The 55982-nt window shown below is 62.8% G+C and carries 52 protein-coding genes and 1 tRNA gene (2 of these 53 only partly in view); 25 read left to right on the forward strand and 28 right to left on the reverse strand.

Annotated elements, in window-relative coordinates; genetic code table 11:
- Window positions 1–566 carry the 5' portion of a CobW family GTP-binding protein gene (locus ACU5AY_RS19690; RefSeq protein WP_446827469.1) on the reverse strand. The gene continues 541 nt to the left of window position 1, outside the view, so only the first 566 of its 1107 coding nucleotides appear in the window; its start codon is at window positions 564–566; its stop codon lies off the left edge, out of view.
- A gap of 139 nt (window positions 567–705) precedes the next feature.
- Here ACU5AY_RS19690 and ACU5AY_RS19695 point away from each other — a divergent pair, with 139 nt between their 5' ends.
- Window positions 706–1227 (forward strand): GNAT family N-acetyltransferase, encoded by a 522-nt coding sequence (locus ACU5AY_RS19695; protein ID WP_446827470.1) that lies wholly within the window; start codon window positions 706–708, stop codon window positions 1225–1227.
- Here ACU5AY_RS19695 and ACU5AY_RS19700 read toward each other — a convergent pair.
- On the reverse strand, window positions 1213–2004 hold the full coding sequence (locus tag ACU5AY_RS19700; RefSeq protein ID WP_446827471.1) for a creatininase family protein: 792 nt from the start codon (window positions 2002–2004) through the stop codon (window positions 1213–1215). The genes ACU5AY_RS19695 and ACU5AY_RS19700 overlap by 15 nt on opposite strands.
- 84 nt (window positions 2005–2088) lie before the next feature.
- On the opposite strand from ACU5AY_RS19700, the gene ACU5AY_RS19705 reads away from it, so the two are divergent.
- The 3 genes from ACU5AY_RS19705 (at window position 2089) to ACU5AY_RS19715 (ending at window position 4734) form a co-directional block, all read left to right on the forward strand.
- Window positions 2089–2595: a MarR family winged helix-turn-helix transcriptional regulator gene (locus ACU5AY_RS19705; RefSeq protein WP_446827472.1), complete on the forward strand. Its 507-nt coding sequence runs from the start codon at window positions 2089–2091 to the stop codon at window positions 2593–2595.
- A 127-nt stretch (window positions 2596–2722) separates the two neighbouring features.
- Entirely contained in the window at window positions 2723–3754 is a 1032-nt protein-coding gene (locus tag ACU5AY_RS19710) for a LacI family DNA-binding transcriptional regulator (protein WP_446827473.1), read from the forward strand.
- 11 nt (window positions 3755–3765) lie between these two features.
- Entirely contained in the window at window positions 3766–4734 is a 969-nt protein-coding gene (locus ACU5AY_RS19715) for a 2-hydroxyacid dehydrogenase (RefSeq protein WP_446827474.1), read from the forward strand.
- Window positions 4735–4737: 3 nt separating this feature from the next.
- Here ACU5AY_RS19715 and ACU5AY_RS19720 read toward each other — a convergent pair whose 3' ends face one another.
- Entirely contained in the window at window positions 4738–5511 is a 774-nt protein-coding gene (locus tag ACU5AY_RS19720; RefSeq protein WP_446822743.1) for a gamma-glutamyl-gamma-aminobutyrate hydrolase family protein, read from the reverse strand.
- Window positions 5512–5800: 289 nt separating this feature from the next.
- Between ACU5AY_RS19720 and ACU5AY_RS19725 the strand changes: the two genes are divergently transcribed.
- Both ACU5AY_RS19725 and ACU5AY_RS19730 read left to right on the forward strand, forming a co-directional pair.
- Window positions 5801–6907, forward strand: coding sequence for a TRAP transporter substrate-binding protein (locus ACU5AY_RS19725; RefSeq protein ID WP_446822744.1), 1107 nt, complete (start codon window positions 5801–5803; stop codon window positions 6905–6907).
- A gap of 118 nt (window positions 6908–7025) precedes the next feature.
- A complete protein-coding gene (locus ACU5AY_RS19730; protein WP_446827475.1) occupies window positions 7026–7694 on the forward strand; it encodes an HAD family hydrolase in 669 nt (222 codons plus the stop codon).
- Window positions 7695–7746: 52 nt separating this feature from the next.
- Here the strand turns inward: ACU5AY_RS19730 and ACU5AY_RS19735 are convergent, their stop codons facing one another.
- On the reverse strand, window positions 7747–9654 hold the full coding sequence (locus ACU5AY_RS19735) for a TRAP transporter large permease (RefSeq protein ID WP_446827476.1): 1908 nt from the start codon (window positions 9652–9654) through the stop codon (window positions 7747–7749).
- Between the two features lie 3 nt (window positions 9655–9657).
- A complete protein-coding gene (locus ACU5AY_RS19740; protein ID WP_446822747.1) occupies window positions 9658–10221 on the reverse strand; it encodes a TRAP transporter small permease subunit in 564 nt (187 codons plus the stop codon).
- 363 nt (window positions 10222–10584) lie between these two features.
- Between ACU5AY_RS19740 and ACU5AY_RS19745 the strand changes: the two genes are divergently transcribed.
- Window positions 10585–10809, forward strand: a complete 225-nt coding sequence (locus ACU5AY_RS19745) for an aa3-type cytochrome c oxidase subunit IV (protein WP_446822748.1) — start codon at window positions 10585–10587, stop codon at window positions 10807–10809.
- 124 nt (window positions 10810–10933) lie between these two features.
- On the opposite strand, the gene ACU5AY_RS19750 is transcribed toward ACU5AY_RS19745, so the two are convergent.
- Both ACU5AY_RS19750 and rpsU read right to left on the reverse strand, forming a co-directional pair.
- Window positions 10934–11836: a tetratricopeptide repeat protein gene (locus ACU5AY_RS19750; protein ID WP_446827477.1), complete on the reverse strand. Its 903-nt coding sequence runs from the start codon at window positions 11834–11836 to the stop codon at window positions 10934–10936.
- Window positions 11837–11962: 126 nt separating this feature from the next.
- Entirely contained in the window at window positions 11963–12187 is a 225-nt protein-coding gene (gene rpsU / locus ACU5AY_RS19755) for a 30S ribosomal protein S21 (protein WP_261928721.1), read from the reverse strand.
- A 326-nt stretch (window positions 12188–12513) separates the two neighbouring features.
- Between rpsU and ACU5AY_RS19760 the strand changes: the two genes are divergently transcribed.
- Genes ACU5AY_RS19760 through ACU5AY_RS19775 form a run of 4 tightly spaced genes read left to right on the forward strand, consistent with a single transcriptional unit; the run spans window position 12514 to window position 17672 of the window.
- Window positions 12514–13767: a sarcosine oxidase subunit beta family protein gene (locus ACU5AY_RS19760; protein ID WP_261928722.1), complete on the forward strand. Its 1254-nt coding sequence runs from the start codon at window positions 12514–12516 to the stop codon at window positions 13765–13767.
- Window positions 13768–13817: 50 nt separating this feature from the next.
- Window positions 13818–14135 carry a sarcosine oxidase subunit delta gene (locus tag ACU5AY_RS19765; protein WP_446827478.1) on the forward strand — a complete coding sequence of 106 codons (318 nt, stop codon included), beginning with the start codon at window positions 13818–13820 and terminating at the stop codon, window positions 14133–14135.
- Entirely contained in the window at window positions 14132–17125 is a 2994-nt protein-coding gene (locus ACU5AY_RS19770; protein ID WP_446827479.1) for a sarcosine oxidase subunit alpha, read from the forward strand. The genes ACU5AY_RS19765 and ACU5AY_RS19770 overlap by 4 nt, the downstream gene beginning before the upstream one ends.
- Window positions 17118–17672: a sarcosine oxidase subunit gamma gene (locus ACU5AY_RS19775; RefSeq protein ID WP_446827480.1), complete on the forward strand. Its 555-nt coding sequence runs from the start codon at window positions 17118–17120 to the stop codon at window positions 17670–17672. The genes ACU5AY_RS19770 and ACU5AY_RS19775 overlap by 8 nt, the downstream gene beginning before the upstream one ends.
- A gap of 31 nt (window positions 17673–17703) precedes the next feature.
- Here the strand turns inward: ACU5AY_RS19775 and ACU5AY_RS19780 are convergent, their stop codons facing one another.
- Together ACU5AY_RS19780 and glgX are read right to left on the reverse strand one after the other, a co-directional pair.
- Complete coding sequence (locus tag ACU5AY_RS19780) at window positions 17704–18192, reverse strand: MaoC family dehydratase (protein ID WP_446827481.1); 489 nt, start codon at window positions 18190–18192, stop codon at window positions 17704–17706.
- Window positions 18193–18227: 35 nt separating this feature from the next.
- Entirely contained in the window at window positions 18228–20210 is a 1983-nt protein-coding gene (glgX, locus tag ACU5AY_RS19785; protein ID WP_446827482.1) for a glycogen debranching protein GlgX, read from the reverse strand.
- 227 nt (window positions 20211–20437) lie between these two features.
- On the opposite strand from glgX, the gene ACU5AY_RS19790 reads away from it, so the two are divergent.
- Complete coding sequence (locus ACU5AY_RS19790; protein WP_446827483.1) at window positions 20438–20875, forward strand: FKBP-type peptidyl-prolyl cis-trans isomerase; 438 nt, start codon at window positions 20438–20440, stop codon at window positions 20873–20875.
- Window positions 20876–20892: 17 nt separating this feature from the next.
- On the opposite strand, the gene ACU5AY_RS19795 is transcribed toward ACU5AY_RS19790, so the two are convergent.
- The 11 genes from ACU5AY_RS19795 to pcaQ all read right to left on the reverse strand — a co-directional run bounded on the left by ACU5AY_RS19795 (window position 20893) and on the right by pcaQ (window position 39949).
- Window positions 20893–21186 (reverse strand): hypothetical protein, encoded by a 294-nt coding sequence (locus ACU5AY_RS19795; protein WP_446827484.1) that lies wholly within the window; start codon window positions 21184–21186, stop codon window positions 20893–20895.
- A complete protein-coding gene (locus ACU5AY_RS19800; protein ID WP_446827485.1) occupies window positions 21183–22811 on the reverse strand; it encodes an alpha-D-glucose phosphate-specific phosphoglucomutase in 1629 nt (542 codons plus the stop codon). Before ACU5AY_RS19800 ends, ACU5AY_RS19795 begins: the two co-directional genes overlap by 4 nt.
- Window positions 22812–22834: 23 nt before the next feature.
- Window positions 22835–24277, reverse strand: a complete 1443-nt coding sequence (gene glgA / locus ACU5AY_RS19805; protein WP_446827486.1) for a glycogen synthase GlgA — start codon at window positions 24275–24277, stop codon at window positions 22835–22837.
- Window positions 24278–24281: 4 nt separating this feature from the next.
- Window positions 24282–25553 carry a glucose-1-phosphate adenylyltransferase gene (gene glgC, locus ACU5AY_RS19810; protein WP_446827487.1) on the reverse strand — a complete coding sequence of 424 codons (1272 nt, stop codon included), beginning with the start codon at window positions 25551–25553 and terminating at the stop codon, window positions 24282–24284.
- Between the two features lie 18 nt (window positions 25554–25571).
- Complete coding sequence (gene glgB / locus ACU5AY_RS19815) at window positions 25572–27767, reverse strand: 1,4-alpha-glucan branching protein GlgB (protein WP_446827488.1); 2196 nt, start codon at window positions 27765–27767, stop codon at window positions 25572–25574.
- On the reverse strand, window positions 27764–30229 hold the full coding sequence (locus ACU5AY_RS19820; protein WP_446827489.1) for a glycogen/starch/alpha-glucan phosphorylase: 2466 nt from the start codon (window positions 30227–30229) through the stop codon (window positions 27764–27766). Before ACU5AY_RS19820 ends, glgB begins: the two co-directional genes overlap by 4 nt.
- Before the next feature lie 204 nt (window positions 30230–30433).
- Window positions 30434–31312, reverse strand: coding sequence for a transglutaminase family protein (locus ACU5AY_RS19825; protein ID WP_446822762.1), 879 nt, complete (start codon window positions 31310–31312; stop codon window positions 30434–30436).
- A gap of 14 nt (window positions 31313–31326) precedes the next feature.
- Window positions 31327–33744 (reverse strand): circularly permuted type 2 ATP-grasp protein, encoded by a 2418-nt coding sequence (locus tag ACU5AY_RS19830; RefSeq protein ID WP_446827490.1) that lies wholly within the window; start codon window positions 33742–33744, stop codon window positions 31327–31329.
- A 9-nt stretch (window positions 33745–33753) separates the two neighbouring features.
- Entirely contained in the window at window positions 33754–37080 is a 3327-nt protein-coding gene (locus tag ACU5AY_RS19835) for a transglutaminase family protein (RefSeq protein ID WP_446827491.1), read from the reverse strand.
- A gap of 131 nt (window positions 37081–37211) precedes the next feature.
- On the reverse strand, window positions 37212–38636 hold the full coding sequence (locus ACU5AY_RS19840) for a mannose-1-phosphate guanylyltransferase/mannose-6-phosphate isomerase (RefSeq protein WP_446827492.1): 1425 nt from the start codon (window positions 38634–38636) through the stop codon (window positions 37212–37214).
- 380 nt (window positions 38637–39016) lie between these two features.
- Window positions 39017–39949 (reverse strand): pca operon transcription factor PcaQ, encoded by a 933-nt coding sequence (gene pcaQ / locus ACU5AY_RS19845; protein WP_446827493.1) that lies wholly within the window; start codon window positions 39947–39949, stop codon window positions 39017–39019.
- Window positions 39950–40040: 91 nt separating this feature from the next.
- On the opposite strand from pcaQ, the gene pcaD reads away from it, so the two are divergent.
- The 9 genes from pcaD (at window position 40041) to ACU5AY_RS19890 (ending at window position 47349) form a co-directional block, all read left to right on the forward strand.
- Window positions 40041–40832: a 3-oxoadipate enol-lactonase gene (gene pcaD / locus ACU5AY_RS19850; protein ID WP_446827494.1), complete on the forward strand. Its 792-nt coding sequence runs from the start codon at window positions 40041–40043 to the stop codon at window positions 40830–40832.
- Between the two features lie 12 nt (window positions 40833–40844).
- Entirely contained in the window at window positions 40845–41261 is a 417-nt protein-coding gene (gene pcaC, locus ACU5AY_RS19855) for a 4-carboxymuconolactone decarboxylase (protein WP_446822768.1), read from the forward strand.
- Window positions 41254–42003: a protocatechuate 3,4-dioxygenase subunit beta gene (gene pcaH / locus ACU5AY_RS19860; protein WP_446827495.1), complete on the forward strand. Its 750-nt coding sequence runs from the start codon at window positions 41254–41256 to the stop codon at window positions 42001–42003. The genes pcaC and pcaH overlap by 8 nt, the downstream gene beginning before the upstream one ends.
- A 1-nt stretch (window position 42004) precedes the next feature.
- Entirely contained in the window at window positions 42005–42622 is a 618-nt protein-coding gene (gene pcaG, locus ACU5AY_RS19865; protein ID WP_446822770.1) for a protocatechuate 3,4-dioxygenase subunit alpha, read from the forward strand.
- Complete coding sequence (locus tag ACU5AY_RS19870) at window positions 42619–43677, forward strand: 3-carboxy-cis,cis-muconate cycloisomerase (RefSeq protein ID WP_446827496.1); 1059 nt, start codon at window positions 42619–42621, stop codon at window positions 43675–43677. Before pcaG ends, ACU5AY_RS19870 begins: the two co-directional genes overlap by 4 nt.
- A gap of 172 nt (window positions 43678–43849) precedes the next feature.
- The gene (gene dgcN, locus ACU5AY_RS19875) at window positions 43850–44851 is read left to right on the forward strand and encodes an N-acetyltransferase DgcN (protein ID WP_446827497.1); all 1002 of its coding nucleotides are present in this window, start codon (window positions 43850–43852) and stop codon (window positions 44849–44851) included.
- On the forward strand, window positions 44848–45834 hold the full coding sequence (dgcA, locus tag ACU5AY_RS19880) for an N-acetyl-D-Glu racemase DgcA (protein ID WP_446827498.1): 987 nt from the start codon (window positions 44848–44850) through the stop codon (window positions 45832–45834). Before dgcN ends, dgcA begins: the two co-directional genes overlap by 4 nt.
- A gap of 4 nt (window positions 45835–45838) precedes the next feature.
- Window positions 45839–46693: a D-amino-acid transaminase gene (locus ACU5AY_RS19885; RefSeq protein WP_446827499.1), complete on the forward strand. Its 855-nt coding sequence runs from the start codon at window positions 45839–45841 to the stop codon at window positions 46691–46693.
- Window positions 46690–47349, forward strand: a complete 660-nt coding sequence (locus ACU5AY_RS19890) for a phosphoribosyltransferase (RefSeq protein ID WP_446827500.1) — start codon at window positions 46690–46692, stop codon at window positions 47347–47349. The genes ACU5AY_RS19885 and ACU5AY_RS19890 overlap by 4 nt, the downstream gene beginning before the upstream one ends.
- 29 nt (window positions 47350–47378) lie before the next feature.
- Here the strand turns inward: ACU5AY_RS19890 and ACU5AY_RS19895 are convergent.
- Window positions 47379–47453 (reverse strand) — tRNA-Val (locus ACU5AY_RS19895).
- A 195-nt stretch (window positions 47454–47648) separates the two neighbouring features.
- A complete protein-coding gene (gene cpdR1, locus ACU5AY_RS19900) occupies window positions 47649–48014 on the reverse strand; it encodes a response regulator CpdR1 (RefSeq protein ID WP_446822802.1) in 366 nt (121 codons plus the stop codon).
- Window positions 48015–48130: 116 nt separating this feature from the next.
- Between cpdR1 and ACU5AY_RS19905 the strand changes: the two genes are divergently transcribed.
- The 3 genes from ACU5AY_RS19905 to hisN all read left to right on the forward strand — a co-directional run bounded on the left by ACU5AY_RS19905 (window position 48131) and on the right by hisN (window position 50223).
- Entirely contained in the window at window positions 48131–48253 is a 123-nt protein-coding gene (locus tag ACU5AY_RS19905) for a hypothetical protein (RefSeq protein WP_446827501.1), read from the forward strand.
- 15 nt (window positions 48254–48268) lie between these two features.
- Complete coding sequence (locus tag ACU5AY_RS19910) at window positions 48269–49153, forward strand: N-formylglutamate amidohydrolase (RefSeq protein WP_446827502.1); 885 nt, start codon at window positions 48269–48271, stop codon at window positions 49151–49153.
- 296 nt (window positions 49154–49449) lie between these two features.
- Window positions 49450–50223 carry a histidinol-phosphatase gene (gene hisN, locus ACU5AY_RS19915; RefSeq protein ID WP_446827503.1) on the forward strand — a complete coding sequence of 258 codons (774 nt, stop codon included), beginning with the start codon at window positions 49450–49452 and terminating at the stop codon, window positions 50221–50223.
- Here hisN and ACU5AY_RS19920 read toward each other — a convergent pair whose 3' ends face one another.
- On the reverse strand, window positions 50224–51210 hold the full coding sequence (locus ACU5AY_RS19920; protein WP_446827504.1) for an alpha/beta fold hydrolase: 987 nt from the start codon (window positions 51208–51210) through the stop codon (window positions 50224–50226). It lies immediately after the preceding gene.
- A 400-nt stretch (window positions 51211–51610) separates the two neighbouring features.
- Between ACU5AY_RS19920 and ACU5AY_RS19925 the strand changes: the two genes are divergently transcribed.
- Window positions 51611–52081, forward strand: coding sequence for an Hsp20 family protein (locus ACU5AY_RS19925; protein WP_446827505.1), 471 nt, complete (start codon window positions 51611–51613; stop codon window positions 52079–52081).
- A gap of 84 nt (window positions 52082–52165) precedes the next feature.
- Here ACU5AY_RS19925 and ACU5AY_RS19930 read toward each other — a convergent pair whose 3' ends face one another.
- The 5 genes from ACU5AY_RS19930 to ACU5AY_RS19950 all read right to left on the reverse strand — a co-directional run.
- Entirely contained in the window at window positions 52166–52750 is a 585-nt protein-coding gene (locus ACU5AY_RS19930) for a DoxX family protein (RefSeq protein ID WP_446827506.1), read from the reverse strand.
- 28 nt (window positions 52751–52778) lie between these two features.
- The gene (locus ACU5AY_RS19935; RefSeq protein WP_446827507.1) at window positions 52779–53552 is read right to left on the reverse strand and encodes an HvfC/BufC N-terminal domain-containing protein; all 774 of its coding nucleotides are present in this window, start codon (window positions 53550–53552) and stop codon (window positions 52779–52781) included.
- Window positions 53545–54456, reverse strand: a complete 912-nt coding sequence (bufB, locus tag ACU5AY_RS19940) for an MNIO family bufferin maturase (protein ID WP_446827508.1) — start codon at window positions 54454–54456, stop codon at window positions 53545–53547. Before bufB ends, ACU5AY_RS19935 begins: the two co-directional genes overlap by 8 nt.
- A 68-nt stretch (window positions 54457–54524) precedes the next feature.
- A complete protein-coding gene (locus ACU5AY_RS19945) occupies window positions 54525–54833 on the reverse strand; it encodes a BufA1 family periplasmic bufferin-type metallophore (RefSeq protein WP_446827509.1) in 309 nt (102 codons plus the stop codon).
- A gap of 275 nt (window positions 54834–55108) precedes the next feature.
- Window positions 55109–55982: the 3' portion of a threonine aldolase family protein gene (locus ACU5AY_RS19950; RefSeq protein WP_446827510.1), read on the reverse strand. The gene runs 176 nt beyond the window's last position; 874 of the gene's 1050 nt are visible here — the last part of the coding sequence; its start codon lies off the right edge, out of view — the gene reads right to left on this strand; its stop codon occupies window positions 55109–55111.

The following is a 55982-nucleotide window of genomic DNA, read 5'->3' on the forward strand; positions in this document are numbered from 1 at the left end:
GTGGTGGCGTAGATGCGGGCGGACGGATTGATGGCGCGCACGACATCCTCGACCTGGTGCAGCTCCTCATGCGATACGAGGTCGGTCTTGTTGACGACGATGACGTCGGCAAAGGCGATCTGGTCTTCGGCTTCGCGGCTGTCCTTCAGGCGCAGCAGCAGATGCTTGGCATCGACCAGCGCAACGACGGCGTCGAGCTCGGTCTTGGCGCGCACGTCTTCGTCCATGAAGAAGGTCTGGGCGACCGGCACGGGGTCGGCAAGGCCGGTCGTCTCGACGATGATGCCGTCGAAGCGGCCCGGGCGGCGCATCAGTCCTTCCACCACGCGGATCAGGTCGCCGCGCACGGTGCAGCAGACGCAACCGTTGTTCATTTCGTAGATTTCCTCGTCGGACTCGACGATCAGGTCGTTGTCGATGCCGATCTCGCCGAACTCGTTGACGATGACGGCGTATTTCTTGCCGTGGCTTTCCGACAGGATACGGTTCAGGAGCGTCGTCTTTCCGGCGCCGAGGTAACCGGTCAGGACGGTTACGGGGATGGGGCTTTGGGCGGTATCGGACATGAAAACCTCACTCGGAAGGTTCCTAGAAGAACCTAAATTAGAGCTGTTGGGAGCTTGAATTCGATCCCGGTTCATATAGGCAATAGAAGAGAGGAGTTCAAAGGGTTTTGCAGCGGGCTTCCCCAAGGAGGGACGGCGCATGGTGGCAGATTACATCATAAGGCCCGGTATGCTGGAGGAGACCTTCGTCTACCAGGACATAGAACGGCAGGCCGCTCAGCGCTTTCGCACCATTGGCATGTCCGAGATCGCCGATGGAAGGCCGACAGCTGCGTCGGATCTTGCGGAGCATATCCGCGACGGCAGGCTATTTGTCGCATCCTCCGGCTGGCCTGTCGGCTTCATTCTCTACCGGCAAGTCGAAAGCTCAGCCTATATCGAGGAACTGGATGTGCTGCAGGAATATGCCGGCCGGGGCATCGGCTCCGCGTTGATCGGCCGTGTCGCCGAGGCGGCGGTCGAGGCGGGGCTTTCCACGCTCCTGCTTTCGACATTCCGGGACGTGCCTTGGAACGCACCCTACTACGAACGGATTGGCTTTCGGGTCCTCGAGGAAGAGGCGCTGTCGCCGGCCATGCGCGCCATCCGGGACGAGCATATCGCCAAGGGGCTCGATGAGAGCCGCCGGGTCTTCATGCGCCGGCGGCTAGGCAAGCTCTGACAGGTCGAAGGCGTCCACGTCCTGAAGCAGCTCGATGATGCCCCTGACCGCATGGGCGAGAAGGCGTTCGCCTTTTTCCGCTGTCGCCGCAGCTGCATTGCCGGCCACCCCGTCGCGGTTGAGATCGGCCATCTTCCAGCCAAAGGCGTGCGGACCGTAGGCGCGCAGATGCTGGAACCGCCGGGCGAAATCGCTCTGTCGGGAGGGAAAGGCGCGGGCCTTCGTCATGTCCACCAGTTCCGGGTGAAGCGCCAGCATCACCGACGTCTCGATATCGCCGCCGTGGATGTCGATCGCCTTGTCTTCCGGCGTGATCAGCCCTTGCGGCTGACCGAAGCGCGTCCAGCTGGTGGCGACTGCCAGCATGCCGAAGCGCACCCGCGCTTCGGTCGCGACGATGGTCATCAGCGGAGAATTGCCGCCATGGGCGTTCAGCATGGCGAGCTTGCGGATACCCTGCCGCGACAGGTCTTCGGCGATCGCAAGCCACCGCTCCACCGCTTCCGAATAAGACAGTGTCCTGGTGCCGGGAACATCCATATGCTCGATGGAATAGCCGACCGGCTCGGTTTTAAGGATGGTCACCGGCAGGGTGTCGGGAAGGCTTTCGGCCAGTCGGCGGGCGATGCCTTCGGCGATCAGCCGGTCCGTATCGAACGGCAGGTGGGGGCCGTGCTGCTCATGAGCGCCTAAGGGCAGGACCGCAATCCACCGGCTTTTCTCCGACGGGCCGAGCGCCGGGTCGTTGTCTTCGAAACGTCTGGCGGGAATGGGCATATGGCGGTTGCTCGCTATTTTCTGTATTGGACGTTCAGTGAGCCTGAAATGGTTCGATATTCCTAGTAAGAGTTCGGCGGGAAAATGGGCAAGAAGAAAAAGGACGGCAAGAAGGACAAGTCCGTCAAGAAGGCGAAGCTTGCGGAAGCCGGCGGCAAGGACCTGGCGTCGGCATTGACGCAGGCGGCCCGCTCGCTGCGTACCGAACAGAGCCATCAGCTGGCTGCATGCGGGCTTTATGCCGGGCAGGAGGGCGTCATTCTCGCGCTTGCCAAGGAGGACGGACTGACCGCCGGCGCGATCGCGCTGCGGCTTGGCGTCAAGGCGCCGACCATGACCCGTACGATCGGCCGCATGGAAGCGCAGGGGTTCGTCACGCGCGGCAGCGACGGCGGCGATGGACGCCTGACCAAGGTTTTCCTGACCGATGCCGGACGCAATACCGTGGAGGGGATCGAGCAGGCGCTCAAGGTCAGCGAAAAGCGGGCCACGAAGGGGCTTTCCAACAAGGATATTCGGGCGCTGACGGCGTCGCTGATGGCGATCACGCGCAACCTGGACCCCGCCGAGGCCGACGATCAACTTGATTAACCGCAACATGTGGACGGCCTTCTGCCGGATCGCTTTTCGTTTGAATTCTTGAATTAAATTTTTTAAAGCTTGTCCGGCAAGCCGGACTGGCACCGCCTCGGGCCGGATCGCTTGATCAGGAGGGGTCGTGGCTCAAAAGGTCAAACTATCGACGATCGCCGAGTCGCTCGGCATTTCCACGGCTACGGTATCGCTTGCGCTGCGCGACAGCCCGCTGGTCGCGATTGCCACGCGCGAACGCATCAAGGATCAGGCGCGACTTCTCGGCTACATCTACAATCGCCGCGCGGCGAGCCTCAGAACGTCCCGATCGGGCATCATCGGCGTTGTCGTGCACGATGTGATGAACCCGTTCTACGGCGAAATCCTGAAGGCGATCGAAAGCGAGCTCGACCGCAGCCAGCACACCTTCATCCTCTCGAACCATTACGATTCCGTCGAGAAGCAGCGGACCTTCATCGAGACGCTGCTGCAGCTCGGCGGTGACGGCGTCATCATGTCGCCGGCGATCGGGACGCCGAAGGAAGATATCCAGCTGGCGGAAGACAACGGCATGCCGGCCATTCTGGTCGCGCGCCAGATGGAGGGGATCGACGTTCCCACCTATCGCGGTGACGACAGCTACGGCATCGCGCTCGCTACCAACCATCTGATCGGGCTCGGCCACCGGACGATCGCCATGATCGGCGGCACCGACCAGACCTCGACGGGCCGCGACCGCTATCTCGGCTATGCCTCGGCGCTGAAGAAGGCCGGCATAGAGGTCGACCCGAACCTGCGCATTCCCGGCCCGCGCAGCAAGCAGGGCGGGTTCGAGGCGGCAGTGCATTTCCTGTCTCTGCCGCAGAAGCCGACCGCGGCCGTCTGCTGGAACGATCTGGTGGCGATCGGCCTGATGAACGGCATCTCGCGCGCCGGTCTCGTCCCCGGCCACGATATCTCCGTCACCGGCTACGACGACCTTGAGGAAGCGGCGATCGCCACGCCGGCGCTGACGACGGTCTGGAACGGGCAGGCGGAGGTCGGGCGACTGGCCGCCCGCGCGCTGCTTGACAAATTGAGCGGCAGCCACAGGCCTGACGGCCTGCACCTCATCAAGCCGGAAATGCGCATCCGGCAATCGACCAACCCGATTTCGTCGTCATCACACAGATCCTGAGCCCCCGCCCCATGTCCGATACCCGCATTCCGATCCTCGCATCCGTCAAGAGCCATCCGCGCGTTCTCGAACGCCTCAAGGAGAAATTCGACCTGCGGCTGATGGAGATCGACGGGCCGGCCTCGCTATCGGAGACGGAGCGCGGCGAAATTCGCGGCGCGGCGGCTGCTTTCGGCGGCTTCAGCGCTGAATGGATGGACATGCTGCCCAATCTGCAAGTGATCGCCAGCTTCGGCGTCGGCTATGATGCGGTCGATGTCGGGCATGCGGCCAAGCGCGGCATCATCGTCACCAATACGCCCGACGTGCTGAACGACGAGGTTGCCGATACCACGGTTGCGCTGCTGATCAACACGATCCGCCGCCTGCCGCAGGCCGAACAGTGGCTGCGCGATGGTCGCTGGGAAAAGGAAGGTCCGTTCCCGCTGTCGCCGCTGTCGCTTGCCGGACGGCATGTCGGCATTTTCGGTCTCGGGCGGATCGGGCTGGAGATCGCCAAGCGGCTGGAGCCCTTCAAGCTGAAGATCAGCTATTGCACCCGCACGCCGAGAACCGACGTACCCTACAAGCATTACGCATCGCTTCTCGACATGGCACGTGACGTCGACACGCTGATCTCGATTGTTCCGAAGACGGACGCGACCCACAAGGTGATCAATGCCGAAATCCTCTCGGCCCTCGGATCCAACGGCGTTTTCGTCAATGCCGGGCGTGGCTGGTCGGTGGATGAGGACGATCTCGCCGCGGCCTTGAAGAACGGCACCATCGCGGCTGCCGGGCTGGACGTCTTCTATGACGAGCCGCACGTGCCGCAGGCGCTCATCGATGTTGCGAACGCCTCGCTGCTGCCGCACGTCGCCTCGGCCTCGGTGCCGACACGCAATGGCATGGCCGACCTCGTGGTCGACAACCTGATCGAATGGTTTGCCGAAGGCCGCGCGCTGACGCCGGTGCCGGAAACGCCACAGAAGAACGGCTGAAACTTACTCGGCGGCGGCTGCCATGCCTGCCTTGGCGCCAGCATAGGCGCGGACCGCATCACCGAAGGCTTCGAAGATCTGGCGCGACGGCGTGTCCGTCTTCGCCCAGTATTCGGGATGCCATTGCACGCCGATAGCGAAGTTCCTGGCATCGATGACCGAGACCGCCTCGATTGTTCCATCTTCCGCCACCGCCTCGACCTGCAGATTTGGCGCGGTCCTGGCGATTGCCTGGCGGTGCAGCGAGTTGACCTGGATTTCGCCGGTGCCGAGATATCTGGCGAGGCAGGAGCCTTCCTTGACGAAGACGCCCTGGCGGATGCCGAAGGCTTCATCGCGGTGGACGTCTTCCGGCTTGCGGTGGTCCCACACGCCCGGCTGGTCCTGGATTTCGCTTGCCAGCGTGCCGCCGAGGGCCACGTTCAATTCCTGTATGCCCCGGCAGATCGCCAGCATCGGAATGCCGCGATCGAGCGCGCGGCGAATGAGCGGCAGGCTGGTGGCATCGCGGCCCGGGTCGAACGGCCCGTCCTCCTCCCTGGCGTCCTGGCCATAAAGCGAGGGATGGACGTTGGTCGCCGAACCGGTGACGAGCAGTCCGTCGACACGGTCGAGGATGGCATCCGTTTCATTGCCGTGTTCGAAGGCCGGAATGATGAAGGACATCACGCCCGAGACATCAAGTGCCGCTTGCAGATATTGGTTCTGGGCGCAGTGCCAGTTCGTCTCCGTGAAAAAGCGGATATCAGCCGGGACTGCGACGATGGGCTTCGACATGTGCGATGCGACCTTCGGTTCGAATTCGATCCTGTCATTTGACTATCCGCGCCCGCCTCACTGTCAACCGGGAAGCAGTGGCGCTGGCCAATATTCGGAGCACTTTTCGACTTTTGCAAGGTTGAGCTGCCGCAAGGTGATGAATTTCCCGCGAAGGCAATGCGAAAGCCGGACGAATGAAAGTCGAAATGCTTGAAACGCTTGATGCAAAATGGTTATGTCTCGCAGTGTTCGGCGATTACGATCAAATCAGGGGAGCCGGCACAGCTTAAACTTGGGAGGTTTATTTATGGATCGTCGTTCATTCATCAAGAAGGCGGGTGTTGCAGGGGCTGGTGCCGCTGCGGCGGCCACACTGGCCGCGCCGGCCATCGCTCAGGAAAATCCGAAGATTACGTGGCGCATTACGTCGTCATTCCCGAAATCGCTCGACACGATCTACGGCGGCGCCGTCGATATTTCGGAGCGCGTTGCAGCAGCGACGGACGGCAACTTCACCATCCAGCCCTATGCCGCCGGCGAAATCGTGCCTGGTCTCCAGGCGCTTGACGCCGTCGCCGCGGGCACGGTCGAAGCCGCGCACACGACCTCGTATTATTTCTGGGGCAAGGAGCCGACCTTCGCTCTTGGAACGGCCATTCCGTTCGGTCTGAACGCGCGCATGCAGAATGCCTGGTTCTACCAGGGCAACGGTAACACGCTGTTGAACGAGTTCTTCGCCACGCAGGGCGTCTACGGTCTGCCGGCCGGCAACACCGGCGTGCAGATGGGCGGTTGGTTCCGCAAGGAAATCAACACGGTCGACGACCTGAAGGGTCTGAAATTCCGCATCGCCGGCCTCGCCGGCAAGGTTGTCGAAAAGGTCGGCGTCGTGCCGCAGCAGCTCGCCGGCGGCGACATCTATCCGGCTCTTGAAAAGGGTACCATCGACGCCGCCGAGTTCGTCGGCCCGTATGATGACCAGAAGCTCGGCTTCTACAAGGTGGCCAAGTACTACTACTACCCGGGCTGGTGGGAAGGTGGTCCGGTCGTCCACGCCTTCTTCAACCTCGACAAGTACAACAACCTGCCGAAGCACTACCAGGCGATCCTGACTGACGCCTGCGCATTCGCCAACACCAACATGATGGCGAAGTACGACACGAAGAACCCGCAGGCGCTCAAGCAGCTCGTCGCGGAAGGCACGGTCCTCCGGCCGTTTACGCAGGAAATCATGGCTGCCTGCTATGACGCCGCTCTTGGCATCTACGCTGACCTGTCGAACCAGAGCGCCAGCTTCAAGAAGGTCTATGACGACCAGCTGGCGTTCAAGAAGGATGCCTATCTCTGGGCGCAGATCGCCGAGTACACCTTCGACACCTTCATGATGATCCAGCAGCGCTCGGGCAAGCTCTGATCTGCTGAAACATCATTGACCGATTGGGCCCCGGACAAAATCCTGTCCGGGGCTTTTTTGTTTCCGCACTGCGTGGTTTATGGCAGGCGAACCGCCTCGATCCGGAGAAAAAAACACCATGCTTCGCCGCCCCGCCGCCGTCGTCTTCGACATGGATGGTCTGCTGTTCGATACGGAGGTCCTCTATCGTGAGGCAAGTTTTGCGGCGATCACCGCGCTCGGGCATCGCATGGACGACGAGATGTTCCGCCGGACGCTGGGGCATCCCTGGGATTCGATCCGTTCGATCCTCGTCGAGTTGTTCGGGGCCGACTTTCCCACCGACGAATTCAGGACCATCTGTCTGGCGCATTTCCAGGAACTCGCGGATACCCGCCTGCAGATGAAGCCGGGTGTTCCAGAACTGCTCGAGTTTCTGCGGATGAACGACATTACCTGCGCCATCGCGACATCCTCGCGGCGGCAGAGCGTGGACCACCATGTGGGCATGCATGGCATCGGCGGCTACTTCCGGGAAATCGTCGCATGGGGAGACTATGAGCGCGGCAAGCCGGCTCCCGATCCGTATCTCACCGCCGCGGCCCGGCTGGCGACCCTGCCGTCCCTGTGTCTGGCGCTCGAGGATTCGCATACGGGCGTCCGCTCGGCGTCCAGCGCCGGGATGATGACCGTCATGGTTCCCGACCTGCTTGAGCCGACGGCGGAGGTCGAGCGCCTGTGCGTGAGGATCGCGCCGGATCTGCACGCGGTGCGCCAATCCCTGGCCGATATTCTCGGTGTCACATGAAAACCGCCGCGGAAGCGATTCCGCGGCGGCTGTTATTTCGTTTTCTTCGGCCTCAGTTGAACTTGGGCGGCTGGCTCAGATCCATCGACGGATCGGCGGGCTCGGCCGGCTTCTGCGCATCACCGGAATTCGGTGCGGGCGTCGAGCCGGGCGGGCTGAGATCCAGCGGCGGCAGGCCGAATGCGGGCTGGCTGTTGCCGCCCTGATCCGGGGCCGGCGCTGCGCCGGGCGTGCCGAGATTGAGCGGCGGCAGGCCAAAGGCCGGTTGGTTGTTGTTGCCCGAACCCTGGTCGGCTCCGCCCAGCGGCGGCAGTCCCAGCCCGGGAAGGCCTGAATCGCCCGTGCCGAAGCCCGGAACGTCGATCGTCACCGAATTCGGATCGACGCGCGGCTCCTCGTCCTTGTAGTGGGTGACGAGCCAGGGGAAGGCGATGATCAGCATGATCACTGCGAACTGGATGATGATGTAGGGTACGACGCCCTTGTAGATCTCGACCGTCTTCAGGCCATTCATCATCTTGCCGGTCGCCTGGTCCTTCCAGGCGCCGGCCGGGGCGACCGAGCGCAGGTAGAACAACGAGAAGCCGAAAGGCGGCGTGAGGAACGAGGTCTGCAGGTTGATGCCGAGGATCAGGCCGAACCAGATCAGGTCGATGCCGAGCTTTTCGGCAACCGGCGCCAGAAGCGGCACCATGATGAAGGCGATCTCGAAGAAATCGAGAAAGCAGCCGAGAATGAAGACAATCAGCGTGACCACCAGCAGGAAGCCGTATTCCCCGCCCGGCAGGCTCAAGAGCAGGTCCTCGATCCAGACATTGCCGTTGATGCCATAGAAGGTCAGGCCGAAGACGCGGGCGCCGATCAGGATCATCATGACGAAGGCGGAGAGCTTCGTGGTCGAATCCAGCGCATGTTTCAGCGTCGTCATGTTCAGCCGGCGCTTGGCGAAGGCGAGGATCAGCGCGCCTGTGGCGCCCATGGCGCCGCCTTCCGTCGGGGTGGCGATGCCGAGGAAGATCGTGCCGAGCACCAGGAAGATCAGCGCCAGCGGCGGGATCAGCACGATGATGACCTGTTCGGCCAGCCGCGAGATGATCTTGTTGCTGAGCCGTGCGTTGATCAGTGCGACCGCGTATATCACGAGAATGCCGAAGGCCAGCGAGGCGACGAGCCGCCATTCGGGGCTGATCGCCGTGAACAGGATGGTGTCGCCGAGATAGTAAAGCGCGGCGGCAATCGCCAGCATGACCATCAGCGACGTCACGCCCGATCCGAGCGTGCGCGCCTCGACCGGCAGAGCCGGCACCGACTTCGGCCTGATCAGCGACATCGCGAAGATGTAGAGGCAGTAGGCAGCGACAATGATCAGCGACGGATAGACCGCGCCGAGATACATGTCGCCGACGGACCTGCCCAGCTGATCGGCCATCACGATGAGGACGAGCGACGGCGGGACGATCTGCGCCAGCGTGCCGGATGCCGCGATTGTGCCCGCGACCAGCGACGGGCGATAGCTGTAGCGCAGCATGATCGGCATGGAGATGAGGCCCATGGCCATGACGGAGGCGGCAACGACGCCGGTTGTCGCACCCAACAGCGCTCCGACCAGGATGACGGCATAGGCAAGCCCGCCGCGCACTGGGCCGAACAGCTGGCCGATCGTTTCCAGCAGGTCTTCCGCCATGCGCGATCGTTCCAGGATCAAGCCCATGAAGGTGAAGAAGGGGATCGCCAGCAGCGTATCGTTGTACATGATCCCGTATATTCGTTCGGGATGCGACTGCAGCAGCGGCCAGAACAGCTTGATCTCGGGCGAGATCGTCGAAAATTCCACGCCGATGACGAAGAAGATGAGACCGCCTGCGGCCAGCGTGAAGGCGACGGGATAGCCGAGAAGCAGAAGCGCCATCACCGAGGTGAACATGATGGGCGCGAGGTTGTGGGCGACAAGATCGATCATGGCTTAGTGGTTCTCCATGATCTCGGCGATATGGTCGGCATGGTTGTCCGGGCGCGGGTCATCGAGCTTTCCGGCGATCACCGCCGCGCGCTTGATGACTTCGGATACGGCCTGGACGGTGAGGAGGATGAAGCCGGCGAGGACGGCGAGCTTTGCGGGCCAGATGATCAGGCCGCCGGCATTCGGCGACATTTCACCGGAATTGAAAGAGGTCCAGAACCACGGCCATGCCAGCCAGACCATCAGCGACGAGAAGGGGAGAAGGAAGATGACGTGCAGCACCAGGTCGACCCAGTCGCGGGTGCGCTTCTTCCAGGAGCCGGAGATGATGTCGATGCGGACATGCTCGTTGTTCAAGAGCGCATAGGCGGCCGCAAGCAGAAAGACGACGCCGTAGAGATACCACTGAATCTCCAGCCAGGCGTTGGACGACATGTCGAACACCTTGCGTATCACTGCGTTGCCGGCGCTGATCAGCACCGCCGCCAGCAGCAGCCATGACACGGACCGACCGATGAAACGCGTGACCGCGTCAATCACCCGGCTCAAGGACAGTAGAGCCTGCATAGAATTCCTCCCCAAAGCGCCCATTGTCCTTAAAGGCTCGCCCAACCGATGGCAACGTCTGTCAAGGGCAATTGGGTGCGTAAGTCGCTCCAGGTGAATTATATTTGCGCGCCTTTGCCGCATCCTGGGAGAGTTCACCGCGTCCTGTTACTTGTAGTTGTATTGTCGTCGTCGGCGACGGGAAGTACGAGGGAGCGATTCGGGCAGCGGCACGCCAAGGCCATTGCACTTTTCGGAGCATTTGTGTAATCGGCTTAATCGAGAGTGGATGGAATCCGCATGCGTCGTTTCGCGGGGATTCCGACCGGGTCGGGCGACGGATCGCCTTTGTCCGATCGGTTTGCAAAGGGGAGACAAGAGACGATGAGCGAGCATCCGACTGGGCCGGTCGAAACCGGTGCGCCGATGAACTATCAGGAACACGAAAAGACCTACGACATGTTCATCGCCGCCGCCAAGTACGGCACGATGATCGTCGTCGCGCTGATGATTGCCATGGCTGCCGGCTTTTTCACCGCCGGTGGTTTCCTCGGCGGCCTCCTGACCTTCATCATTGCCTGCGTCGCCGGCTTCATCTTCCTGAAGTAACGAACGCACGGTCAGATACAAAAAGCCGGTCCTGGCGTTTGAGCCTGGGCCGGCTTTTTTATGTTCGGTAAAGTCTGAAGAGCATACGACACCGCCGGTCGCCCAGCGGTGGTTACGGGCTTGATCAGCCGGCGCTTGCCGTGTTGGTCTTGCCCTGCACGCGGTCCAGCCCGTCGCGGGCCGGCGTGTACTTCGGGTCCAGACCCAGGGCATGGCGATAGGACTTGGCCGCCTTGGTGAAGTCGCCGCGGCGCTCGTAGATGAATGCCTGGTTTGCCCAGGATTCGGCGATGCTGGGGTCCAGTTCGATGGCGTGGTTGAAGTCGGCGAAGGCGTTCTCGTCGTCGTTCAGCGCGACATAGGAGAGGCCGCGGCCGTTATAGGGTTCCGGCGAGTTCGGCGACAGCGAGATCGCCTTGGAGAAATCGTCGATCGCCTTTTCGTGCTGGCCGCGCTTCTGGTAGATCAGGCCGCGATTGTGGTAGGCGCGCCCGTCGGTCGTGTCGAGCTGGATGGCGCGGTTGAAATCGCTGAACGCTTCGTCGATACGGCCGGCCTGGCGATAGATGTTGCCGCGGCCAATGTAGGCGACGTCATAATTCTGGTTGATCTGCAGTGCGCGGCTGTAATCCTGTGCGGCTTCGACCGGCTTGCCCATGTTGCGGTAGATCAGCGCCCGGTTGGCGTAGGCCTGATAGAAGCGCGGGTTGAGCTGGATGGCGCGGTTGAAGTCTTCCAGCGCCTTGTTGAACTCGCCGGCGCTGCCATAGGCATAGCCGCGGGTGTTGTAGCCCTGCGGGTCGTTCGGATTGGCGTTGATGACAGCGGTCAGCGAGGCGATGTTCTGTTCCGAGCCTTGTGCCCGGTCAAGCTTGATCACATCACTGCTCGTCGGTGTGCTGACGCAGCCTTGCAGAAGTGCGGCGCCCGCGAGCAGGGCGACGGCAAATGCCGAGCGCTTGATCGTCCGCGTTGAAGTCGCCGAAACGTGGTTGCGAATGGTGCGGTCGCGCAAATCAGCCGTCATCAGGCTTTATTCCCCCTACGGTACGAAGTTCGTATCGTTCACATCGTCTGAAAAGCAAAAGGCGGCGGCGATCAGGTCGCCTCCGCCCAAGTTACATCCGAAAACGTCAAAAAGACGACCGGTCAATTAGTGGCTACGGCCGTTGCCGACGAGACCTTCGCGCTGGGCGCGCTTGCGTGCCAGCTTGCGTACGCGGCGGACGGCTTCTGCCTTTTCGCGCGCGCGCTTCTGCGACGGCTTTTCGTAGTAGTCGCGCATCTTCATTTCGCGGAAGATGCCTTCGCGCTGCATCTTCTTTTTCAGAGCGCGGAGAGCCTGATCAACGTTATTATCGCGGACAAGTACCTGCACGTGAATCCCGTTCCTTTGGTGTTGGTGTTGCTCGCCCGCAGGCATTGCAGCAGGCAAAATAATAATAATTCGCAGTGCGCAAGCCTTGCGATTGGAAAGCGGGATATCAGATCGTCCGCTTCAAGTCCAGCGGGAGAGTAGGCCTCGGGGCAGATTTTTTGCGATCCCGGGCGGCATCTGATGTACTGTCCGTCGCAGTGTCGAAAGCGATGCGTGAATGCGTCGCAAAAGAGCCGTTGCGCCGGGGCGCGATTTGCGATTGCTAGGCTCTGCAAATATCCGGTTTTGCCGGCCATCTTGCTTTGGTCAAGGAGTGACAGGGCGCCATGCGCAAATATTCCATTTTCGCCGTTGCCCGCGAGGCAATGCGTCACCACAAGGGTTGGGGCGCGCAGTGGGCGTCGCCCGAGCCGAATGCGGCCTATGACGTCATTATCATCGGCGGCGGCGGCCATGGTCTGGGCGCGGCCTATTATCTTGCCAAGGAGCATGGCATCCGCAACGTTGCGGTCCTGGAAAAGGGTTGGATCGGCGGCGGCAATACCGGCCGTAACACGACCATCATCCGCTCGAACTATCTCTACGAAGAGAGCATGCACATTTACGAGCACTCCCTGAAACTCTGGGAGAACCTGTCGCAGGAGCTCAACTACAACGTCATGTATTCGCCGCGCGGCGTGATGATGCTGTCGCACAACGTCCATGACGTGCAGTCGTTCAAGCGCCATGTGAACGCAAACCGTCTCTATGGCATCGACAACGAATGGCTGTCGCCGGAGCAGGCGAAGGCCTATTGCCCGCCGCTCGACATTTCCAAGTCGGCCCGCTACCCGATCAATGGTGCAGCGCTGCAGCGCCGCGGCGGCACGGCGCGCCACGATGCGGTTGCCTGGGGCTATGCCCGTGCGGCCTCCGATCTCGGTGTGCACATCATCCAGAATTGCGAAGTGACCGGCATCCGCCGCGGTCCGAACGGCGAAGTGACCGGCGTCGAGACGAGCCGTGGGTTCATTGGCGCCAAGAAGATTGGCGTTTCGGCCTCCGGCCACAATACTGCGATCATGTCGATGGCCGACGTGCGCGTGCCGCTGCATTCCAATCCGCTGCAGGCGCTGGTGTCGGAACCGATGAAGCCGATCTTCCCGTGCGTGGTAATGTCGAACACGGTGCATGCCTACATCTCGCAGTCCGACAAGGGCGAGCTGGTCATCGGCGCCGGCACCGACCAGTACGTCTCGTACTCGCAGACCGGCGGCCTGCAGATCATCACCCATACGCTCGACGCCATCTGCGAAATCTTCCCGATCTTCCGCCGCGTCAAGATGATGCGCCAGTGGGGCGGCATTACCGACAACACGCCGGACCGTTCGGCGATCCAGTCGAAGACGCCGGTGCCGGGCCTCTACGTCAATTGCGGATGGGGCACGGGCGGTTTCAAGGCGACGCCGGGATCCGCGCATCTCTTCGCGCACCTGATCGCCAAGAACGAGCCGCACAAGTTCGCCGCCGGGCTGACGCTGGACCGGTTCCGTTCGGGACGCCTGATCGACGAGGCGGCGGCTGCCGCCGTGGCGCACTGATCCCGATGTTTCGCAGATTTGACGGTCTCCACCCGACCGGGAGTTAAGACATGCTTTTGATCCACTGCCCATACTGCGAGGAAGAGCGCTCCGAGCTCGAATTCCGCAATGCCGGCGACGCCCATATCGTCCGTCCGGCCAACATCGCCGAGATTTCCGACGAAGCGTTCGAGGCGTATTTCTTCCTGCGCGACAATCCGAAGGGCGTCATCTTCGAGCGCTGGCGGCACATTCACGGCTGCGGCCGTTTCTTCAACGCGGCGCGCGATACCGTCAGCGACAAGTTCATCACCACCTACAAGGCGGGCGAGCCGAAGCCGGATCTCGCCTCCGTTGCCACCGGTAACCAGAAGGACATGCAGAAATGAGCGGCGCCAACCGTATTCCCGGCGCAGGTCGTCTGACGCCCGCCAAGACCGCCCGTTTCACCTTCGACGGCCGCACCTACACCGCGCTTGAAGGCGATACCGTCGCCTCGGCACTGCTTGCCAACGGCGTGCATCTGCTCGGCCGCTCCTTCAAGTATCACCGTCCGCGCGGCATCCTGTCGGCCGGTCCGGAAGAGCCGAACGCCCTGATCGACGTGTCGCGCGACGCTGCCCGCAAGCAGCCGAACGTGCGCGCAAGCGTCCAGGAAGTCTTCGACGGCATGAAGGTGTCTTCGCAGAACCGCTGGCCGTCGCTCGCCTTCGACATTGGCGCCATTAACGACTTCTTCTCGCCCTTCTTCGCCGCCGGCTTCTACTACAAGACGTTCATGTGGCCGAAGGTCGCCTGGCATCATCTGTATGAGCCCTTCATCCGCCGCGCCGCCGGCCTCGGCGTCGCGCCGAAGGAAGCGGATCCGGATCACTACGCATCGCGCTATGCCCATTGCGACGTGATCGTCGTCGGCGGTGGTGTTTCCGGCCTTTCGGCCGCGCTGGCCGCTGCGAAGACCGGTGCGAAGGTCATTCTCGTCGACGAAAATCCGGAAGTCGGCGGCGCGCTACGCTTCGACACCGACGTCGTCATCGACGACATGAACGGCTATGACTGGGCACAGGCGACCGTTGCCCGCCTGAAGGCAATGGACAATGTCACCGTGCTCACCCGCACGACCGCCTTCGGCTACTACAACCACAACTTCATCGGTCTCGCCGAGCGCGTCACCGATCACCTCGCCGCCTTCGACAAGGCCCTGCCGCGCGAGCGGCTGTGGCAGGTCCGCGCCAAGCGCGTGATCATCGCTTCCGGCTCGATCGAGCGGCATATGGTGTTCGCCAACAATGACCGTCCCGGCATCATGCTGGCATCGGCAGCGCGCACCTATCTCAACCAGTACGGCGTCGCGGTCGGCACCAAGATCGGCGTCTACACTGCGCATGACTCGGCTTATGAGGCCGCCTTCGACCTCAAGCGCGCCGGTGTCTCGATCATTGCCATCGTCGACTGCCGCAAGCAGCCAGGCATTGCCGTCCTGAAGGAAGCCGAGCGGCTGGGCATCAAGGTGCTGATCGGCCATTCGGTGATCGGCACGACGGGCAAGCTGCGCGTCAACTCGATGACGGTTGCCCGCAACGGCGCAAGCCGCGGCGAGAAATACGCCGTCGACGCGCTGATCGTGTCGGCAGGCTGGACGCCGTCGGTGCATCTCTTCTCGCAGTCGCGCGGCAAGCTGAAGTTCGACGCCGAAAAGCAGCGCTTTCTGCCCAACATCTATGCCGAGAAGGGCATCTGTGTCGGCGCCTGCAACGGTACGGACGCCATTCAGGCGGCCATCGACGAGGCGATCGCCGCCGGCGAGGCCATGGCTGCCGAGACCGGATTCGCGACTGGCGAGAAGGTCGCTGTCTCCGGTTCGTCGGCCTATGAATGGACCGGCGGCATGATCGGTGCTGCCGAGGGTGCCGGACCTGAGACCGCCGTCAAGGCGTTCATCGACTTCCAGCACGACGTCTGCGCCAAGGACATTCGTCTCGCCGTTCGCGAAGGCATGCGCTCGATCGAGCACATCAAGCGCTTCACGACCAACGGCATGGCGTCCGACCAGGGCAAGCTTTCCAACATGCATGGCCTGGCGATCGCCGCGGAAATGCTCGGCAAGGATATCCCGGAAGTGGGTCTCACAACCTTCCGCGCACCCTACACGCCGGTCACGTTTGGTACGCTGATCAACCATTCGCGCGGCAAGCTGTTCGATCCCGCCCGCAAGACCCCGATCCATTCCTGGGCCGAGGCGCGTGGCGCAGAATTTGAAGACGTCGGCAACTGGAAGCGCGCCTGGTTCTTCCCGAAGGCTGGCGAGACCATGCATCAGGCCGTCGACCGCGAGTGCAAGACGGTCCGCGAGGTTGCAGGCGTGTTCGACGCCTCGACGCTCGGCAAGATCGAGGTCGTGGGGCCGGATGCGGCGAAGTTCCTGAACCTGCTTTACACCAACGCCTGGGATACGCTGAAGCCGGGCCGTTGCCGCTACGGCATCATGACCCGCGAGGACGGCTTCGTCTATGACGACGGCGTTGTAGGACGCCTGGCGGAAGACCGCTTCCACGTCACGACGACGACCGGCGGCGCGCCGCGCGTCCTGCAACACATGGAAGACTATCTGCAGACGGAGTTTCCCGAACTGAACGTCTGGCTGACGTCGACCACGGAGCAGTGGGCGGTCATCGCCGTCCAAGGTCCGAAGGCGCGCGAGATCATTGCGCCGCTTGTCGAAGGCATCGACCTTTCCAATGAGGCCTTCCCGCATATGAGCGTCGCCGAATGCAAGATCTGCGGCGTGCCTACACGGCTCTTCCGCATGTCGTTCACCGGTGAACTCGGCTTCGAAATCAACGTGCCGGCCGATTACGGCAAGGCCGTCTGGGAAGCCGTCTGGGAGCGTGCCGAAGCCATGGGCGCCTGCGCCTACGGTACAGAGACCATGCACGTGCTGCGCGCCGAGAAGGGCTACATCATCGTCGGTCAGGATACCGATGGCACGGTGACGCCCTATGACGCGGGCCTTGCATGGGCCGTTTCGAAGAAGAAGACGGATTTCGTCGGCATTCGCGGTCTGAAGCGTCCTGACCTCGTTCGCGAGGGACGCAAGCAGCTCGTCGGCCTGAAGACCAAGGATCCAAAGGTCGTGCTGGAAGAAGGCGCGCAGATCGTCGCCGATCCGAACGAGCCGAAGCCGATGACGATGCTCGGCCACGTGACGTCGGCCTACTGGTCGGAAAACTGCGGCCATTCGATCGCGTTCGCGCTGGTGGCCGGCGGCCAGGCCCGGATGGGCCAGACGCTCTATGTGCCGATGGCAGACCGCACCATCGAGGTCGAGGTGACGGACATGGTGTTCTTTGACAAGGAAGGAGGCCGGATCAATGGCTGATATCGCTCAGGCAAGCCGCGAAGGCGTTCTCTCCGGCCGGTTCGGCGGTTCCGCCGTCGTCCGTCTCACTCCGGCCGTTCCGGCAAGCCGCATTTCGCTGCGTGCGCCGGCCGGTTCCCTGTCTGCCCTTTCGGGCGCGCTGGGACTGACGTTGCCGGTCAAGCCGAAGACATCGAACAGCGCCGACGGACGGCATGCGCTCTGGATCGGTCCTGACGAATGGCTGATCATCGATGAGAACGAGGCCGACCTGATGGCGGTAGCGGCGTCTTCGGGCACGCTGCATTCGGCAACGGATGTGTCGCACCGCAATACGGCGATCATCGTTTCGGGTCCCGGTGCGGAAGCGACCGTCAGCAGCGGCTGCCCGCAGGACCTGTCGCTTGCCACCTTTCCGGTCGGCGCCTGCTCGCGCACGATCTTCGGCAAGATAGAGATCGTTCTGCTGCGTACGGCGGACGACACGTTCCGCGTCGAATGCTGGCGCTCGTTTGCCGATTACGCCTTTGGCCTTCTGACGGAAGGCGCCGAGGACGCCGCGCTCTGAAGCGGCGTCTCTTTACTTGTCCTGCGGCCGGTCAGACGTTGTCGGGCCGGTCCTTGGGATCGAACTGGCTGATCGTCAGCCATTCGGCGGTCAGGGCCGGCTTCTTTTCGCCCTCGATCTCGATCTTCACCCCGTAGGTGTTCATCAGCATGGAGCCACCGCGAAACCTCGCCTCGGCGAGGGTGAAGTGCGCCCGCACGCGCTTGCCGGACCTGACCGGCGAGACGAACCGCACCTTGTCGAAGCCGTAATTGACCCCCATCGTCTGTTCGCGAATGCGCGGAATGCAGCTGTAGCTCATGGCCGACAGCAGCGAGAGCGTGAGGAAGCCGTGCGCGATGGTTCCGCCATATGGCGTTTCCGCTGCAGCTCTTACCGGGTCGGTATGGATGAACTGGTGATCCAGCGTGGCGCTGGCAAAGGCATCGATCATCGACTGGTCGACGACGATCCAGTCGGAAACGCCGATCTCCTGTCCTACAAGGCCTGTGACCTCAGACAGTGCAATTTCTGAAGGCATGAAGGGAGTTCTTTCAAAAGGGATTAATACGGGGCCTAGAGTTCCTGCTCTGTATAAAAGGCGACAGTGCGGCGGGCAAGGACGACAGGTGTCCGTGCCGGCCGGTCTCCCCGCGCGAAGACCTGCATCCAGCGGGTTCCGTCGCGGTCGGGTAGGGTGAATTCCATGGGTTCCCGGCCGCGATTGACGAGAACGGCAAGGCGGGTATCCGTCATCGCAGCCTTGATGTCGGGGGTGCGCAGCAGCATGACAAACCCATCGAGGTCGGGTGTCTCCCAGTCGGCGACCGACATCGGTTGTCCGTGGCGGTTCAGCCATTCGATGTCGCCGTCATCGCCTGCAAAGAATGCCGTCTCCCGCAGCGCGGCAAAACGTTTGCGGATGGCCGACAGGAAGGCGACGTGTTCGATCAACCTCTCATCCATCGCCTCCCAGTCGAGCCAGGTGATCTCGTTGTCCTGGGCGTAGGCATTGTTGTTACCCTGTTGACTGCGGCCGCCCTCGTCGCCGGCGGTCAGCATGACCGTTCCGCGGCTGGAAAACAGCGTCGAGAGCATCGCCATCACGTCGTCGCGGCGGTTCTTGAGGATCGTGCGGTTGGCCGTGTCGCCCTCCGCGCCGTTGTTCCACGAGTGATTGTCGTTATGGCCGTCGCGGTTTTCCTCGCCGTTCGCCTCATTGTGCTTGCGCTCATAGGACACAAGATCCATCAGCGTAAAACCGTCATGGGCGGCGAGGAAATTGACGGAACGCGTCCGGCGTCCGCCATGGCGCGAAAAGATCGGCGAAGAGCCGGCCAGCGCGGTCGCCATGGCGCCGGTCATCGACCGGTCGCCGCGCCAGTAGAGCCGCATGTCGTCGCGCGCCCGGTCGTTCCACTCCAGGAATTTTTCCGGGAAATTGCCCAGCTGGTAGCCGCCGGGGCCGATGTCCCAGGGCTCGGCGATCAGAATCCGGTCTGAAAGCACATCATCCGTCTGGATCGCCTTCAGCGTTTCCGCATCACGGCTGAAGCCGACCTGCAGATCGCGTCCGAGAATTGGCGCCAGATCGAAACGGAATCCGTCGACGCCGGTGGCCAGAACAAAATGTCTCAGGCTGTCGACGATCATCTGGCGGATGACGGGTGCATCGCAGGCGACCGTGTTGCCGCAGCCCGTATCGTTGACGAGCAGGCCGGGATTGTCGGGCGCATGGAAAAAGCTGCAAAGATTGTCGACGCCGCGCAGCGACAGCGTGGGGCCGTGGCGGTCGCTCTCGCCCGTGTGGTTGAAGACGAGGTCGAGGATCACGCCGATGCCGGCGTCCCTCAGTGTCGCCACGGTCTGGCGCAATTCCGCGACGCCGCCCGGGGCGAGGCGCGGATCGAGCGCCATGAAGGTGACGGGATTGTAGCCCCAGCCGTTCTTCAGGCCGAGCGGCGGCAGATGGCGCTCGTCGATCCAGGCTGTGATTGGCATCAGCTCGACCGCGTCGACGCCGAGTTTCAGCAGGTGATCGACGACGGAGGGATGAGCCAGCGCGCCGATGGTGCCACGCTTCTTTTCTGGAATATCCGGATGCAGCTTGGTGAATGGCCTTACGGCGACCTCGTAGATGAAGCCGCCGGGGCGGAAGAGCGGCGCCTTGATCTCCACAGTCTCCGGAGCGGTCACGATCGACTTGGGGACAAGGCTTGCCGTGTCGTATCCGAATTCGGAGAGGCGCTTGCTATAGGTGAACGGCCTGTCGAGTTCCTTGGCGTAAGGGTCGACCAGCAGCTTGGCCGCGTCGTACCAGAGGCCGTGATCGGGGGAATAGACGCCTTCTGCGCGAAATCCGTAACGCGTGCCGCGCCGCACTCCCTCCACGGACACACGATGGATATCGTCACTGCCGCGCACCATCGGCAGGCGGCTGATCTCCTTCTTGCCCGACGCGTCGAACAGGCAGAGGTTCATGCGTGAGGCGTGCTTGGACCAGATCGCGAAATCGCATCCGCTGTCGGTAAGCGTGGCGCCGAGGGAGGTGAAAGCCATTCGCGGGTCCAGTCTGACTGTGCCGGGGTCGTCGCCGCTCCGGCAGCGAGTCCCTTGTCCGATATTGATAATCAATTTCCGGGACTTGTCGACAGGCCGCGGCGGTTTGCATCCCGCGATCGTTTTCTTTAGGCTTGGCCGAGGTCACAGGAAAAGGCCGTTCAACCGGCCGTATTCAGTCCCATGTATGCGGTCACCTTCCAAATCCAGCCAAAAGGTTGAAGCATATGACGCAAGCAAAGAGCGGCGACACGGTTCGCATCCATTACACGGGCAAGCTGACGGACGGCACCGAGTTCGATTCGTCGAGCGGCCGCGATCCCCTGGAATTCACTGTCGGCGCCGGCCAGATCATTCCGGGTCTGGACAAGGAAATCGACGGCATGGAACTCGGCGCCCAGCAGACTGTCACCGTGCCGGCGGAGCAGGCCTATGGTCCGCACGATCCGCAGAAGGTGCAGTCCGTGCCGCGGTCGGCAATTCCCGCCAACATCGACGTGAAACCGGGCATCCAGCTGCAGGCGCAGACCCAGGACGGTGGCACGCTGATGCTCCTCGTCACCGAGGTACGAGACGACGCATTGACGGTCGACGCCAACCATCCGCTGGCGGGCAAGGACCTCGTCTTCGACGTCGAACTGGTGGAAATCATCAAGGCTGCCTGAGGCCTCGATTTCAGAGCTCAGTCTCCGAAGCTCTCGATATAGCCGATGATCAGCGCGCGCGTCGATTGGACGGGCGCGTGGTGCCGGGCGAGAAAAGGCGTCATCCAGACGCCTTTTTTGAACGTGGTTGCTCCCGGCGTGTTCTCCAGCAGCATTTGCGGCGAGGCGTGGCAGCGGGCGCAGTCCTGCTTGTAATGTGCTTCGCCCTTTGCCAGCTGCTCGGGCGTGAACGCGAAGGTTGCCGCCGGCATCAGCATGCCGGCTGCGGCGACGAGTGCCGCCGAAAGGCTCCGCGTGCCACCTCGCATCACGTGATGACGGTCGGAGCGGTGCGGCCGGTGCGCTTGCCGATCTCGGCAATCGTGTCGGCGGCCGAGATAAGGTCGGCGAGCGCTTCCTGCGTGTCGATGCCGTGGTTGGCCGGATCGGGCTCGTAGCGCTCGACATAGACGCGCAGCGTCGCGCCGGACGTGCCGGTGCCCGACAGGCGGAAGACGACGCGCGATCCGCCTTCAAACAGCACACGGATGCCCTGGTTCTCGCTGACGGAATGATCGACCGGGTCGTGATAGGCGAAATCGTCGGCGGCCTCGACCGTCAACGCGCCGATCTTCGTGCCGGGCAGGGTCGTGAGCTTGCCGCGCAACGCCGCCATCAGGCCGTTGGCGGCATCCGTATCCACTTCTTCATAGTCGTGGCGGGAATAGTAGTTGCGGCCATACTCGGCCCAGTGCTTCCTGACGATATCGGCGACGCTTTCCTTGCGGGCCGCCATGATGTTGAGCCAGAAGAGCACGGCCCACAGGCCGTCTTTTTCACGTACATGGTCCGAGCCGGTGCCGAAGCTCTCCTCACCGCAGACGGTGGCCATGCCGGCATCGAGCAGATTGCCGAAGAATTTCCAGCCGGTCGGCGTCTCGTACATGCCGATGCCGAGCTTTTCGGCCACCTTGTCGGCGGCCGCGCTGGTCGGCATGGAGCGGGCGATACCGGCAATGCCCTTGGAATAGCCGGGCGCGACCGTAGCATTGGCGGCGATGATCGCCAGGCTGTCGGACGGGGTGACGAACATGCCCTTGCCGACGATCATGTTACGGTCACCGTCACCGTCGGAGGCCGCGCCGAAATGCGGGCCGTCGGGGCTCATCACATCGTCATAGAGTTCCTTGGCGTGCACCAGGTTCGGATCGGGATGATGACCGCCGAAGTCGGGGAGCGGAACGGCGTTCCTGACCGAACCGGGGGGCGCACCGAGCCGCCGCTCGAGGATTTCCGTCGCGTAGGGGCCGGTGACCGCGCCCATGGAATCGATGACGACGCGGGTGCCGCCGGAAATCAGCGCGCGGATGGCGGCGAAATCGAACAGGCTTTCCATCAATTCCGCATAATCGGCGACCGGATCGATGACCTCGACGGTCATGCCCTCGACGGTCTGTGTGCCGACCTTGTCGAGTTCGATGTCCGGGCAGTCGGCGATTGCGTACTGTTTGATCTCCTTCGACCGGGCATAGATCGCATTGGTGATCTTTTCCGGGGCCGGACCGCCATTGCCGATATTGTACTTGATGCCGAAATCTTCGTTCGGGCCGCCGGGATTGTGGCTGGCGGAGAGCACGATACCGCCGAAGGCCTTGTACTTGCGGATGACGTTGGAGGCCGCGGGCGTCGACAGGATGCCGCCCTGGCCGACCATGACCTTGCCGAAGCCGGCGGCGGCCGCCATCTTGATCGCCTTCTGGATGACTTCGCGGTTGTAGTAGCGGCCATCGCCGCCGATCACCAGCGTCTTGCCGGAGAAGCCTTCCAGCGAATCGAAAATCGACTGGATGAAGTTCTCGGCGTAGTTCTTCTGGGCGAAGACCGGCACCTTCTTGCGCAGTCCGGACGTGCCGGGCTTCTGGTCGCCGAAGGGCGTGGTTTCAACGGTGACGATCATGGTGTTGGGGTCTCCCTGGAATGTCAGAGGTCACGGGCAAGAAGCCCGGCGTAGAGCGTGGCATAACGTTCGGCGCTCTTTTCCCATGAGACGTCCGATTTCATGCCCTGCTTCTGTATCTTGGTCCACGTCTTCTTGTCCTCATAAAGGCGAAACACCTTTCTCAACACCCCGCGCAGCCCGTCGGGGGTGACCGGCGAGAACTGCAGGCCGGTGGCGCATTTCATCGCCAGCGCCGCATGGTTGGCGTGGATGACGGTGTCGGCGAGGCCGCCGGTGCGGGCGACGACCGGTACGCAGCCATAGCGAAGGCCGTAAAGCTGGGTCAGGCCGCAGGGCTCGAAGCGCGACGGAATGAGGATCGCGTCGGCGCCTGCCTGCATGAGATGCGACAGCGGCTCGTCGTAGGTCAGCGCCATGCCGACCCGTCCGCGATGGCGCGAGGCGGCGGCCAGCAGCGCGCCTTCTATGGCGAATTCGCCGGCGCCGAGCACGGCGAGCTTGCCGCCCTGACGGACGATGTCGTCGACCACATCGATCAGCACGTCCATGCCCTTCTGCCAGGTCAGGCGCGAGATCACGCAGAAAAGGGGGCCATTGTCGTCATCGAGGCCGAAGCGTCCGGCAAGCGCACGGCGGTTCTTCGACCTCTCGGACAGGTCGCCCACCGTGAAGTTTGCTTCGATGTGCCTGTCGGTTTCGGGGTTCCAGATATCGGTGTCGATACCGTTGACGATGCCGTGCAGGCTGGAGACGCGGGAGGCTATCAGGCCTTCGAGCCCCATGCCGAATTCCGGCTGCAGGATTTCGTCGGCATAGGACGGGCTGACCGTGGTGATCGCGGTTGCCGTCTGCAGGCCGGCCTTCAGGAAGCCGACGTCGCCGTAATATTCGACCCCGTCGACGGAGAAGGCGTGCGGCGGCAGCTGCAGCTCGGGAAAGATCGCCCGCGAGAACTGCCCCTGGAAGGCGATGTTGTGAATGGTGATGACGCTCGGGATTTCCGGTGTCTCGGCATAGCGCATGTAGGCGGGCAACATGGCCGCCTGCCAGTCATGCACATGGACAAGGTCCGGGCGCCAGCCGCCGATCACGCCCGCTGCAATCTCGGCTCCGGCGCGCGAGAAGGCTGCGAAACGGCGCCAGTTGTCGGGATGATCCTTGCCGGCGGCGTCCGTATAGGGACCGCCTGGGCGGTCGAAATAGGCGGGGGCGTCAAGGACGAGGACGTCAAGGCCTTCGCACTTTGCCTCGAGAAGAATGCCCTTTTCGCCGAGGAGATCGTCGAATTCGTGCAGCTTCACGGGCGCGGTCAGCGCCGCCTTCACCTTCGGGTAGCCGGGCACCAGCGTCTTCATCTCGACGCCGCTGCCAGAGAGTGCCAGCGGCAGCGCACCGACGACATCGGCAAGTCCGCCTGTCTTGATCAGCGGAAAGACCTCCGAAGCGACCGAAAGAACCTTCATGCCGCTACAGGTCCAGCTTCTCGATCATCGCGCGGGTGATGAGGCAGATGCCGCTTTCCGTGCGGCGGAACCGCTTGGCGTCGAGTTCCGGATCCTCGCCGACGACAAGGCCCTCGGGAATTTCGACGCCGCGGTCGACCACGACGTTGGAGAGGCGCGCGCTGCGGTGGACGGTGACTTCCGGCAGGATGACGGCATGGTCCAGCGACGAGTAGGAATGCACCCTGACGCCGGTAAACAGCAGGCTGCGGTTCAGCGCGCCGCCGGAAATGATGCAGTTGCCGGAAACCAGCGACGACACTGCCTGTCCGCGCCGGCCATCCACGTCGTGGACGAACTTGGCCGGCGGGTTGATCTCCGCATAGGTCCAGATCGGCCAATTGCCGTCGTAGAGGTCGAGTTCGGGGACGATGTCGGTCAGGTCGATATTGGCCTGCCAGTAGGCGTCCACCGTTCCGACGTCGCGCCAGTAAGCATGTGTTTCGGATTCTGCGCGCACGCAGGACTGGTTGAAGCGGTGGGCGACAGCTTTACCGTTCTTGACGATGTAGGGAATGATGTCCTTGCCGAAGTCGCGGCTCGACTGCGGGTCGGCGGCATCCTTGCGCAGTATGTCCATCAGGAATTTCGTGTGGAAGACGTAGATGCCCATCGAGGCGAGCGCCATCGATTCGTTGCCCGGAATTCCCGGCGGATCGATGGGCTTCTCGACAAAGTCGATGATGACGTCCTTAGCGTCGACATGCATGACGCCGAAGCCGGTGGCTTCCATGCGCGGCACTTCGAGGCAGCCGATCGTCACGTCGGCGCCGGAATCGACGTGCTGCTGGAGCATCAGCTCGTAGTCCATCTTGTAGATGTGGTCGCCGGCGAGGATGACCATGTATTCCGGGCCGTAGGGCTCGATGATGTCGGCGTTCTGGTAGACCGCGTCGGCGGTGCCTTCGTACCACTGATGTTCGGAGACACGCTGGCTGGCCGGCAGGATGTCGAAGCTTTCGTTACGCTCCGGGCGGAAGAAGTTCCAGCCGCGCTGCAGGTGGCGGATCAGGGAGTGCGCCTTGTACTGCGTCGCGACCCCGATGCGACGAATGCCTGAGTTGAGCGCATTCGACAGGGCAAAGTCGATGATGCGTGTCTTGCCGCCGAAATAGACGGCGGGCTTGGCGCGCGAGTCGGTCAATTCCTTCAGGCGGCTTCCGCGGCCCCCCGCCAGTACGTAGGCCATGGCGTCACGGGCCAATGGCTGGTGGCGTCGCATTTTGTTATTGGTCATCACATTCCTCCCGAACGCTTATTCCAGCTCCAGCATGATTGTTGCCAGAGGTGGAAGTACAATGGACGCTGACTTATTCCCGTTATCATCATGGGCAATGACGCGACCGGCATTGCCCTTGCCGCTGCCGCCATAGACGTCGGCATCGGTATTCATGATCTCGCGCCATGTGCCGGCGGCCGGCAGAGGCAGGCGATAGCCCTCCCGATAGACGGGCGTGAAGTTCGACACGACGACGACGGGCTTTTCGCCCGGCGCCTTGCGCTGCCAGGCAAAGACCGAATTGTCCCGGTCGTCGGCGATCAGCCATTCGAAGCCGTCGCCTTCGCAATCGCGCGCATGCAGCGCCGGCTTGTCGCGGTAGAGGAAATTGAGATCCTTTACGAGCTTCTGCATGCCGCCGTGGCTGGGATAGGAGAGCAGGTTCCAGTCGAGCTCCCGCTCCTCGCTCCATTCGCTCCACTGGGCGAATTCCTGGCCCATGAACAGCAGCTTCTTGCCCGGATAGCCCCACATGAAGGCATAGTAGGCGCGCAGGTTGGCGAATTTCTGCCAGTCGTCGCCCGACATCTTGGCGATCAGCGAGCCCTTGCCGTGCACCACTTCGTCATGGGAGAGCGGCAGAACGAAATTCTCGGTGAAGGCATAGAGCAGGCCGAAGGTCAGCTCGTTGTGATGATATTTCCGGTAGACCGGCTCCTTCGACATGTAGCTCAGCGTGTCGTGCATGAAGCCCATGTTCCACTTGAAGCCGAAGCCCAGGCCCCCGTCATTGGTCGGGTGTGAGACCTTCGGCCAGGAGGTGGACTCTTCGGCGATCGTCATGATGCCCTTGTGCAGGCCGTAGACGTTGGCGTTCATCGACTGGAGGAACCGCACGGCGTCCAGGTTTTCGCGGCCGCCATACTGGTTGGGGATCCACTCGCCCTCCTTCCTCGAATAATCGAGGTAGAGCATCGAGGCGACGGCATCGACACGCAGCCCGTCGAGATGGAATTTCTCGGCCCAGTAGAGCGCGTTGTTGACGAGGTAGGACACGACCTCGTTGCGGCCGAAATTGAAGATGGCCGTGTTCCAGTCCGGATGGAAACCCTGGCGCGGGTCCTCGTGCTCGTAAAGTGCCGTGCCGTCGAAGCGGCGCAAGCCGTGCTCGTCGGTCGGGAAATGCGCCGGCACCCAGTCGAGGATCACACCGAGACCGACCTTGTGGCAGCCGTTGACGAAGCGTGCAAAACCCTCCGGTTCGCCGAAGCGGGCCGTGGGGGCGTAAAGCCCGGTCGTCTGGTACCCCCAGGACGGATCATAGGGATGTTCGGTGATCGGCAGGAATTCGATGTGGGTGAAGCCCATATCGGTGCAATAGGGGATCAGGTGGTCGCCGAGTTCATCCCAGGAATAGAAACTGCCATCGGGATGACGCTTCCAGGAACCGGCATGCACCTCGTAGATCGAGATTGGCTGGCGGCGGTGGTCGGCATTGTCCCAGTAGGCGCGATGATCGTCGTCGTCCCAGTCCTGCTTCAGCTGGTCGGCCGTGACGGAAGCCGTCTGCGGGCGAAGTTCGGCACGGCGGGCGAAGGGATCGGCCTTCAGCGGCTGCATCGTTCCGTCCTTGCCGACGATCTCGAACTTGTAGGCGGAGCCGATCGGTACGTCGGGCGCGAAGATTTCCCATATGCCGGTGTCGAGGCGAAGCCGCATCGTATGCAGCCGGCCGTCCCAGTTGTTGAAGTCGCCGACGACCGAGACGCGGCGGGCATTGGGCGCCCAGACGGCGAAGTGAAAGCCGTCGACGCCTTCGAGCGTCAGCGGATGGGCGCCGAGCTTGTCGAACAGGCGGAGATGCGAACCTTCACGCAGGTAGTAGTCGTCCATCGGGCCGAGCACCGGGCCGAAGCTGTAGGGGTCGGTGACGGTCCATTCGTCGGTGCCGCGGCTTGCCTTGTAGCGGAGCGGCTGGCGCTGGGTGAGCTTGACGGGGCCAGCAAAAAAGCCGGCGGCATCCAGGCACTCCAGGGTGCCCAGCGCCTTGCCGGCCAGATCGTATGCGGTGACTTTCTCTGCACCCGGAATGAAACAGCGGGCCGAGAAGCCGTCCGGGGTCTCATGCAGACCGAGGACGGAAAACGGATCGGAGTAACTGCCGTCGCAGATCGCGGTTATGGCGCCTGCCGGTATGTTCATGTTTCCTCCGCTCCCCCCTGAGCCGGTCATCCGGCTCTCCAGATTTCGCTCGCATACTGCCGGATCGTCCTGTCGGACGAGAACCATCCCATGCGGGCGGTATTGTAGACGGCCTTGGATACCCAGGCGTCCTGATCCATCCACAACGCGTCAACTTCGCGCTGGGCATTGGCATAGGCTTCGAAATCGGCCGCCACCATGAACCAGTCGTGACTGTAGAGCCCATCGACCAGGCCGGCAAACCGGCTTGGGTCGTCCGGCGAGAAGACGCCGGAGGCGATGGCCGAAAGCGCCTGCGACAGTTCGCGGGAACCCTCGATGACGGCGCGTGGGTTGTGCCCGTCGGCCCTTGCCGCTGACACTTCCGCTGCCGTCAGGCCGAAGATGATCATGTTCTCGGCGCCGACGTGGTCACACATCTCGACGTTGGCGCCATCAAGTGTGCCGATCGTCAGGGCGCCGTTCAGCGCGAACTTCATGTTGCCGGTGCCGGATGCTTCCATGCCGGCAGTCGAGATCTGCTCTGACAGGTCGGCAGCGGGTACCATCACCTCGGCAAGCGACACGTTGTAGTTCGGAATGAACACGACCTTCAGAAGCCCTCGCACGGCCGGATCGCCGTTGATCACGCGGGCGACGTCGTTTGCCAGTTTGATGATCAGCTTGGCGTTGTGGTAGCTCGGCGCCGCCTTGCCTGCAAAGAGTTTAACGCGCGGAACCCAATCAAGTTCCGGATGCGAGCGAATTTGGTCGTATAGCGCCACGGCCTCGATGATGTTGAGGAGCTGGCGCTTGTATTCGTGGATGCGCTTGATCTGGATGTCGAACATAGACGACGGGTCGATGCGGATGCCCATCCGCCGGGCGACGAGGTTCGACAGCTTTTCCTTGTTGGTGCGCTTGATGCCGAGAAATTTCTTCTGGAACTCGCTGTCGTGGGCGAACTTGTCGAGCGCCTTCAGCGCTTCGGCGTCGTCCATGAAATCGTCGCCGATCGCCTCGCGGATCAGGTCCGTCAGGCCCGGATTGCACTGCATCAGCCAGCGGCGCGGGGTAATCCCGTTGGTCTTGTTGTTGATCCGGTCGGGATAGAGCTTGTGAAGGTCGGCAAAAACCGTCTCCTTCATCAGTTCGGTGTGCAGCGCCGAGACGCCGTTGATCGAATGCGATCCCATGAAGGCGAGATTGCCCATCCGCACGCGCCGGTCGCCGCTTTCGTCGATCAGCGAGATCGAGCGAATTTCGCCGTCGGAGAATTTGCGCTCCTTGCGGGCGTGCAGCAGGATTTTCGCATTGATCGCATAGACGAGCTGCATGTGGCGCGGTAGCAGGCGTTCCAGCAACGGCACCGGCCAACTCTCCAGCGCTTCCGGCAGAAGCGTGTGGTTGGTGTAGCTGAAGGTCCGCCAGGTGATGTCCCAGGCCTGCTCGAACTCCACACCGTGCACGTCGCAGAGAAGGCGCATGAGCTCGGTTACGGAGATGGCCGGGTGGGTGTCGTTGAGCTGGATCGCGATCTTGTCCGGCAGCGAGGTGAAATCCGGATACTGCTGCAGATGACGGCGCAGGATGTCCTGCAATGAGGCCGACGAGAAGAAGAATTCCTGGCGCAGCCGCAGCTCCTGGCCGGCCGATGTGGCGTCGGCGGGGTAGAGGACGCGGGTCAGGCTTTCGGCCTTGTTGCTCTCGCGCAGAGCGCCGATATGGTCTCCGGCGTTGAAGGCATCGAGCAGGATCGGGTCGATCGGCTGGGCCGACCACAGGCGCAGCGTGTTGACGCGCTTGCCGCGCCAGCCGACGATCGGCGTGTCGAAGGCTGTCGCGATCACCCGTTCCGCCGGCTTCCAGACGTAGCGCTGCATGCCGCCATCATCTTCGATCGTGGTGACCGAGCCGCCGAAGCCGATTTCATAGGATGCCTCGCGGCGTTCGAATTCCCAGGGATTGCCGTGGGCGAGCCAGGTTTCCGGCAGTTCCACCTGCCAGCCGTCGGCCATCTGCTGGCGGAACAGGCCGTGCACGTAGCGAATGCCGTAGCCGTAGGCCGGAATATCGACGGTCGCCATGGATTCCATGAAACAGGCGGCAAGCCGGCCGAGGCCGCCATTGCCAAGGGCGGCGTCCGGTTCGATCGCGGCGATCACGTCGAGATCGACGCCGAGGGACCGCAGCGCGTCATGCAGCTCGTTCATCAACTCGAGGTTCGAGACGGCGTCGCGCATCAGCCGGCCGATCAGGAACTCGAGCGACAGGTAGTAGACCCGCTTGTCGCCGGTTGCGTAGACCTTCTTCGTGGATTCCATCCACTTGTCGATGATGCGGTCGCGGATGACGAGAATGGCGGCGGTCAGCCAGTCGTGCGGCTTGGCCGCCTTGGCGTCCTTGCCGATGCGGTAGGCGAGCTTTTCGATGATTTCTTCGGCGAGAATTTCGGGGTTCGAAACACGTGGCGCTGGAGAAGGCAGATTGGCTTTCAGAACGTCATTCGTCATCGCAATCACCAATACTTTTGTAAGCCGATCAGAGTGTTAGGGAGCCACCGATCGCGCGCTTGAAAGATACAAAAGCAATTTATGCACCTATCCAATGCGCTGGCAACAGGTGAAATCCGTGATCGTGAAATTCAGTTGGTGCAGGTCGTCGAGTGGGCGACGGTCTGGATGGCCGACCGGGACTTCGCGGCGGGGCGTAAAGAGTCACTTGACGGGAATGACGTCCACGGACTGCTTCGTCTGATGCTCGCCGTAGCTCTTCAGGACGCCGATCACCGGGGCCACGTCGGAATAGTCGCGGCCGTAACCGACGACGATATGATCGGTCGTTACCGATATGTCGTTGGTCGGGTCGAGTTCGAGCCAGCCAAGCGTCTTGCCGCACCAGATGCGGACCCAGGCATGCATCGCGTCGGCGCCTTCGAGGCGCTCCTTGCCCGGCGGCGGGATGGTCCTTAGGAAGCCGCTGACATAGCCTGCCGGAATGCCGAGGCTGCGCAGCGCCAGGATCATGATATGCGAGAAGTCCTGGCAGACGCCGCGTTTCAGCTTGAAGGCTTCCCGCGGGGTGGAATCGACGGTCGTCGCCTCCGGATCGTATTTGAAATCCTTGTAGATTCGCGCGCAGATCGCCGTGGCGATCTGGCGGATGGTCATGCCCGGGCTGGTGACCTCCCGGGCGTAGGCGCTGATTTCCGGGGTTTCGGGCAGACGGGGGCTCGGGCCGCAGAAATGATGCGGAGAATCCGGGTCGAGGGTCAGCTGATCAGCAATCTCGTCCGGCAGCCGGGACAGGTCAGGCGAAAAATCCGCGGTCGGCAGTTCGGTGTCGACCTGAATGCGCGCCTGCATGTGGATGTCGAGAGCGGCATGCGGCGTGCGAAACAGGATGGACGTCGCCGGATGGCGGAAGAAATCGACGAAGTTGCTTCGCTCTTCCGGCTTCGGGCTCACCGTGAGCGTGCCGGCGATCAGGCGCTGGCGATCGGGAATCGTGATCGGCAGGACGCGCAGGATGTGCCGGGCGCCCGACGCCGGAGTGTCGTACTGGTAGCCGAGATGCATCGAGAGATCGTAGAGCATTCCGCCGGGACCCGTCAGCTGAGGTAGGTGCGCGCGAGGATGTCGGACAATTGCTCCATCTCGCGTTCGAGGTTGTGATAGACGTCGGGGTTCATGGCCTCGGGCGTCATGACCGCCAGACCGGAATGCAGGCGCACGGCCTCACGGTAGAATTCCGACATCTGGCCGTTGACATAGGCGTTCGGCAGCTGCTCGATCTCCGTCCTGATTTCGTTCAGCTGGAAGAGGATCGAGCGCGGGTTCAGGGGGTCCAGGGCCAGGAGATCGGTGACGGTCAGCTGCGCCGTGTTCACATTGTAGCGCCTGCGGTGCGTCATGACGTTGTCGCCGATCTCGAGCAGCAGGTCATATGCCCCATCCGGCGCGTCCGGACCGGACATGTAGCCGAGCAGGCGTGTCATGTGCAGGCCGCGTTCGAGGAAACGGCCGATCGTCAGGAAGCGCCAGCCGGTGAAGCGGTACATGTTTTCATGAACGAGACCCGCGAAGCCGGCGAGCTTGCGCAGGAGAATGGTCATGGCGTGCGCCGCGTCGTCGCCCGGCTTGATATGCTCGTGGAAGCGGCGCGCCGTCTTGGCGAGGTCATTGAGCGCCAGCCAGCCGTCGGGCGAGAAGCGGTCGCGAATGTTGCTGGCCGAATAGATGGCGTTCTCGATGTCGCGGACGAGGGTGTCCGGCACGGGCTCTTTCGTGTCGACGTCGAGCGGTGCCAGGTACTCGGTGATGGCGGCGAGCAGCGCCTGCTTCGGGTTGGCGGATTCGGCGAAGCGCGAATGCCAGGCCCGCAGGATGCGCAGCGTGCCTTCGGCCCGTTCGATGTAGCGGCCCAGCCAGAAGAGATTGTCGGCGGCGCGGCTCGGCAGGCTGCCGGGCATGTTGCGCGTGAATTTTTCCGCAGCCGGCAGCAGCGTCGTGCGCTCGACGGGGTTGTCGGACACGATCCAGACGTCCGCCGCACGGCCGCCGGATTGCATGGCGATCGCGGAAACGTCGTCGGACGAGCCTATCCGGGCAAAGCCGCCGGGCATGATCTGCCAGCCGCTTTCGGTGCGGGCGGCGAAGACGCGAAGGCTCATCGGACGGGGGACGAGCTTGCCGTCGACCAGAACCGGCGTCGTCGACAGCTTGACGACTTCCTGGCCGACCAGCTTGGCGCCGTCGGATGCCAGCCATTCGGCGATCGATTCCTGCGCAGTGCTGCGCAGCGAGGAACCGAGCACCGACTGGCCGTTGTCGTCGAAGAAGGGCAGGCGGGAATAGGCCGGCCCGATGACCATGCCGGAGATGTTGCGCGCCACATGTTCGCGCTCGCTCTTCTGGCCGCACCACCAGGTGGCGATCGAGGGAATTTCCAGGCTCTCGTTCATCAGCCGTCGACAGATGGTCGGCATGAAGGCGAGGAAAGCCCGGGTTTCCATGATGCCGGAGCCGAGCGCATTGATGAAGCTGATCGAGCCAGACCGCAGCGCCTGCACGATGCCCGGCGTGCCGATATGTGAATTCTGGTTGAGCTCCAGCGGATCGGCGTAGCTCGCGTCGAGGCGCCGCCACAGCACGCTGACGGGCTTCAGGCCGGCGACGGTGCGCACCATCACCCGGTCGTTGACGACGGCGAGATCCTCGCCTTCGAGCAGCATGAAGCCGAGATAGCGGGCGATATAGGCGTGTTCGAAATAGGTGTCGTTTGCCGGTCCCGGCGTGAGAATGCCGATCCGGTCCTCAAGTCCCTGCTTGGACGCCAGCATCGCATCCCGGAAGGCGCCAAAGAAAGAGGCAAGGCGGTGGACATGCGTGTCGGCATAGATGTCGGAAAAGGCGCGGGCGGTGGCCACGCGGTTTTCCAGCGCGAACCCGGCACCGGAAGGGGCCTGCGTCCGGTCTGCCAGCACCCACCACTTGCCGTCCGGCCCGCGGCCGATCTCGAAGGAGACGAAATGCAGGTAATGGCCGTCGCGGGGCTTCACGCCGACGAGCGGCCGCAGGAATTCGGGATTGGACGCGATCAGCGACGGCGGCAGGTAGCCTTCCTTGACCAGCAGGTTGTCGCCGTAGATGTCGGCGACCATGGCTTCGAGGAGATCGGCGCGCTGCACGAGCCCGGCGGACAGCTCATGCCATTCGTTCTCGTCGATCAGGACCGGGATGTGGGAGAGGGGCCAGTTGCGCTCGGAATGTTCCTTGTCGCCATAGGCGCGGAAGAAGACGCCGGCTTCCCGCAGATAGCGGTCGGCGCGCGAGAAGCGTTCGGCAAGGTCTTCCGGCGACAGGCGTTCCAGCGATTGCAGGAAACGTTGCCAGACCGGGCGGACATTGCCGAGGTTGTCGACCATCTCGTCGGCCACGCCGGGCAGGGCGGCATACGAAAGCTTCCTGCTTTTCTCGGCAAGAGGCTTTTTGCGTGCGCTCGATTCTCCCCCCGGCAAGCTGGTCATCTATGTTCTCTAAATCCCCACAGGCCTTCTCAGGTCCAGAGTCAGCGGAAATTCCGGTGAAACCGACTCTGGCATGAGCTGGTAGTACCCAGCGGTATGCCCCCATGGCTCGAAGCGCGCAAGCCTGCGGGCTTCCGCTTCGTTGCCATTCACAGGGAAAGTTTCGTAATTGCGTCCGCCAGGATGTGCGACATGGTAACGACAACCGCCCATCGAGCGGTTGGACCAGTTGTCGTAGATGTCGAAGGTCAGCGGCGTGTTGACCGGAAGCACCGGGTGCAGGCCTGAGGCCGGCTGCCACGCCTTGAAGCGGACGCCAGCGACCGAAACGCCCTCGGTCCCCGTCTTCTTCAGCGGTACGGCGCGGCCGTTGCAGGCTACCGTATAGCGTTCGGGATTGAGCGTTTCGAGCCGCACCTGCAGGCGTTCGACGGACGAATCGACATAGCGGACGGTGCCGCCGACAGCCCCCTGTTCGCCCATGACGTTCCAAGGCTCGAGTGCCTGTCGCAATTCGAGCTTCGAGCCCTCGTATTCGACCTCGCCGCAGAAGGGGAAGCGGAATTCGAGCTGGGCGGCGAACCATTCTGGCCGGAAATCGAAGCCGTTGGCACGCAGGTCGGCGAGCACGTCGAGGAAATCCTGCCAGACGTAATGCGGCAGCATGAAGCGATCGTGCAGGGTGGTGCCCCAGCGGGTCAGCTTGCCGCCGACGGGATTTTTCCAGAAGCGAGCGATGAGCGCGCGCACCAGAAGCTGCTGGGCGAGGCTCATGCGGGCGTTCGGCGGCATCTCGAAACCGCGGAATTCGACAAGACCGAGCCGGCCGGTCGGGCCGTCCGGAGAAAACAGCTTGTCGATGCAGATTTCGGCGCGGTGGGTGTTGCCGGTGACGTCGATCAGCATGTTGCGGAACAGACGGTCGACGAGCCAGGGCAGCGGCGGCCAGCCTTCGCCCGGCATCGGGACCTGCGCAAGCGCGATCTCGAGTTCGTAGAGGCTGTCGTGGCGGGCTTCGTCGATGCGGGGCGCCTGGCTGGTCGGTCCGATGAACAGTCCGGAGAACAGGTAGGACAGCGACGGATGGCGCTGCCAGTGCAGCACGAGGCTCTTCAACAGATCCGGGCGGCGCAGGAAGGGGCTGTTGCCCGGATTGTTGCCGCCGACGACCACGTGATTGCCGCCACCCGTTCCGGTGTGCCGGCCGTCGATCATGAATTTCTCGGCGCCGAGGCGGGTCTGGCGGGCCTCTTCGTAGAGCGTGGTGGTGGTCTCGACGCAGTCCTTCCAGGACGAGGCCGGATGGATATTGACCTCGATGACGCCCGGATCGGGGGCGACGCGGATGACGTTGATGCGTTCGTCCTGCGGCGGCGTATAGCCTTCGATGTGAACCGGCAGGCCGAGTGCGGCGGCGGCATTTTCGGCAGCCGTAATCAGTTCGAGATATTCCTCGATCCAGCTGCAGGGCGGCATGAAGATGCAAAGCTTGCCGTCGCGCGGCTCGACCGACATGGCGGTTCGCACCGCGCCGCCGACTTCACCGACGGACTGCTCGACGCGGTCCTGCATGGCGTCGGGATCGGGCACGAAGCTCGCCTCGGGCATCGCCTGTCCGGGCGGCTGGAAGCGCTCGGGCAAGGGGCGGCGGCGGATCGATGGATCGGCCGGGTGGATGTAGGGATACCAGGCCGGAGGCACATGGGGCAGCGATTCCAGCGGCAGGCGGTAGCCGACGGGGCTGTCGCCCGGAACCAGGAACAGCCGGCCGCGGCGGGTGCGCCAGCGTTCGCTGACCCACTTGATGCCCGTCGCCTTGCTGTTCCAGGCCTGCACGGGCAGCACGTAGCCGGTCGGCACCGTCAGTCCGCGCTCGAACACACGGGCGATTCGGCTGCGCTCCTCGGGGTCCTTCAGCTTGGAATTGGACGGGTCGACATTTTCCGGCAGGCTGCCTTCGCGAATGAGCCATTCGGCGGGATCCTCGAAAGCGGGTACCACCATGGTCGGATTGATGGCCAGCTCCTGGGCGATGGTCACCAGAAGCCGTCCGGCGTCCTCATGCGTGACGTCCGACTTCTCGGCCTCCTTGGCGATCAGGTCCGGATTGTGCCAGACCGGAACGCCGTCCTTGCGCCAGTAGAGCGAGAAGGTCCAGCGCGGCAGGCTTTCGCCGGGATACCATTTGCCCTGGCCGTAATGGAGGAAGCCGCCGGGGGCGAATTTCTCCTGCAGCCGCTTGATCAGCTTGTCGGCCAGGTCCCGCTTCGTCGGGCCGACGGCGGCGGTGTTCCATTCGGCCGACTGGAAATCGTCGATGGAGACGAAGGTCGGTTCGCCGCCCATGGTCAGACGGACGTCCTGCGCCTGCAGCAGGTCATCGACCTGTTCGCCGAGCGCGTTCAGCGCATCCCAGCTTTCGTCCGAGAACGGCTTGGTGATGCGTGGATGCTCGGCGACGCGGCGGACCTGCATGTCGAAGGCGAATTCGGTCTCCGCCTCGCCGAAATAGCCGCCGGAAATGGGGGCGGCATTGCGATAATGCGGCGTGGCGGCGAGCGGAATGTGGCTTTCGCCGGTCAGCAGACCCGAGGTGGGATCAAGTCCAACCCAGCCGGCGCCGGGTAGATACACCTCGGCCCAGGCGTGCAGATCGGTGAAATCCACTTCCGTGCCGCTTGGCCCGTCCAGAGCCTTCAGATCGGGGGCCAGCTGGATGAGATAGCCGGAGACGAAGCGGGCGGCAAAACCGAGATGGCGGAGGATCTGGACCAGCAGCCAGCTGGTGTCGCGACAGGAGCCCTTGGCGGTGGAAAGCGTCTCCTCCGGCTCCTGCACGCCCGGCTCCAAGCGGATGACGTAGCCGATGTCCTGCTGCAGTTTGGCATTCAGCGCCACGACCATGTCGACCGTTACCTGGCCGGGTGTCTTGTCGATGCTCTCCACATATTTCAGCAGCAGCGGATCGGCGGGCTCCGGCTTGCGGTAGATCGACAGGTCGTCCTCGAGATCGGCCGGGTATTCGAACGGCCATTTGGTGGCCTGTTCCTCGACGAAGAAGTCGAACGGGTTATAGACCGTCATGTCGGCGACGAGGTCGACCTCGATCTTGAATTCGGTCACCGGCTCGGGAAAGACGTAGCGGGCGAGGTAATTGCCGTAGGGGTCCTGCTGCAGGTTGACGAAGTGGTTTTCCGGCGAAATTTTCAGCGAATGGCTGATGACGCGGGTCTTGGAGTGGGGCGCCGGCTTGAGGCGAATGATCTGCGGACCGAGACGGACGGGCTTGTCATACTTGTAATGCGTCAGATGATAAATGCTGGCTTGTATGGACATCGTCTCTCCGGGGCACACTGGAACACAGGGTGGCGCTTGATTATTCCGAAGGCGATCTTGTGCAATGCAAAGGAATAAAGCAAGGCGGAATCTGCCACCTTGCAAGCATTTGTAATAAAAGCATTATTCGTTCAGCTTCGGCCGAATTCGTCGGTGATGCGGATAATGTCGTCCTCACCGAGATAAGAGCCGGTCTGCACCTCGATCAGTTCCAGCAGGATCTTGCCGGGATTGGCGAGCCGGTGGACGTCACCCTGCGGAATGTAGACCGACTCGTTTTCCCGCAGCATCTGCGTTTTCTCGCCGACGGTCACCTCGGCAGTGCCGCGGACGACGACCCAGTGCTCCGAACGGTGATGGTGTTTCTGCAGCGACAGCTTCTTGCCCGGCAGGACGAACAGCCGCTTGACCTGGAAGCGGTCGCCGTTCAGCACCGACGTATAGCCGCCCCAGGGACGGTAGGACGTCGGATGCGTCTTGGTGAGGTTTTCCGTTGCCGCCGTCGAGGCAAGCAGCTTGACGAGATTGCCGACTTCCTGGCTGCGGTCGAGCGGGCCGACATAGACGGCATCTTCGCTGGCGATGACCGCCATGTTGTCGATGCCGTGGACGGCCAGGTGCGCATCGCGGGAGATCACCAGCGAATTCGAGCTGTCGGAAATGGTGGCGTTGCCGATCGCGACGTTGCCGCTCTCGTCCTGGCCGCCGAGTTTCCAGACCGCATCCCAGCTGCCGAGATCCGACCAGGCAAACGGCGAGGGGACGACGGCCGCATTTGCCGTCTTTTCCATGACCGCATAGTCGATGGAGATATTGGCGGCTCGGGAGAAGGGCTCCTCGGCCAGGCGCGTGAAGTCCAGGTCGCCGGCGGCTTCCGCAACCGCCTGGCTGACGGCCTCGGACATGCCGGGCTCAAGGCGCTGGAGCTCGTCGAGGAAGGTCGAGGCGGAGAACATGAACATGCCGGAGTTCCAGTAGAAACCGCCCTGGGCCAGCATCTCGCGCGCCTTGTCCTCCTCGGGCTTCTCCACGAAGCGCTTCACCGTGTTGGCGCCCTCGAAGATCTCGTCGCCGGTTTCGATGTAGCCGTAGCCGGTTGCCGGCTCGGTGGGCTCGATGCCAAAGGTGACGAGCTTGCCGTCGCCCGCCGCCCGTGCTGCGGTTTCAAGGCACCTGCGATAGGTCGCGTCGTTGGAAATCTCGTGGTCGGAGGCGAGCACCTGAACGAGGCAGCCGGCACCGTAATGCTTCTGGGCGATCATCGTCGCGGCGGCGACGGCGGGTGCGGTGTTGCGGGCGACCGGCTCCAGCACGATGGCTGCCAGGGCCACGCCCATCTCGCGGGCCTGCTCGGCGACCAGAAAGCGGAAATCCTCGTTCGTGACGACGATCGGCGGCTCGAACAGGTTGGCGTCGGAGACCCGGTCTAGCGTGTTCTGGAAGAGCGTCCGGTCACCGATGAACTCGATGAACTGCTTCGGTGCCTGTGCGCGGGAGAGCGGCCAGAGGCGCGTTCCCTTGCCGCCAGCCAGGATGACCGGGACGATTTTCTCCATTCTTCATTCTCCTTTTCTCGGTTTCGCCGTCGCGTTGCGTTACTCTATACCCTGAAATTGTTCGTGTTTATTGTCTTTGCGGGATGATATTTTAACGAACGCGGCAATGATCCATTTGTTTCGTCCCCTCCGCCTGCGATGAAAGCGGCAAGGCGCAGCAAATGTCGCGTCGCATCCGGACGGGCCACTCCCAACGGTATCGTTCGGCAGGACACATTTTACGCTGTCGGGCAGCTGGGATTGGGATGCGGGAAATCTCCGCAGGGACGAAGGGCTTGTGCTTTTCAGCATGCCTCCTTCTCGCACATATGCCGGAAAAGTGCAATTTTCCGACAAGCGCGCCGTCAGAAACCGGCGCGTCGATGGCGCGATCGCGTGGTTCATCGCGCGACGGAAACGGCGGCGCTTCTGGCGGCTTCGCGGATGGTCTGGGTGAGGATGGAAAGCGGCAGAGAAGGGGATGTGTCGGTGCGCATCGTCAGGCCCACCGGTCCCGTCGTCTCGCTGGTGTCGATCGGCAGCGCCGACAGAAAACCGTCGGCAATATCGCCGGCGACGACCCCTTCGGAGATGATCCAGATCGCGTCGGACGAACGCACGTAGGCCCGGCCGAAGGCGTCGGACACCGTCTCGATCTGCTGGGGGATGCGACCGACGCCGTTGGCGATCAGGAAGCTTTCGACGAAGGGCCGGATGACGGAGCCCTGTGTCGGCATCAGTACCGGATGATCCGCAAGTCCGTCGAACGGCGAGCGCTCAGACCGCATCAGCGGATGGCCATGACGGACGACGAAAAGGACCTTTTCCGAGTAGAGATGTTCGAAAGAAAACCCTTGCATCTTGTCCGGCGCGGCCAGCCGTCCAACGACCAGGTCGAGATCGCCGACGCGCAACTGTTCGAGGAGCACGGCGTTCTCGCCGGTCACAACCTTCACATGGCTGCCGGTCTGCTCGTCGAGGAAAAGCGAGATGGCGGCCGGCATGATGCGGCTTGAGACCGTGGGCAGCGCGCCGATGCGGATCGGCGGTCCGTCGCCGGTTCTTTCCTGGGACACGGAATCGATCCCCTGGCGCAATGCCGTCAGCGCCGCGCCGGCGTGACGGAGGAACACCTCGCCGTAACGCGTCAGGCGAATGCCGCGGCCCTCGCGTTCCAGTACGGCGACGCCGAGGATGTCCTCGAGTTCCCGAATTGTCTTCGTCACCGCGGGCTGGCTGACGTTCAATAGGCCGGCGGCCTTCATCACGCTTTTCTGGCGCGCGACCTCGACAAAGGTCTGCAGGTGGCGGAATTTTACACGCGGATCGGCCATAATCATAACCTATTGGTTATTTTAATGGCGATAAATATCATTTTACTTAACCAATTTGAAGATGCAATCTTCGTCGCAGGAGGAAACAGACGTGCAATTTGCAAAGCTCAACGGCATCACGATCCACTATCGCGTCACCGGCTCGCCGGCCGACAAGCCGGCCCTCGTCTTTTCCAATTCGCTGGGCACCGACCTGCGGATCTGGGACGATGTGGTCGACCTTCTGAAGGACGATTATGCCATCGTGACCTACGACAAGCGCGGCCACGGCCTCTCCGATTGCGGCCCGGAGCCGTACCGGATCGAGGATCATGTCGCCGACCTTGCAGCACTGCTCGATCATCTGGCGCTGAAGAACGTCATCCTCTGCGGCCTGTCCGTCGGCGGACTGATCGCCCAGGGGCTCGTCGCCAGCCGTCCCGGGCTCGTCAAGACGCTGATCTTGTCCGATACGGCCCACAAGATCGGCACCGCCCAAAGCTGGAACGCGCGCATCGACGCCATCGCCAGGAACGGTCTGGCAAGCATTCTCGACCCGGTCATGGAGCGCTGGTTCACGCCGGCCTTCCGGTCGCCGGAAAACATCGCCTATCCGGTCTACTGCAACATGTTCACCCGCCAGCCGGCGGACGGCTATATCGCGACCTGCACGGCCATTCGCGACGCGGACTTCACGCAGTCTACGGCGGAGATCTCGCTGCCGACCCTGCTCGTCGTCGGCGACGAGGACGGCTCGACGCCGCCGGACCTCGTTCGTTCGACGGCGGATCTGATCGCCGGCTCCCGGTTCGAGATGATCGCCGGGGCGGGCCACATACCCTGTGTCGAACAACCCGAGGCCTTTGTCGCGCTTCTCCGCGACTTCCTCGGCTCCACCAACTAGAAGGAATTTTTCATGGCCGACCAGCCATCAAAGCGGTTCGAAGAAGGCATGGCGACACGTCGTTCGGTGTTGGGTAACGCCCATGTCGACCGTGCCAGCGGACTGATGACCGAATTCGACCGCCCCTTCCAGGAATTGATCACGGAAGCGGCCTGGGGCCATGTCTGGTCGCGGCCGACATGGACGAAGCGTGAGCGATCGATGGTGACGATCGCGCTTCTTGCCGCACTCGGCCATCACGAAGAGGTCGCGATGCATGTGCGCGCCACGGCTAATACCGGCGCGACGCGCGAGGATATTACCGAAGCGATGCTGCATGTGGCGATCTATGCCGGTGTGCCGGCGGCCAATACGGCGATCAAGATCGTCAAGCAGGTGTTTGAGCAAATGGATGCCGAGAAGGCATTGACGGAGGAGCGCAATGGCTGACCTTTCCAACAAGAAGCCGGAGACAGGTTCGTTTTTCACCCGTGACCGCAGCATGCACCCGCCGGCGTTTACGCCGGGATACAAGACCTCCGTGCTGCGCGCGCCGCAGCGCGCCCTGATTTCGCTCGAGGGAACCAAGAGCGAGATTACCGGTCCGGTGTTCGGCCACAATATGCTGAACGAGCTCGATAACGACCTGATCCTGAACTACGCCAAGCCTGGCGAGATGCCGATCGGCCAGAGGATCCTGGTGCATGGCCGGGTGCTCGACGAGCGCGGTGTCGGCGTCGCCGGCGCGTTGGTCGAATTCTGGCAGGCGAATGCCGGTGGCCGCTACCGCCACAAGAAGGAAACCTACCTTGCCGCGCTCGACCCGAATTTCGGCGGCGTCGGCCGCACGATCACCGACGAGAATGGCTATTACTGGTTCAAGACGATCAAGCCCGGTCCCTATCCGTGGCCGAACGGCGTCAACGACTGGCGCCCGGCCCATATCCATTTCTCCGTCTTCGGCCACGGCTTTGCGCAGCGGCTGATCACGCAGATGTATTTCGAGGGCGATCCGCTGATCTGGATTTGTCCGATCGTCAAAACGATACCGGACACGGAAGCGATCGAACGGCTGATCGCGCCGCTCGACATGAATGCGACGATCCCCATGGATATGCGCGCCTACAAGTTCGACATTGTCCTGCGGGGCCGCCGGTCCACGCTGTTTGAAAATCGCAAGGAGGGCAACTGACATGGTCCAATCGCTTGGTTATCTGAAGGAATCTCCTTCGCAGACCGCCGGACCTTACGTCCACATCGGCTGCACGCCGAACTTCACCGGCATCCATGGGATCTTCGAGACCGATCTCGGTTCCGGACCGCTCGTCAACGACAAGACGCGCGGCGAACGGATTACCATTCGTGGCCGGGTGATCGACGGCTCCGGCACGCCGCTTCGCGATGCGATGATCGAGATCTGGCAGGCGGATGCCGACGGCCTGTACAATTCGCCGTCGGAAACCCGTGGTTCGGCCGATCCGAATTTCTCCGGCTGGGCGCGTTGCCCGGCGGATATGACGACCGGCGAATTCGTCTTCGAAACCGTCAAGCCCGGCAAGGTGCCGTTCAACGACGGGCGGCCGATGGCCCCGCATGTCACGCTCTGGATCGTCGCGCGCGGCATCAACATCGGCCTGCAGACCCGCATGTATTTTTCCGACGAGGAGGAGGCCAACGCGGCCGATCCAATCTTGACGCGGATCGAGCACAAGGTGCGCGTTCCCACTTTGATTGGCAGGCGGGAAGGCGATACGGTGACGTTCGACATCCATCTCCAGGGCGAAAACGAAACCATCTTCTTCGACATATGAGCTATAGCGTCTTCGATCATCCGATCCTGTCAGGCCTCGTCGGCAACGACGAGGTCGCCGCGTGTTTTTCGACGGATGCGGACATCCGCGCCATGCTGGACTTCGAGGCGGCGCTCGCCCGCGTCGAAGGCCGCCTCGGCGTCATTCCGCCGGCCGCGGGGCTGAGGATCGCCGAGGTTTGCGCATCCTTTCGGCCGGATGTCTTCCGGCTGAAGGAGGCGGTCGGTCGTGATGGCGTGGTCATTCCGGATCTGGTTCGCCAGCTGCGCCAGGCCGTCGGCGGCGACGAGGCTCAGCACGTCCATTTCGGCGCCACCAGCCAGGATGCGATCGACACCAGCCTCATGCTGCGCCTGAAAAAGGCGACCGGCATTCTCTCCGCGCAGACAGCGGCGGCGATAGCCGGGCTTGACCGGCTGCGCGATAGGTTTGGCGGCAACCGGCTGATGGGGTTCACCCGCATGCAGGCGGCGATCCCGATTACGGCGGCGGATCGCGTCCAGGCGTGGTGCGAGCCGCTGGCCCGCAGCGCAGCCCGGCTCGACACGTTCGCGCTCGACGGCTTTGTCCTTCAATTCGGCGGCGCCGCGGGCACGCTCGAAAAGTTCCCCGAGAAGGGCGATGCGGTGCGCGCGGCTCTGGCGAAGGACCTCGGCCTTGCCGATCGGCCGCAATGGCACAGCCAGCGCGATCGCCTGGCGGAATTCGCCTCCCTGCTTTCCCTGTTGACCGGCTCGCTTGGAAAATTTGGACAGGATGTCGCGCTGCTCGCCGAGCGGGCCGACGAGATCCGTCTTTCCGGCGGCGGGGGCTCGTCCGCCATGCCGCACAAGCAGAATCCGGTCGCAGCCGAGACGCTGGTCGCGCTTGCCCGCTTCAATGCGGTGCAGGTCTCCGGGCTTCATCATAGCCTTGTCCATGAGCAGGAGCGCTCCGGTGCGGCCTGGACGCTGGAGTGGATGCTGCTGCCGCAGATGGTCGGGGCGACGGCGGCCGGCCTGACGCTGGCGGCGACGCTTGCCGAGCGGATCGAGATGCTCGGTACCGCCGGCTGAAGGGTCCGTTCGCAGTCGCGACGACCTCCTCCCCCTGCGGCATAAGGGATCGAAAATCAGTCTCCCTGACAGGTTGCGTGCGCAGACAGTTTTGCGCATGATGCCGGTCGATTGCCGCTCTGCCGGCTTGACCCTCCCTGTTTTCAGCCAGACATTTCCGGATACGTGAATCATGATCGAAACTCCCTATCTCCTCTTCCTGGGCGATGCGCCCGATCCGCTGGCGGCCAAGGTTGCGCAAGGCATCAAGGACTGGCGTCCGGAGTTTGCGAAGGGCCAATTCCGTCTGGAAGGCTGCAAGGCCGACATGAAGCTGCCGGACATGACGATCGCTGAGGCCGTCGAGCAGGGCGTCAAGACGCTCGTCATCGGCGTCGCCAACCGTGGCGGCGTGATTTCGCCGGCGTGGAAGAGTGTGCTGATCGAAGCGCTTGAAGCGGGTCTCGACATTGCTTCCGGCCTTCACAATCTTCTCCGCAACGAGGCGGACCTCGCGGCGAAGGCCAAGGAACTCGGCCGCGCCCTGCATGACGTGCGCATTCCGACCGTTCAGTACCCCATCGCCAACGGCAAAAGGCGGACAGGCAAGCGCATGCTCGCCGTCGGCACCGATTGCTCCGTCGGCAAGATGTATACGGCGCTCTGCGTCGAGAAGGCGATGCGCGCGGCCGGCAAGAAGGCGACGTTCCGCGCCACCGGCCAGACCGGCATCCTGATCACCGGCGATGGCGTGCCGCTCGATGCTGTGATCGCCGACTTTATGGCCGGCTCGATCGAATATCTGACGCCCGACAACGATGCCGAGCACTGGGACCTGATCGAAGGGCAGGGCAGCCTGTTCCACGCCTCCTATTCGGGCGTGACGCTGGCGCTGGTGCATGGCGGGCAGCCGGACGCGCTCGTCCTTTGCCACGAGCCCAATCGGCCGCATATGCGCGGCCTGCCGGATTATCAGCTGCCGAGCCTCGAAGCACTGCGCGATCTGGCGCTGACCATGGCACAAATCGTCAATCCCGACTGCAAGGTTGTCGGCATCTCGCTCAACACGTCCGCCATGTCGGATGCGGAATCCCTTGCCTATTGCGCCGAAGTCGAGAAGCGCATGGGCCTGCCGACCGTCGATCCGTTCCGTCACGGTGCGGAAAGGCTTGTCGAAGCGCTGGAGGCGATATGAGCGGATTGCAGCTTACCGTTCGGGAAGAGATCTTTCCGATCGCCGGCTCGTTCACGATCTCGCGCGGATCACGCACCGAGATCAGGGTTGTGACGGTCGAGCTGACGGACGGCCGCTATACCGGCCGTGGCGAATGCGTGCCCTATGCCCGCTATGGCGAGACGGTCGATGGCGTCATCGAGACGATCCGCTCGGTGGCGACCGACCTGAAGATCGGCATGGAGCGGGCAGGGCTGCAGAAGCGCCTGCCGCCGGGTGCTGCGCGCAATGCGCTCGACTGCGCCTTCTGGGATCTCGAGGCCAAGCGCGCCGACCTTCCGGCCTGGCAACTGGCGGGTCTGCGCGAGCCCAAGCCGACGGCGACGGCCTACACCCTGTCGCTCGGCACGCCGGAGAGCATGCGCCAGAGTGCGGCGAAGAATGCCGACCGGCCGCTCCTGAAGGTGAAGCTCGGCACGGACAGCGATCTCGAACGGATCGAGGCCGTGAGGGCCGGGGCGCCGAACGCCAAGATCATCGTCGATGCCAATGAGGGCTGGACGGTCGAGCAGTATCTCGAACTGGCCCCGGTCTTCGTCCGGCTTGGCGTGGCGCTTGTGGAGCAACCGCTGCCGGCGGGTGCCGACGACGCCTTGCGCGGCATCGAGCGGCTTCTGCCTGTCTGCGCGGACGAGAGCTGCCACGACCGGGCGTCGCTGCCGAAGCTCAAGGGCAAGTACGATCTCATCAACATCAAGATCGACAAGACCGGTGGGCTGACCGAAGCGCTGGAACTGAAGAAGGCCGCGCAGGCGGCAGGCTTCGGCGTCATGGTCGGCTGCATGCTCGGCACCTCGCTCGCCATGGCGCCGGCCTTCCTGATCGCGCAGGGCGCCCAGTATGTCGATCTCGACGGACCGCTGCTGCTCGCATCCGAGCGCGACTCTGCCATTCATTACGACGGCTCGATCATGCATCCGCCGTCGTCATCTCTCTGGGGCTGATATCATGCGGACTGTCTATATCAACGGCGACTTCCTTCCCGAGGACGAAGCCAGGGTTTCGATCTTCGACCGCGCCTTCCTGTTCGGCGACGGCATCTACGAGGTGACGTCCGTCCTCGACGGCAAGCTTGTCGATTTTCCCGGCCACATGGCACGGCTGCACCGGTCGCTGAAGGAACTGGACATGCCGTTCTCGCTGACGGATCAGGATCTTCTCGACATCCACCGCGAACTGGTGGCGCTGAACGGCATCGACGAAGGTCTCGTCTACATGCAGGTGACTCGCGGGGTGGCGGATCGCGATTTCCTGTTCCCGGCCAAGGACACGGCCAATACGGTTGTCATGTTCACGCAGAAGAAGGCGCTGACGGCCAAGCCGATCGCGGATCTGGCGATGAAGGTGATCACGGCGGAAGACCTGCGCTGGCGGCGCGCCGACATCAAGACGGTACAGCTGCTTTATCCGTCGATGGTCAAGAACATGGCGAAGAAGGCCGGCGCCGACGACGGATGGCTGGTGCGCGATGGCTTCGTGACCGAAGGCTCTTCCAACAACGCCTATATCGTGACCAAGGATGGCACGATCGTCACCCGGGACCTGTCCACCGACATCCTGCACGGCATCACCCGCCATGCGGTGCTCGAATGCGCGCGCGACCTGCAGGTGAAGGTGGAGGAGCGGCCGTTCACCGTCGAAGAGGTGAAGAATGCGAGAGAAGCCTTCATCACGTCGGCCACCAGCTTCGTCTCGCCGGTCGTGGAAATCGACGGCGCGGTGATCGGCGACGGTGTCGCCGGTCCGGTCGCGGCCAAGCTGCGCGAGATCTACATCGAGCGCAGCCGCCAGGCGGCGCAGTGACGCCGACCGATTTCTGGCAGGACATCTTCGCGCCCGGCACGTTTTCTGTCGGGCGGGCAGGTGATTGCTACGTGGCGGAACTGGATGACGGGCGGCAGATCAAGCTGCCCGTCCGTCCGCTTCCCGATGGCCGGAACGCGCTTGCCTCGCTGATCATCACCCAGGCGAGTTTTACCGTCCAGGATGCGCTTGCCGGCCGGCTGGCGGCGCTGTTGCGACCTTACGAACCGGATGTCGTTGTGGGTCTTCCGACGCTGGGGCTGACGCTTGCAGCTGCTGTCGCCCGCACGCTCGGGCATGGCCGCTACGTGGCGCTCGGCACCTCACGCAAGTTCTGGTACGAGGAGGGGCTCTCGGTTTCCCTGTCGTCGGTGACGACGCCGGACCAGCAAAAGCGGCTCTACATCGACCCGCGGATGCTGCCGCTCATCCAAAACCGAAAGGTTGTCCTGATTGACGATGTCATATCGAGCGGATCTTCCATCGCCTCCGGCCTCGCGCTCATGCGCAGCTGCGGCGTCGAGCCGGTCGCAATCGGCTGCGCCATGCTGCAGACCGACCGCTGGCGCGAACGGCTGGCCAGCCCGCCGACGGAATGGAATGGTCCCGTCGTCGGCGTCTTTCCAACGCCGATCATCGACCTTGCGACCGACTGACGTTTGAACGAATTTCGAAGAAAAAGGAATGGTGGGCGTGACAAGGATCGAACTTGTGACCCCTACGATGTCAACGTAGTGCTCTCCCGCTGAGCTACACGCCCATTCCATTTCGCGATGCTTGCCGTAAGGCAAATGCCGCTTTGCGGAGTTACCGTCGGCTGTCTTCCTGCCGGGCGTTTGCCCCGCGACGTCCGTCGGTGCGGGGCATAGACCACAAAAGGGGGGATGGCGTCAATAGGGTTTTTGGAGGAAATTCCATCTTTCGAATTTCGCCCGGAAACCCCGGCTTTTTCGCCTCAGGCGGCCACCAGCATCTTGTTGACCTCGTTGACGAGATCGCGCAGGTGGAACGGCTTGGAAAGCACCTTGGCGTCCTTCGGAGCCTTGGAATCAGGGTTCAGCGCCACGGCAGCGAAACCGGTGATGAACATCACCTTGAGGTCCGGGTCGAGCTCGGTTGCACGCCGCGCCAGTTCGATGCCGTCCATCTCCGGCATGACGATGTCGGTCAGGAGCAGCGAGAAGGGTTCTTCGCGCAGCCGGTCATAGGCACTTGCCCCGTTGTCGAAGTGCACGACGGCGTAGCCGGCCTTCTCCAGCGCTTTGACCAGGAAGCGGCGCATATCGTTATCGTCTTCGGCGAGGAGGATTTTCTGACTCATTTAGGTGACCGTCTTTTATGGGATGCACAAGAAACTAGAGCCACAAGCCTAAAGGCCTGCCGGTAAATATCCAGTGAATGCCGACGCAATCCACAGGCAAGCCGCACGAGCATAGTATGGACTTGCTGGAAAGCAACTGGCAACATGCCGTCAGCGGCAATGCGCTGGTGGCCATTGAAATATCTGGTGATTCAGCCAAGTATGTCGAATTGTGGTCGCTTCGCAACCGCAGACCCTGAGACCGAAGAGGCGAAATGGACTGGGCGAAACGTGAGAGCGACCTTTTCGAGGTCCGCGAGCCGGAAACGGTCAGGGTTCCCTTCGTGTTCAATTCCCCGCACAGCGGGCGCCACTACCCCGAGGACTTCCTGCGCCAGACGCGGCTCGACGCGCATTCGATCCGCCGCTCGGAGGATCACTTCGTCGACGAACTCTTCGCGTCCGCCACAGATCTCGGTGCGCCGCTGTTGGTGGCGCATTTTCCGCGTGCCTATCTTGATGTGAACCGGGAACCCTACGAGCTCGACCCGCGCATGTTCGAGGGCAAGCTGCCGGCCTATGCCAACATCAATTCGCTGCGGGTTGCCGGCGGTCTCGGCACCGTGCCGAAGCTGGTGGCGGAAAACATGGAAATCTACGCCCACCGGCTGCCGGTGGAAGAGGCGCTGGAACGGGTGGAGCGGGTCTACAAGCCCTATCACGCCTGCCTGCGCCGGCTGATCGCCCGGACACATGTGCATTTCGGCTTCGGCATTCTGGTCGACTGCCATTCGATGCCCGGCAATGTCCGCGTTGCCGGTTCGCCGATCCGGCCAGATTTCATCATCGGCGACCGCTACGGCACGAGCGCGGCGGCGGACCTTTCCCGCGCGGCGATCCAGATCCTCGAGGAAATGGGCTTCAGCGCGATCCGCAACAAGCCTTATGCAGGCGGGTTCATCACCGAACATTACGGACGTCCGGCGCGCGGCCTGCATGCACTGCAGATCGAGATCAATAGGGCGCTCTATATCGACGAAGTAACGCTGCAGAAAAGGCCGGAATTCCATGCCGTGGCAGCAGCCATCGGTGCCTTCATGGAAAGGCTTTCCGAGTTCGTCGACGACTTCGCCGCCGATACTGCGCTTGCCGCAGAATAAAGCGACTTCTTTACTTTAGAATTGTCGGAAATACGCCGTCTCGGCAAAAAAGAACCGCGCCTTAGGCGCGGTTAAGTCTAGGGAGGAAACACCCAAGGAGGGTATTTACAGTCGGAAGACTGTATGGAAACGTTATTTTTGCGGCGCACAAAAGTCAAGTGCCTAGCGAATGCGCGGCGATCAAAAAATGTGCATTTCGTCATTTGCCGTGAAAATGCGCGCAAACTGCGGCATTTGCATCACACCCGTTTTCGGGTAGAGCAGGAGCATCGTTCCCGCCTGCAGATGGATGTCTCATGCTTCCCAATCGCGCCTTCTTTGATCTCCTCGCGGATGCCGCCAGCAAGGAAACCCTGCCGCGCTTCAGAAGCGGCGCCGCCGTCGTCAACAAGGAGGTCGGCAGCTTCGACCCGGTGACGGAAGGCGATCGCGGCGCGGAGACGGCGATCCGCGCGCTGATCGAGCAGCATTATCCCGAGCACGGCATCCTCGGCGAGGAGCACGGCAATATCGGCCTGGACCGCGAACTCGTCTGGGTCATCGATCCCATCGACGGCACGCGGGCGTTCATTTCCGGCGTGCCGGTATGGGGAACGCTGATCGGGCTGCAGCAGAACGGACGCGCCGTCATGGGCATGGTCGACCAGCCGTTTACACGGGAGCGCTATTTCGCCGACGGCAACGCGTCCTGGTATGCCGGTCCGGACGGCACGCGCCAGATCAGGACGCGCGATTGCGGCTCGCTGTCGGACGCTATCCTGTTCACCACCTCGCCGCATCTTTTTGCAGGCGAGGACATGCCGCGATACCGGGCGGTCGAGGAGAAGGTTCGGCTGTTCCGCTACGGCACCGATTGCTATGCCTATGCGCTGCTGGCTGCAGGCTACGTCGACCTGGTGGTCGAAAACAGTCTCAAGCCCTATGACGTCGGCGCGCTCATCCCGCTGATCGAGCAGGCCGGTGGCGTCATGACGACGTGGGAAGGCGGCAGGCCGGAAAACGGTGGTCGCATCATCGCCGCCGGCAGCGCCGCGGTCCATGCGGAGGCGATGGCGCTTCTCGCCGGCTGATCAGGCCTCGGCGGCGGCCTCGGCGTCGCCGGCTTCCCGCTCTTCGGCATCCGCTCCCGGTATGAAGGCCTTGATCGCTTCCATCGCCTGGGCGCGAAAAATGTCGCGCTCCTGGAAGATTTCGTGGCGGGCGCCGGGAATGGTGATCAGGTGGCCGGCGCGGAAGTATTCCGCCAGCTTTTCGTGCGCCTCGATCGGGATCAGCCGGTCGTTGCTGCCGGCCAGCACCAGAGTGGGGATCATGATGGAGGCGAGGTGCTGGTGGCCGTGCACCTTTTTCATCGTCTTCGTCGCCTCGTAGATCCAGCGCGCCGTCGGCGGCCCGACCGCCAGCTCAGGATAAAGTTTCGTGATCTGCCGGCTGCGTGCAAACCGCGCCGGATCCGACGTCAGCACGTTACCGTCGAACGGCGGTTCACCAGCATCGGCGGTCAGCCTGCAGTCGCCAAGGCCAAGCATGGAAAATGCGCCGGCGATCCGGCCGATGGTGCCCTGCGACATGCCGTTGCGGCGAAGCGCAACGAAGGGCGAGGCGACGACGATGCGCTCGATGCGGTTGGCAAGCCTCGGCGCGGCCGACAGCGTGATCAGTCCGCCGGTCGAATGGGCGATGAGATAGAAGGGCAGGCGGGTATCGGGCAGCACCACCTTCTGCAGAAAGGTTTCCAGGTCTTCCTCATAGTCGGCGAAGCGCCCGACGTGCCCCTTGCGCGGATCGGGCAGAAGGCGCTCGGAGCCTCCCTGGCCGCGAAGGTCGAAGGTCGCCACCCAGAAGCCGTGCTGGTTCAGGTCCCGGATGGTTTCGAAGTATTTTTCGATGCTTTCGTTGCGGCCCTGGACAATGATGATGGTGCCGCGGGCGAGGCTGCGCTCGGTGCGGAAGATCGCATAGCGCAGTGCCACACCATCGCGTCCGGTGAAGAAACCCGCCGTGTAGTTGCGCGGCGGCGGATTGTCGGCGCTCAGGCGCAGATTGGCTTCCATCATCAGTCTGATCCGGTGCGTCGGGAATTGAACGGAGCACCCATGAGTAGGCGCAAGCCCCGGCGCTCGTCAAAGAAAAAAGACCGGCCCGTCCAGTTACGCGCGACGAGCCGGCCAAGATAGGCTGAGGCGGGCGGGACGTTTTGCCCCAGCCGCCGGACGCATTCGGTCCGACGGTCTCCTTCATATTAAGTTCAAGCTGAATTTGGGTGGAACCGGCCGTTCACCCGAGGTTCAGGTTTGCGGCTCGCGCGCGGCTCTTGAATTCGAAATCGGCAATTCCCATCTCGTTTCTGCGGGCGCCGCTCAAAGTCAATGGGTCCGCAAAGTGCTTCGGTTTCGCCAGAACGGGACGCCGAAGATAAAAGCAACCGCACATCGTCGCTTCATGAAGGAGGACACCATGCGTCAATTTGATTTCTCCCCCCTCTATCGTTCCACCGTCGGCTTCGACCGTCTGTTCAACCTGCTCGACGGCGTCGGCCAGCCCGAACAGGCTCCCGCCTATCCGCCCTACAACATCGAGCGGACCGGCGAGAACAATTACCGCATCACGATGGCCGTCGCCGGCTTCGACGAAACCGAGCTTTCGATCGAATCCCATGCCCAGGTGCTGATCGTGAAGGGTGAAAAGGCCCAGGAGCTCGAAGACGGAAACGAGTACCTCTACCGCGGCATCGCCAAGCGTGCTTTCGAGCGCCGCTTCCAGCTTGCCGACCATGTGGAGGTCCAGTCCGCTTCGCTCAAGAACGGGCTCCTGCACATCGACCTTCTGCGCAACATTCCGGAGGCCATGAAGCCGCGCCGGATCGCGATCGACGCGAGCGCTGCGAACCAGCAGAAGGCCATCGAGGCACAGGCCAACGCCGCCTGACGCGCGAGCCTGACAATGCCTTGAACATGGAACGGCACCCCGATCGGGGTGCCGTTTTTCGTTGGTGGGACCGTGCCCGGCTTGCTACGCGGCAATAGCTGCAACCGGCCGGCAGCGATGCCAGAGCAGGGCGTCGAGCGACACCAGGCCGGCTCCCTTGATGGCGAGATAGGCAAGCGGGAAGACCCAGAGCAGCCGCTGGTCGGCAATCACGCTGTCGGGAAAGCGGTCGAAGAGCGCGCCGATCGTTTCGGCATCGACCATGTGCAGGGTAATGTCGACGAGGGTCTGCACGGCGATGAAGCCGATCATACCCAGTGCCGCGGCGCGGGTGAACAGCCCTGCAACGATCAGGGCCGGCAGGACGAATTCGGCATAAGTGCCGAGATGGACGATCAGGCCCCAGGGTAGGAAGCCGATGGCGTCCACATCGCCGCCGGCGGCATCCACCGCCTGCGGGACGATCTGGTAGTAGGCGCCGGCGGACAGGCGCACGAGCCCGAGCAGTCCGTCACCGACCTTGGTCAGCGCCGAGTTCAGGAAATAGAGGTAGAGGACGGCCAGGAAGACCAGCCGGGCGGCAAGTCCCAGGAACCAGCCGTCCAATGCTCGCTCGATGGAGGAAAAGATATCGGCATAGAGCCTTGTCAGCGTTTGCAGGATTGTCATTTCATGGCCCCCCAGGTCCGTCCGGCTCTCAGCCGGTAGTGCATTTTGTAAAGACGCCGGCCTCCAGCGTGCCGGCGATCGTGCCGGACAGATCGAGTTCCGGATTTTCTGTCATCGCCACCGTGGCCGCATCGCCAAGCGTCCGCCCCGCGGCCAGCGCTTCGAGGAAGCTTGCCGCACCTTTTGGAAGGTGACGCAGCTCGACGTCGAAGCCGGGTCTGGTGATCAGTCCGTCCTCGGCCTTTGTCGGGTCGAGATCGGCAAGCGTCTGCCCGGAGCGATCGCGCGAGACAATGGAAACGGCGGCGTGCGACGCGCGGAAAATCCGCGTCGCCGGATGAACGGTGAAGCGCAGGTCCGCGATTTGTTCGGGCGGAAAGGCGGAGAGGGCCGCCGGATCAAGCGGCGAGGCATCGGCCGCGTGAAACGCATCCAGCCAAAGACGTTCCAGCCGGGCGACATCCGGCAGGAAGGTCAGATGCCTTGCCGGCTCGAAGTCTGCGACGAAATCGGCGAAGTTTCCGCCATACTCGAAGATCAAACGTGACTGCGGCGGATGCTCCTGGACATAGATCCGGGCCATGGCGCGAAAATAGTCTTCGCCGACCAGCCGCTGGACGGTCGGGAAAATGTCGGCCAGCGCGTTTACAAGGCTGACGGAGACGTTGTTGCGGTAGACCGAAAAGCGCTTCGTCGCCTGCTTGCCGGCCGGGCCGACGACGCCGTCGGGCAAAGGCCGGTCGGGATCGAACAGCGCGCCGGAAAAGGCCGCGGCGAGCCTTGTCGTGGCGGTCTCAGCCATGCCGGGCTCCCATGAGGTAATTGCCGGCGTGGCCGTCCAGAATGGCCTCCGCCAGCAGCGCTTCCCGTTTCAACACGTCCCATTCGGGCACGTCATTGTCCCATTCGATGAGCGTCGGCAGCGGCCCGGTCTGGCCGATGACGATGTCATAAAGAGACCAGACGGCTTCATCGACCGGGCGGTCGTGGGCGTCGATCAGCAGCCTGTCGCCTTCGTCGTCGGTGTCTTCGGCGTGTCCGGCGAGGTGAATTTCCTCGACGAGATCCAGCGGGAAGTCGGAGAGGTATCGGAGCGGTTTGAAATCGTGATTGGTTGCCGACACGTAGACGTTGTTGATGTCCAGCAGCAGGCCGCAGCCGGTGCGCGCCGCGATCTCGCGGATGAAATCCGTCTCGCTCATCGTCGACTGGTTGAAGGCCACATAGGTCGACGGATTTTCGAGCAGCATCTTGCGGCCGAGCGCATCCTGGACCTGGTCGATGTGTTCGACGACACGGTTCAGGGTGTCACGGTTATAGGGGACGGGCAAAAGGTCGTTGAAGAAGGTCGTGTCGTGCGTTGACCAGGCGAGATGCTCTGAGACGAGTGCGGGCTGGTAGCGCTCAACGACGGCCTTCAGTCGGGCGAGGTGGTCCGGATCGAGGCCCTGCGGGGAGCCGATCGACAGGCCGACGCCATGGATGGAAAGGGGGAACTGCCCGCGCATCGTGGTCAGGATGCGGTGCGGGTGGCCGCCGGCGCCCATGTAATTTTCCGCATGCACTTCCAGAAAGCCGATCCGGTAGTCGTCGGCGAGGATCTGATCGGCGTGGGTGGTCTTGAAGCCGGCACCGGCGCGGCGCGGCATGGTGAAGGCCGGAAAGCCGGTCGCAGTGAACTCGGACTGGAGTTTTGTTGCAGTCATGACGGCTCTCCCGGGTTGGTATTCTAGGGCGCATCGGGCCGGTTGGCCCGATGCGCCGTCCTAGCCGATCAAGCCTTGGGAACGTCGCGCTCGAGCGCAGTCAGCGAACCCATGCGGTCGCCGGGCAGCATCATGGTCGTGCAGCTGCCGGCTTCGACGTATTTCCAGGAGTTGCCCTGGTAGTCGACCTTGGAGGTGCCGGCGCAGGTCGTGCCCGGACCGGCGGCGCAGTCGTTCTGGCCGGCCATGGCGACGCCGAAGCACTTTTCCTTCTCGGCGGCCTGTGCGCCGGTGGCGGACAGGGCGGCAAGGCCGGTGACTGCGAGAGCAACGGCGCCGGCGAGAGCGGATGCATTGAAGGCGGTCTTGGTGGTCATTGTATTCTCCTCTGGAAATTGAAATCCGCATCTTCTCGTTGCGGACCGGTTCGTTCGTTCCGGTGAGGAGACACTCCCAAATGCCGCGATCAATTGGAAATCAATGGCGCGTTATTCAACGTCACTCTGGCGTGAGACTTTTTTGCGCATTTCTGACGGGTGCGTGATGGGGCGGTGATCAGGCAGGCATAGCAATGGCGCCAGATACCGATGCCAAAAGAAAAGCCGGCGCGGATATCCGGCCGGCATTCTGGATCGCGATATGGAGTCGCCTGTCAGGCGATCAGGTCGACAAAATGGCCGACATCCTCCTCGCTGGTCGCAAAGCTGGTGACGAGGCGGATCAGTCGCTGGTTGTCCTTCAGCATGTAGGGCTCGTCGACGGGGACCGGCCAGTCATAGAACTTCGCGCCGGCTTGCTCGGCCTTTTTCGCAACGCTCTCGTCGATGACGGCGAAGACCTCGTTCGATTGCGTCGGCCATGCCTGGTGTCCATGGGGGCTCTTGTCCAGTCCGTCGCGCAGCTGATCCGCCATGGCATTGGCGTGACCTGCAAGCTCCAGCCACAGGTCGTCCTTGAGGTAGGCGTCGAACTGGGCTGCGATGAAGCGGGTCTTGGAGAAGAGCTGTGCGCCGCGCTTGCGAATGAAGGGCAGGTCGCGCGCCATGTCGGGCTTGAAGAAGACCAGCGCCTCCGCACACCAGCAACCATTCTTGGTGGCGCCGAAGGACAGCACGTCGACGCCGCGCTTCCAGGTCATTTCGGCCGGGGTGGCTCCGAGCGCGACGAGCGCATTGGCGAAACGGGCTCCGTCCATATGAAGCGGCAGTCCGTGTTCGGCGGCGATGGCGGAAATCGTCTCTATTTCCTGCAGACTGTAAATGGTGCCGGCCTCAGTCGCCTGGGTGATGGTGACGGCCTGGGCGCGACCCTGATGTACGGCGTCCTGCGGAAAGCGGCGGATGGCGGCTTGCAGGCGTGCCGGGTCGATCTTGCCTTCGGGGCCGGGGACGGTGAACAGGCGCGATGCATTGGCGAAGAATTCCGGTGCGCCGCATTCGTCTGCCACCACGTGGGCGTCGGAATGGCAGAAGGTAACGCCGCCGGCCTTCTCTATGCTGGCGAGCGCGAGCGAGTTGGCGGCCGTC

Source organism: Rhizobium sp. PAMB 3174 (genome assembly GCF_052908375.1).

Excerpts from the sequence above, each read along its gene's own strand:
- pcaQ (WP_446827493.1), bottom strand. The coding sequence starts at position 39,949 with ATGGCCGATCCGCGTGTAAAATTCCGCCACCTGCAGACCTTTGTCGAG.
- ACU5AY_RS19740 (WP_446822747.1), bottom strand. The coding sequence starts at position 10,221 with ATGCAGGCTCTACTGTCCTTGAGCCGGGTGATTGACGCGGTCACGCGT.
- ACU5AY_RS19840 (WP_446827492.1), bottom strand. The coding sequence starts at position 38,636 with ATGGAGAAAATCGTCCCGGTCATCCTGGCTGGCGGCAAGGGAACGCGC.
- glgB (WP_446827488.1), bottom strand. The coding sequence starts at position 27,767 with ATGACCGGCTCAGGGGGGAGCGGAGGAAACATGAACATACCGGCAGGC.
- ACU5AY_RS19705 (WP_446827472.1), top strand. The coding sequence starts at position 2,089 with ATGGGCAAGAAGAAAAAGGACGGCAAGAAGGACAAGTCCGTCAAGAAG.
- pcaC (WP_446822768.1), top strand. The coding sequence starts at position 40,845 with ATGGCCGACCAGCCATCAAAGCGGTTCGAAGAAGGCATGGCGACACGT.
- pcaH (WP_446827495.1), top strand. The coding sequence starts at position 41,254 with ATGGCTGACCTTTCCAACAAGAAGCCGGAGACAGGTTCGTTTTTCACC.
- ACU5AY_RS19750 (WP_446827477.1), bottom strand. The coding sequence starts at position 11,836 with ATGACGGCTGATTTGCGCGACCGCACCATTCGCAACCACGTTTCGGCG.
- ACU5AY_RS19830 (WP_446827490.1), bottom strand. The coding sequence starts at position 33,744 with ATGACCAGCTTGCCGGGGGGAGAATCGAGCGCACGCAAAAAGCCTCTT.
- ACU5AY_RS19870 (WP_446827496.1), top strand. The coding sequence starts at position 42,619 with ATGAGCTATAGCGTCTTCGATCATCCGATCCTGTCAGGCCTCGTCGGC.
- ACU5AY_RS19885 (WP_446827499.1), top strand. The coding sequence starts at position 45,839 with ATGCGGACTGTCTATATCAACGGCGACTTCCTTCCCGAGGACGAAGCC.
- cpdR1 (WP_446822802.1), bottom strand. The coding sequence starts at position 48,014 with ATGAGTCAGAAAATCCTCCTCGCCGAAGACGATAACGATATGCGCCGC.
- glgX (WP_446827482.1), bottom strand. The coding sequence starts at position 20,210 with ATGGCTTTCACCTCCCTCGGCGCCACGCTTACCGACAGCGGATGCGAT.
- ACU5AY_RS19835 (WP_446827491.1), bottom strand. The coding sequence starts at position 37,080 with ATGTCCATACAAGCCAGCATTTATCATCTGACGCATTACAAGTATGAC.
- glgA (WP_446827486.1), bottom strand. The coding sequence starts at position 24,277 with ATGAAGGTTCTTTCGGTCGCTTCGGAGGTCTTTCCGCTGATCAAGACA.
- ACU5AY_RS19760 (WP_261928722.1), top strand. The coding sequence starts at position 12,514 with ATGCGCAAATATTCCATTTTCGCCGTTGCCCGCGAGGCAATGCGTCAC.
- ACU5AY_RS19945 (WP_446827509.1), bottom strand. The coding sequence starts at position 54,833 with ATGACCACCAAGACCGCCTTCAATGCATCCGCTCTCGCCGGCGCCGTT.
- ACU5AY_RS19715 (WP_446827474.1), top strand. The coding sequence starts at position 3,766 with ATGTCCGATACCCGCATTCCGATCCTCGCATCCGTCAAGAGCCATCCG.
- hisN (WP_446827503.1), top strand. The coding sequence starts at position 49,450 with ATGCTTCCCAATCGCGCCTTCTTTGATCTCCTCGCGGATGCCGCCAGC.
- ACU5AY_RS19745 (WP_446822748.1), top strand. The coding sequence starts at position 10,585 with ATGAGCGAGCATCCGACTGGGCCGGTCGAAACCGGTGCGCCGATGAAC.
- ACU5AY_RS19735 (WP_446827476.1), bottom strand. The coding sequence starts at position 9,654 with ATGATCGATCTTGTCGCCCACAACCTCGCGCCCATCATGTTCACCTCG.
- ACU5AY_RS19910 (WP_446827502.1), top strand. The coding sequence starts at position 48,269 with ATGGACTGGGCGAAACGTGAGAGCGACCTTTTCGAGGTCCGCGAGCCG.
- ACU5AY_RS19825 (WP_446822762.1), bottom strand. The coding sequence starts at position 31,312 with ATGCTCTACGATCTCTCGATGCATCTCGGCTACCAGTACGACACTCCG.
- ACU5AY_RS19720 (WP_446822743.1), bottom strand. The coding sequence starts at position 5,511 with ATGTCGAAGCCCATCGTCGCAGTCCCGGCTGATATCCGCTTTTTCACG.
- bufB (WP_446827508.1), bottom strand. The coding sequence starts at position 54,456 with ATGACTGCAACAAAACTCCAGTCCGAGTTCACTGCGACCGGCTTTCCG.
- ACU5AY_RS19920 (WP_446827504.1), bottom strand. The coding sequence starts at position 51,210 with ATGATGGAAGCCAATCTGCGCCTGAGCGCCGACAATCCGCCGCCGCGC.
- ACU5AY_RS19730 (WP_446827475.1), top strand. The coding sequence starts at position 7,026 with ATGCTTCGCCGCCCCGCCGCCGTCGTCTTCGACATGGATGGTCTGCTG.
- ACU5AY_RS19700 (WP_446827471.1), bottom strand. The coding sequence starts at position 2,004 with ATGCCCATTCCCGCCAGACGTTTCGAAGACAACGACCCGGCGCTCGGC.
- ACU5AY_RS19925 (WP_446827505.1), top strand. The coding sequence starts at position 51,611 with ATGCGTCAATTTGATTTCTCCCCCCTCTATCGTTCCACCGTCGGCTTC.
- ACU5AY_RS19930 (WP_446827506.1), bottom strand. The coding sequence starts at position 52,750 with ATGACAATCCTGCAAACGCTGACAAGGCTCTATGCCGATATCTTTTCC.
- ACU5AY_RS19800 (WP_446827485.1), bottom strand. The coding sequence starts at position 22,811 with ATGATCGTCACCGTTGAAACCACGCCCTTCGGCGACCAGAAGCCCGGC.
- glgC (WP_446827487.1), bottom strand. The coding sequence starts at position 25,553 with ATGACCAATAACAAAATGCGACGCCACCAGCCATTGGCCCGTGACGCC.
- ACU5AY_RS19780 (WP_446827481.1), bottom strand. The coding sequence starts at position 18,192 with ATGCCTTCAGAAATTGCACTGTCTGAGGTCACAGGCCTTGTAGGACAG.
- ACU5AY_RS19775 (WP_446827480.1), top strand. The coding sequence starts at position 17,118 with ATGGCTGATATCGCTCAGGCAAGCCGCGAAGGCGTTCTCTCCGGCCGG.
- ACU5AY_RS19905 (WP_446827501.1), top strand. The coding sequence starts at position 48,131 with ATGGACTTGCTGGAAAGCAACTGGCAACATGCCGTCAGCGGCAATGCG.
- ACU5AY_RS19770 (WP_446827479.1), top strand. The coding sequence starts at position 14,132 with ATGAGCGGCGCCAACCGTATTCCCGGCGCAGGTCGTCTGACGCCCGCC.
- dgcA (WP_446827498.1), top strand. The coding sequence starts at position 44,848 with ATGAGCGGATTGCAGCTTACCGTTCGGGAAGAGATCTTTCCGATCGCC.
- ACU5AY_RS19935 (WP_446827507.1), bottom strand. The coding sequence starts at position 53,552 with ATGGCTGAGACCGCCACGACAAGGCTCGCCGCGGCCTTTTCCGGCGCG.
- ACU5AY_RS19765 (WP_446827478.1), top strand. The coding sequence starts at position 13,818 with ATGCTTTTGATCCACTGCCCATACTGCGAGGAAGAGCGCTCCGAGCTC.
- ACU5AY_RS19725 (WP_446822744.1), top strand. The coding sequence starts at position 5,801 with ATGGATCGTCGTTCATTCATCAAGAAGGCGGGTGTTGCAGGGGCTGGT.
- ACU5AY_RS19695 (WP_446827470.1), top strand. The coding sequence starts at position 706 with ATGGTGGCAGATTACATCATAAGGCCCGGTATGCTGGAGGAGACCTTC.
- pcaG (WP_446822770.1), top strand. The coding sequence starts at position 42,005 with ATGGTCCAATCGCTTGGTTATCTGAAGGAATCTCCTTCGCAGACCGCC.
- dgcN (WP_446827497.1), top strand. The coding sequence starts at position 43,850 with ATGATCGAAACTCCCTATCTCCTCTTCCTGGGCGATGCGCCCGATCCG.
- ACU5AY_RS19820 (WP_446827489.1), bottom strand. The coding sequence starts at position 30,229 with ATGACGAATGACGTTCTGAAAGCCAATCTGCCTTCTCCAGCGCCACGT.
- ACU5AY_RS19790 (WP_446827483.1), top strand. The coding sequence starts at position 20,438 with ATGACGCAAGCAAAGAGCGGCGACACGGTTCGCATCCATTACACGGGC.